The organism is Streptomyces sp. SID12501, assembly GCF_010550245.1.
Taxonomy (GTDB): Bacteria; Actinomycetota; Actinomycetes; order Streptomycetales; family Streptomycetaceae; genus Streptomyces.
Window position 1 is genome coordinate 1 of sequence record NZ_JAAGLU010000041.1, and the last position, 56568, is coordinate 56568.

Here is a 56568-nt window from a genome sequence, read left to right on the forward strand (position 1 = left end):
CCCGCTGCCGCCGGCCGAACCTACGGCAGCCGCCGCCCGCGACGCCGCCGCCGCAGCCCGGCCGGCCGACTCCTTGGACTCCAGTGCCTCCTGTGCCGCGACCTGCGCCGCCGCCTTCGCCGCCTGCGTGGCCTTCTCCGCCTTCGCCGCCTCCTCCTTGGCGGTCTCGGTCAGCTCCTTGGCCCGCTTCTGCGCCGTGTCTGCGAGTACGGCCAGCTGCGCGACAGTCAGCGTCTCCTGGTCACGCGCGGCCGCGACCGCCCACCCGTCGTCCAGGAAGTCCTGTACGTCCTCGTCCGTACCGTCAAGTGCCTGACCCGCGAGCAGCTTCACGTTCGTGCCGCCGGTGTACATCAGCTGGGCGACCCGGACCCGGTTGTCGTCGGCCCGCGCCTTGTACTGCCCCGTCTCGAGGAACGCACTCACGTCGTCGGCTGTGCCGCTGAGAGCCGTGTTGCCGGCCTTCTTCACGCCCGAACCACCGAAGGCCATGACCTGCGCTGCTTGGACGCGCTGGTCCTCCTCGTAGGCCGCGGTGAAGTCACCGTCGAGGAAGGCCTGGAGCTCAGTCTCAGCGCCGTCCAGCGCGGCGTTGGCCGCATCGCGCACACCAGGACCTCCGATGGCCATGATCTGTGCCACCTCGACCCGCAGATCCTCCAGCTGGGCGGCCGGCAGGTCCACGTCCATGAACGTCTGGACGTCGTCGATCGAACCCAGTAGGGCCGCCTCGGCCGCGCGCCGGACGCCCTGACCGCCGTACTCCCACTCCATGAGGACGTCGGCGCGTCCGTGCTCCGGTGCCTCGTCGGCTGCCGAGGCAGGGCGCAGATCGATGCCCAGGACCATTACCAGGGCTATCAGCGCCGCCATGATGCCGCGCCATGCCGACGCAGCCTGCAATCTGACACTCAACGTGTTACTCCCTCGTTCCGTTGATATTCAGCTCGTTGGGTATTCAGTAGATTTACGTAGGTCATCATCGCTCGCTTACCGAGCCTGTTCCTTTAACCGCACCTTACAGTTTTTATGTGCGATTCATAGAAAAATTTCACCGCTCTTTTACCTGAAAGTCCATCCTTGTCCACTATTTCCGACATACCCCCCTACTCTTCCGTGACCCGTTCTTTATGGAAATCAATACAACCCTTTTCGAGTGTGGCTGATCTCACGTCGCACCCCTCTGGTTTGCCTGAATTGTTCGGTTCCGTGAAGTGGACGTGGTCTGGGGTGCGGGATTACATACGTGGCACAGGCGGTTTCCGGTAAGTGGGCAGGGGTATATTTCATTGCCGGGAGTGAGGGCTGCGCGTATCGCGTTCACATTCCCTTAGTCCGCGCGCGAAATTCGTTCCGGCTTATTATTCCTCCCGGAGCAACGAAGTCAGGATTGTGATGAAGGGGCGTTTTCTCGTGCCGTTGAAGTCATACCGCAGGAGACTCATAGGGACGGCCCTGGCGGCTCTGGCTGCCGGGGCCCTCGCGTGGACCGCCGTGGCGGGCAGTGTCTCCGCTCAGGAAGGCACTGCGAACCGGGCGTCCGGGGCAGCGACGGCGGTGGCTGACGAGGCTCCCGGTTACGCCGTCGAAAACTTCGACTACCCGCAGGCGGACAAGATCCTCGCCGAGAAGGACATCGTGCTCAAGCGCGGCGATGGTCACATCACGCTGGCCGACTGCGTGACCGGCACGGGCCAGCTCGAGGTCATGGCGCGCGACCAAAGCAAGATTTGCTTCAATGTCAAGGGCGCCTCCGGCTGGCTGACCCTGGAGCTCCCCTCCGTCTATCTCATCAGGGGTAACGACTACGTGACCCAGGCCGAGATGACAGTCGACGCCGAGGAACAGACGTACGACATCACCAAGAACACCTGGACTCCGGTCGGCGAGAGCGCGGACGAGCAGACCCGCGAGTGGACGCTCCTGGAGATCAGAACCTCCAAGTAGTCCCCGTCCAGAGCCTCTTGTCCTTCGTTGTGCGGGGTGCCGGACCGGCCCCGCAGATCTCCAGCCCAAGGAATCACGTCATGCGACACACCAGACCGAAGCGTCTGTCCGCGTTCGCCGCGGCCCTGCTCGCGATCCCGGTCGCGCTGAGTGCCACTACCGCGTCCGCCGTCACCGGCACGCCCGCCCCCTCCGCCAACGCCACCTACGCCGCGCAGATCGTCATCGGCGACCACGACCGCGGCTGCTCCGGCGTCCTCGTCGCCAGGCAGTGGCTCCTCACCGCGGCCAGTTGCTTCGCCGCCGACCCGGCCACGAGCATCTCGGTGCCCGCGGGCAAGCCGGCCCTCACGACCACCGCGACCATCGGCCGCTCCGACCTGACCAGCACCGCGGGTGCGGTGCGCGAGGTCGTCGAGCTGGTCCCCCGTACCGACCGCGACGTCGTGCTGGCCCGGCTGGACCGCCCGGTCACCAACGTCACCCCGATCGCCCTGGCCACCGCCGCGCCCACCATGGGCGAGGAGCTGACGTTCGCCGGATACGGGCGCACCGCGACCGAGTGGGCGCCGCTGAACCTGCACACCGGCACGCTGTCGGTGGACGCCTCAGCGACCACCACGGCCACGGTGACCGGCAAGAACGGCGCGGCCGCCTGCATGGGCGACACCGGCGGCCCTGTCATCCGCACGGTCAGTGGCATCCCCCAGCTTGCGGCTCTCAACAGCCGCTCCTATCAGGGCGGTTGCTACGGCATCGACGCGGCCGAGACCCGCACGGGTGGTATCGCCGCCCGCGTCGACGGCCTTGCCTCCTGGGTCACAGGCGCCGTCAATGCCTTCCGTCCCCTCACCAATGTGGGCACCAAAAGGTGCCTGGCAGTTCCCAACGACAGCGAGGCTGACTTCACCGAGCTGTTCCAGTGGACCTGCAGCAACGGCACTGAACAGCTGTGGCGCTTGGAGCCTGTTGCAGGCGGAAACGGTGATCGCTACCAAGTCCGGAACAGCAACAGCCAGAAGTGTCTTGCCATGCCCAACAACAACGTCGCCGACCGCACAGTAGCCATTCAGATGACGTGTGCCAGCGCTATCGGCGAGCGGGTTTGGATCCACGACAGCATCGGTCGGCTGTGGAACCTGAACAGCAATAAGTGTCTCACCGTCCTCGCTTCCGACCCCGCCCCTGGTGCCAAGGTCGTGCAGTATCCGTGCGGGACGAACACCGACCAGCGGTGGACCTGGTCGTAGCACGCAGACCGGATCCTCCGGGTGAGCGGCTGTTGCCGCCAGGGCGGCCTTCTTCGGAAGGCCGTCCTTCCCTGTCCGGGACTACTTCATCCCACGGCCGAGCTCCCCGGACTTGGCGCCGGCAAGGAAGGTATGCCAGCCGCCGGGGGTGAACGTGAGGACCGGGCCAGTTTGGTCCTTGCTGTCGCGTACGGTTCGGCCGCCCACGGTCGTGGGGGCCACCTCTATGCAGTTGCCCTGCTGCCCGGAGTACGACGACTTCCGGAAGGGGCCTACAACCTCGGTCACGATGCGTCCTCGCTGCTCCGCAGTGCGCGCCGGATGAGTGTCGCACTGGTGTCCGGTGTCAGTGCTGCCGAGCGTAGTAGGTCGTACGCATTGGCGTAAGCCGCGAGATCTTCGGAACTCTCAAGGACGGACGTGCCCCTCAGGTTCTCCAGCGTCACGGCTTCGACGGTTGGCTCCGAGTCGAAGCTGAAGGAGGAGAAAGCGGATGCTGAGCCTGCCAACGCCCCTGCGGTGAACGGCAGTACCTGCACGGTCACGTTCTTCCGCTTCCCGGTCTCAAGGATTGCGGCCAGCTGGCTTCGGTGGATTTCGGCGTCCACCAACGGGTGGGTGACGACGGCTTCCCAGATGATCGCGGTGTAACTGGCCCCGCCTTCACTGATCTTCGCCTGCCGTTCCTCGCGCACCTTCACCAACTGGGCGACCAGCTCAGGAGCGATGTAGTCGGGACCCGAGGTGATGCTCGCTTCCGCATAGGCGGCGGTTTGCAGAAGGCCGGGGAAGAGAACGGGTTCCCAATCCCTGATGTAGGTCGCGTCGTCCTCAAGCGTGATGTGGTCGAGGTAGTCCGGCCGCAGGTGCGCGGCGTGTTCGAGCCACCAGCCGCGACGGTTGGCGTTCTTCGACAATGCCTCAAGTTTTGTGCGGACTTCCGGGTTCCCGATGCCGTACGCGTCCAGAAGAGTACGGATCTCCAGCACGCGCGCGGTGACGTGGCCGCTCTCGATGCGGCTGACCCTGGTCTGATGCACGCCGAGCAACTCGGCCGCCTGCGGCTGATCGACTTTCGCGGCGCGCCGGTACTCCTTGAGCGCTGCGCCAAGTCGCCTACTGCGCACGGTCGGACGTCCCCCTGTGGGCATCGGCTCCTCCCCTTCTCCTCCGGTAACCCCGTGTCATGCGGTCACCACTCTAGGGCTACGAACCAGCACCACGAGGTTCGGCATATATGCGTAACCGTTCGATTGCTGTTCAGGTTACTTGTGTCCTAGCCTCCCGGAGGAAGCGCCGCTCCGTGGCGCCGACTTGACGACACGTCAGGGGGACACCGCCATGCCCGAACCCACCTCACCCCAGCCCCGCCAGGCCATCACCTTCCGCATCCCCAAGCACCCCAGAAACGTCCCCGACGCCCGCACCCAGGTCCGCAAAGCACTCGCCGACTGGGGCCTGCCCGCCGAACTCGCCGCCGACATCGCCCTCGTGGCCACCGAGTTCGTCACCAACTCCGTACGCCACTGCGAGGTGACCTTCTCCCTGGTCGAGGTCTCTTTGACCCTCCACGGCGACTACCTGCTCCTGGAGGTCTCCGACCCCGACAAGGAGAAGACCCCGGCACCCGGCACCCCGCACCGCCGGGCAACACGACGAGAACGGACGCGGGTTGACCGTCATCAACGCGCTCACCGAGCAATGGGGATGCGACCTGCGCCGGTTCACCAAGTGCTCGTGGGCCACCTTCCCGCTGCCGGAAGTCGCCCCCGCATGTTCCGGCTGACGGCGCGACTGGTCACCAGGCTGGCCGCCGCACTCCGCCTTCGCACGCCGAGCCCACCAGCCATCCCCGCCGTCACTCAGCCCCCACGCATCCCGGACCCGTACGTCTGGACCCTGCCCAGCCCCCATCACGCACGCTGGCGACGCTGGCACCGACGCAAGAACCCGACCGACCTGCTCCTCCCCGAGGAGGACTGCTGGCAGCCGCCGCCCCCACCCCGCCCCTTGAACTGGACGACGACCGACGACGTTGTGCGCCTCTACGTACTCCAAGACCTGGGCGAGGATCGGCGACCCCCGCAGTCAGACCTTGATCACGCGGGCGCCCGTGCCGCACAGCACGCCGAGGTCCTCGGGGTCCGAGGTCAGGACGGTCACCGGGGCGGGTGAGGCGAGTGCCGTGGCGGCGACGATCGCGTCGAGGGCGTACTTGTGGCCGTGCAATCCCGCTGCGGCGAGGAGCTTGCTCGCGTGGTGGGCGATGGCTTCGGTGGGCGGGGCGATGTTGACGCGGGAGACGGCGTGGTCGAAGCGGGCCTGGCTGGTCCTGGGGTTGCGGACCTCGACGAGGGTGACGGAGCTGGTGACGACGCGAATGTCCTCGGCCTCGGCGGCGGCGAGCCACTCGGTGAGCTCGGGTGTGCGGCGTACGAGCTTGGACAGACCTTCGCAGTCCAGGACGAGGGTGCCACTCACACGGCGTCCGCCGAGCCTGCCGAGTCGCCGCTCAGGAGCGTCCGCTTGGCCTCGACTGCCGTCTGGTTGACCGGGCCGTGTTCGGCCTCCGCGTCTTCGATGAGTTCGCGCAGCCTGTCCCGTTCCAACTGGCGCTGGATGAGGGCTTCGACGTACGCGGACATGCCTCGTTTGCTGGTGCGGGCCTTGAGGGCGGAGATGGTGCCCTCGTGTAGGGAGACGGAAACCGGGCGGACGGGACCCTTGCCGGGAGCGGGGGATGGGGGAGCGGCCATGGCGTCACTTTAACAAGAGTTTTGTTATTCGCGTCGGAGTGCTGTGTCCACCCTTCCATCAAGAGGACCCAAAGCCTCCACATCTTGTCGAAATTCGGACGGCTCTGCTCTACAACCGTTGATCTGACTCAGAAGTCTCGGTGCGTGAACCATGAGGTTCTACGGTGTTCGCGGGTTTGCCGTGACTGCTGCTGGGCAAGCGCTCGCCGTTCCGCTGCCGGCCGCCGTTGCCGTTCCAGGGGCGCAGGTGGTCGTACACGGGCGAGCTTTCCGATGGGGGTAATACAGGTGTCGATGCAGGGCGCGGACAGCGGGCCGCCGTTGCGGGGGCGGGTAGTGAGCGGGATGCAGAAGGTGATCCCGTCACCGCGGCAGCCTCTCCCACTGGCCACGGCCGAGCACTCGCTGAGGCCCACTGGGACGACGAACAAGCCCACCCGGGCGGCAGCGAAGCACGCCGCCATCCGTCCCGGGGGCGACCGTCGGCTCTACGCCCTCGACGGGCTCCGCCTGCTCGCAGCCATAGTGGTCGCCCTGCACCACTACGCCGGAACCTGGCGGGTCAACCAGCCGGACAACCTCATCTGGGGTCAGCCGGTGTCCGACATCATGCCGAACTGGTTCCGGATCTCCGCGTACGGCTGGATCGGCGTCGAGATCTTCTTCGTGGTCAGTGGCTTCGTGATCTGTATGTCGTGCTGGGGCCGTACCCCGCGGCAGTTCTTCACCTCCCGCGTGATCCGGCTCTACCCGGCGTACTGGTTCTCCATCATCTTCACCACCGCCGTCGTGGTGGCCCTGCCCGGGGTGTGGGAGCGGAAGCAGGGGCGCGAGATTCTGCTCAACTTCACCATGCTGCAAGGGGGTTCGGGTGTGTCGAACGTCGACCTCGTGTACTGGACCCTCTGGTCGGAGCTGCGTTTCTACCTGCTCTTCATGGCGGTTGTCGTCACGGGGCTGACGTACCGCAAGGTCGTGGTGTTCTGCTGCCTCTGGGGCGCCGCCGCCATGATTGCCCCGGCCGCGGGCTTCCAGGTCCTAACCTTGATCGTCAACCCTGAGGGTGCCTGGTACTTCATCGCGGGCCTGGCCCTCTATCTGATGCACCGCTTCGGCCAGGACCTGTTGCTCTGGGGCATCATCGCCATGGCCTGGCTGATGGGACAGCTGGAACTCGGGCATCGCATCGACGCGGTCGAAAAAGTCTCCAGCTGGCGCGGAAGCGTGCTGATCTTCACCGTGTTCCTGCTGGTCATGGTCGGTATCGCGCTCGGCTACACCGACCGCATCCGCTGGAAGTGGCTGGTCACGGCGGGTGCGTTGACCTACCCGTTCTATCTGATGCACTACCTCGTCGGTACGACGGTCATCAACCGGCTGCGCGACACCATGGACGCGCGGCTCCTGGTCGTGTCCGTGGTCGCCGGCTTCCTCGTACTGAGCTGGCTGGTGCACAAGTTCGTGGAAGCGCCCCTCGCGCGGCTGTTGAAGCGGGGCCTGGACACGTCGTTCGCGCGGCTGCGCAACGCCTCGTCCATGTCCTGACCTGCCGACGCCCCTCTGCCGAAACCCCGGGCCACCCTCCTGGCTCGGGGTTTCCTTTCTTCGCCGGACAGTTCAACCTGCTCAACCGGACAGTTCAACCGGTTCAGCTTGTTCAATCTGTTCAACCTGCATGCACAGCAAGGGCGTTGACCCGCTCCGGGCACACCAGCAGAATGAGCCCCCGCGCGTTGTTGAGAGCGCTCTCAGTCCGGCAGAGGAGACCCATGAACGGCAGGTCCGACAGAGAAGGCATACCCGGCGTACCAGACATACCAGGCCCCGCGCTCAGCCGCCGCACGCTCATCGGGGCCGCCGGCCTCGGTGCCGCAGCGCTCACCGTCGCGGGCTCGGGTGTAGCGGGCGCCGCCAACTCCACGACCGGCTACGGGACTTCCGCCCAGCGTCGCGCCCACTCCTTCCTCGCCGCCGCCATGGACGCCTACCCCGACCACGGCGAAGTCCGCCTCACCCAGAGCTACTCCGACCAGGCGGGCCTGTTCAGCACGGCGTTCACCTACGACAACGCTCTCGCGATCCTCGCCCACCTCGCCGCACGCACCGAGTCGGGCCTGCGCCGGGCCGTCGCCCTCGGGGACGCCCTGCGGTACGCGCAGGCGCACGACCCGGTGTACGACGACGGCAGGCTCCGGCAGGCCTACAACGTCGGGCCGTACGTCTTCTACGACGGGGTCGCGCAGCCCGACGGGTTCGTGCGGGCCGACGGCACCGCCAACGTCGGTACCCAGTTCGGGTTCACGGGTACAGCCGTGGGCGACATGGCCTGGGCCGGTATCGCGCTCGCCGCGCTGGCTCGCCGGACCGGCAAGCGTCGCTTCCTGGACGCCGCCGTGCGGATCGGTGCCTGGATCGAGGTGAACGCCAATACCCAACAGCCCCTCGGCGGCTACAAGTTCGGGGTCGACGGCGCGAACGTCAAACTGCCGTTCAGCTCGACCGAGCACAACACCGACCTGGTCGCCCTCTTCGGGCAACTCGCCCTGCTCACCGGGGACCCGGTGTGGCGCCAACGGCGGGCGACGGCGCGGGCGTTCGTCGAGAAGATGTGGGAGCCGGACCGAACGCCGGGCGGGGTGTCCGGGGGCTTCTTCTACACGGGCACCAACGACGGAGCGACCGTCAACAAGTCCCCGATCCCCGAGGACACCCAGACCTGGACCCACCTCGCCCTCAACTCCCGCCGATACTCGGGTTCGTTGGACTGGGCCGCCACCGAACTGGCCGTCCTGGACCGCGCCGACCGCGTCAACAGCACGGTGCCCGCGGGACAGTCGTACGAGGGAGTCACCTTCAGCTCCGTGAGCCTGCTGGCCGACGAGGACACCCCCATTGCCCCGTTCCAGCCCAAGCCCAACCGCAACGGCGTCTGGTTCGAAGGCACCGCGCACCTCGCCCTCGCCCTCCGGGACCGCGCCGGACACGGCGACGAAGCACGCGCCCACCGGCTGATCGCCTCCATCGAGCGTGCCCAGGAACTCCTCGGCACCGGCCAGACCGTCGGCAGCCTGGCCCTGCCCGAGCGCGCCGGGGTCGTCTCGGCGAGCAGCCCCCTCGACACCGGCTTCGGCTTCGGCTACTACCCGTACCGCCACGCGGGCGCGACCGCCTGGTACCTGCTGGCGGCGGCCCGCTCAAATCCCCTGCGCGCCTGACGCGGTACGCGGATCCGGTCCGACGGCCAGGCCCGACCAGGCGCGTTCATACGGAAATGGTGCATGAACGCGCCGAGCGCACACCGGAGTTGAGCCCGGATCGCAATGCCGTCAGGCGGTCGCCGCAGCCGCCGCCTTCCCCGCCTGGCGGCCCGAGAACAGGCACCCGCCGAGGAACGTGCCCTCCAGCGACCGGTACCCGTGGACGCCGCCGCCCCCGAAGCCCGCGACCTCACCGGCCGCGTACAGACCGGGAACCGGGGTGCCGGTGGCGTCGAGGACGCGGCCCGACAGGTCGGTCTGGAGGCCGCCGAGTGTCTTGCGGGTGAGGATGTTGAGGCGTACGGCGATCAGCGGTCCGGCGGAGGAGTCCAGGATCTTGTGGGCCGACGCCGTCCGGCTGAGGACGTCGCCGGGGTAGGTGAGGGCGTTGCGGATGCCCATGACCTGGGCGTCCTTGCTGTACGCGTTGTCGATCTCCCGGTCCCGGGCCTCGATCTGGCGCTGGAGCGCGGCCAGGTCGATCAGGCTCGTGCCGGTCAGCTTGTTCATGCCCCGGACCAGCTCGGACAGCGTGTCGGACACGATGAAGTCCTCGCCGTACTTCTTGAACCGTTCGAGCGGCTCCGGGGTCTGCCAGGCGCGCGAGAGCAGCATCCAGATGTCTTTGTTGGTGAGGTCGGGGTTCTGTTCGGATCCGGAGAGCGCGAACTCCTTCGCGAGGATCTTCTGGGTCGTCACGAACCAGGAGTAGTCGTAGCCGGTGTCGACGATCGTCTTGAGGGTGTGGAGGGTGTCGTAACCCGGCATGTCGGGTGCGGAGAACCGCTTGCCCGTCGCGTCGAACCACATGGAGGACGGGCCGGGCAGGATGCGGATGCCGTGGTTGGCCCAGATCGGGTCGTAGTTCTTCAGGCCCTCCGTGTAGTGCCACATCCGGTCCGGGTTGACGATCCGGCCGCCCGCCTTCTCGGTGATCCCGAGCATCCGCCCGTCCACGTGCGCGGGCACACCCGTGATCATCGACTTGGGCGCGGTGCCCATCCGGGCCGGCCAGTTCTGCCGTACGAGATCCTGGTTGCCGCCGAGACCGCCGGACGTCACGATCACCACCTCGGCGCTCAGCTCGAAGCTGCCGACCACCGTCCGTGAACTGGCCTTGCCCCGCGCGGCGGTGCTCGCTTCGAGTACCGCGCCGCGTACGCCGGTGACGGTGCCGTTCGTCCGGATCAGCTCGTCCACGCGGTGGCGGTGCTTGAACGTGACGAGCCCGCTCGCCACCGCCGCACGGACCTTCTTCTCGAACGGTTCCACTACGGCGGGACCCGTGCCCCAGGTGACGTGGAAGCGCGGTACGGAGTTGCCGTGGCCGTCCGCGAGGCCGCCGCCGCGCTCTGCCCAGCCGACGAACGGGAACCACTGCATGCCGAGGTCGGCCAGCCAGGCCCGCTTCTCGCCGGACGCGAAGTCGACGTACGCCTGGGCCCACTTGTAGCCCCAGTAGTCCTGGCCGAGCGGGTCGGTGATGCCCCGGTCGAAGCCGGCCGCGCCCTGCCAGTCCTGCCAGGCCAGTTCCTTCGAGTCCTTGACGCCCATCAGGTTCTGTTCGAAGGAGTTGACGAAGAACAGCCCGCCGAAGGACCAGAACGCCTGGCCGCCGAGGTTGGACTCCGGTTCCTGGTCGAGCAGCAGCACCTTGCGGCCCGCAGCCGCGAGTTCGGCCGTGGCGACAAGCCCGGCCAGCCCGTGGCCCACGACGATGGCGTCGGCCGAGGTGGCCGCCGAGGCCGCGAACGCCGTGCCCGACTGGATGAGGGCGGTCGCGGCGACCGCGCCACCGGCCAGAGCCATTGCCCGGCGGCGGCTGACCGGGTCAGTCAAGTGCTCCATGGGGGTGCCTTCCGGGTGGGTCGTGCGGCGGATGCGGGTGCGGATGCGGGTGCAGACGGGGGATCAGGTGCGCGTGCACGGGGGCGTGGGGGTGTCCGTGCGAAGGGTGCGTTTGTGGCGAGCCTGGGGTTACCGTCGGTAGCGATCAGGGAATCAGGTCGGTACCGCAGTGGGGTAGTGGGCGGGAGCCAACGCATGCGACCCTCCGTTGTGCCCCGGCGACACCGCATCGGCGCGGAAGGGAGAGGCCCATGACGGTCCGCACGGACGTCACCGAGCGCTCCGAACGCCCCGAGCACGAGACCGTCGCCGAGGTGCTGCGCGCCATGGCCGCCGACGCGGACGTCCAGAGCGAACTCGTGCACGCGGCCCGGAAGCACTCTCCCGAGGTGGCCCGGCTCGCCGAGGCGGAAACCCTCTGGCACGTCACCGCCATGCTCAACGCGGCCGGCGCCTGGCTGGGAGACCCCGATGGGCACGCACAGGGCGGACCCGGTGGACCCGGCACCGGGGACAACGACGAACAGGGCATGGACGCGCAGGATTTCGCCGCCGCCCTGATGCTCGGCGCGGACCGTGCGGGTCAGGGGGTGCCGGTGATCGCCGTACTACGCGGAGTCCAGGCCGGCCTCACCCGCACCGTCGAGATCACCGTCGACCGCTGCCGCTCGGCCGGAGTGCCCGACGCCGCGCTGCTCTCCGCCGTGATGCGGCTCAAGGAGTACGGCGACGCCCTGCAACGGCACGTCGTCCACGGGTACCGCACCGCCGAGTGGGACACCCCGCGCGCGCTGGGCGAGACCCGGGCGCGACTGCTGCACCGTCTCCTCGTCGAGGGCGAACAGGCGCCGGCCGCAGAGGAGTTGGCCCGTGCCGGGCTGCGCCACAACGCCGTACGCCATCTTCTGGTCGCCGACCCGGGCGGCGACCCCGCCCGCACCCGGCGCCTGGCCCACCGCCTCGCCGCCCTGCGCGGCTGCCTCTTCGGCATGCTCGACGGACGGCTGGTGGGCCTGTACCCACGACTGCCGGCCGGCGAGGCGATCGACGACGGGGAGGGAGAGGGGGAGGGGGAGGAGGACAGGGATGACGGCGCGCTCGTCGTGGTCTCACCGCCCGTACCCCTGGACGACCTCCGGGCCACCTACGCCCTCTGCGTCCGCGCCCTGGACCTCGACGGAGGGGCGACGGCGACGCCGGGACCGTACGGGCGCCACGGCGTGTACGAACTCACCGAACTGGCAGCCGAGATCGCCCTCGCCGACCATCCGCTCCTGGGCGCCTGGCTCAGCGCCCGCCTCCTCGCGAACCTCGACCCCCGGGACGACTTCCACCGTCAGATCGCGGTCACCGCACTGACGTTCCTCGACCACGGCCGCCGCCTCGACCGGACGGCGGCCACCCTGTTCACCCACCCCAACACCGTCCGCTACCGCCTGGCCCGCCTCCAGCAGCTCACCGGCGAGTCCCTGACGGACGATCTGCCGGGCAGCGCCTCGGGCCCGCTCGGCACCCTGCACTGGTGGTGGGCGCTGCGGACCTGGCTGGGGCTCGGCGCTGACGGAAAGCCGTAGGCTGTTATGCAGAAGAGACGTACTCAATGCGTACTTAATACATCCTTACTGTAAACAGATAGCATCCGACCGCGATGGTGTACGTCGGCGGGCGGGACGAGGTGGGTCTGGTGGGTGGCATGGCGGTGGAGCCGCGTATCGCGGTGGCCGTGGTGACCATGGGAAACCGGCCCGTCGCGCTGAACGCGCTGCTGGAGTCGATCGCCAAGCAGGACCTCGCCCCCGACCGCATCGTGCTCGTCGGCAACGGCTGTCCACTGCCCGAACTCCCCGGCCTCTCCGGCGAGGTGACGACCATCGAGGTCGACGAGAACCTCGGCTGTCCGGGCGGCCGCAACGTGGCCCTGGCCCGGCTGCGCGAGTTCGGCGACATCGACGTCGTGGTCGACCTCGACGACGACGGCCTGCTCATCGACCCCGATGTACTCACCCGCGTACGGGACTTGTACGCCGCCGACCCCCGGCTCGGCATCGTCGGCTTTCGCATCGCCGACGAGAACGGCGTCACCCAGCGGCGGCACGTCCCCCGGCCCGGTGCGGGCGACCCGATGCTCGGCGGCTACGTCACCCAGTTCCTCGGCGGCGGCCACGCCCTGCGTATGGCGATGCTCGACGAGACCGGCGACTGGCCCGCCGCCTTCTTCTTCGCCCACGAGGAGACCGACCTCGCCTGGCGGGCCGTCGACGCCGGCTGGAAGATCCTCTACGAACCGCGTCTTCTGCTGCGCCACCCCAGCACCTCGCCCGCCCGGCACGCCATCTACCACCGGGTCACCGCCCGCAACCGGGTCTGGCTGGTCCGCCGCCGGCTCCCGCTGCCGCTGATCCCGGTGCACCTGGGCGTCTGGATCGCGATCACCGTCCTGCGCGGCGGCTCCACGCGCGCGCTGCGGGCCTGGTTCGCCGGTTTCGTGGAGGGCCTGCGTGAACCGGCCGGTGAACGCCGCCCGATGCGTTGGCGCACGGTGTGGACACTGACCCGGCTCGGCCGCCCACCCGTGCTGTGACCTCGGGAAACAGTCCTGCCACAGGCGGAACGCGATATGAGGGCCCCGGTCGTCACCTCTAACGACCCGGGCCCTCTCGCGTACCCGGACCCGGCCGCGACGGCGACACTCCCCCGAGCTGCGCGTCACACGCGCGCACCCTCGGGCCGGTTCCGTTGAGGTGATCACATCAGGCCACGCCAACAGATCGCTAACATGTACTTCCGGTGGCGAACGAGATGGCAGTGGGGCGAGAACATGCGGTGCGGTCTGCGGTTCGGACTGCTGGGCGCGCCTGTCCTGTACGACGGCGGTGCCTCCAACGGCCTTGCAGGGGACGGAATCCAGCCGATCGGCAGCATCAAGGTACGGACGCTGCTCGCCGCCCTGCTCCTTGAACCAGGCCGAGTTGTCCCGGTCGGGACTCTCAAGGACGCGCTGTGGGGCGGGACGCCGCCGGCGTCCGCGCAGGCCTCGCTGCACAACCACGTGGCCCGGCTGCGCCGGCTCCTGGACGATCCGGGACGGCTGCGCGCCATACCGCCCGGTTATCTACTGCGGGTCGGCCCGGGCGAGTTGGACGTGCACGTCTTCCAGGCACACGTCGAACGGGCACGGGCCGCGCACGCCAACCAGGACTGGCAGCGCGTCCTGACCGAGAGCGCGTCCGCCCTCACCCTGTGGCGCGGCGCCCCGCTGACCGGCCTCCCGTCCGAGACCGTCGGATACGCGTTCGCCCAGCGCCTGGCGGAGGCCCGCCTGATTCTGCTGGAGTGGCGCTACGACGCCGAGTTGAACATCGGCGGTCCCCGACTCCCTTCCCTGATCCCGGAGTTGACGTCGCTGACGGCCGAACACCCGCTGCGCGAGTCCTACCACCGCCAGCTGATGCTCACCCTCCACCGCACCGGCCGCCGGGCCGAATCCCTCGCCGTCCACCGCGACCTGCGCAACCGCCTACTGGAAGAACTGGGCGTGGAACCGGGCCCGGCAGTACGGGCGGCCCATGTGGAGGTACTGAGACTGCCGGTGGGTCCGGTGGGTCCGGTGGGTCCGGTGGGTCCGGTGGGTCCGGTGGGTCCGGTGGGTCCGGATGTTCCGGGTGTTCCGAGTGGTCTCGCGACGCCCGCCCACCTCGCGACGCCCGCCCACCTGGCGGTTCCCTACGTCCCCGCACAGCCGACGTCGGGTTCGGCCCCGCGACCGGTTCCCGCCCCCACGCCACGAGCCGCGTCGGCATCACCACGCTCGGCCCCCGCACCGCGCTCCGCGCCAACGCCACGAGCCGCGTCGGCATCGGTGCGCCCCGCGCCCGAACCGAGCACTGCGCCGACACCACGCCCCGCGCAGGCATCCGCACCGCCCCGCATGCCCCGCCCCGCCCAACTCCCCCCACCCCCGCCCCACTTCACCGGCCGCACCCCCGTCGCTGACGACTTGCGCCGGACCCTGGCCCCGAAGCCGCACCTCGGGCCCGATGCCACCGCCCGGGCCCCCGTCGCCCTGATCCACGGCATGCCCGGTGTGGGCAAGAGCGCCCTGGCGTTGCACGTCGCCCACGCCCTCCGGCACCGCTTCCCGGACGGTCAGCTGTACGTCGACCTGCACGGCAGCACCCCCGGCGTGCCCCCGCTCACCCCCACTCAGGCCCTCACCGCGCTGCTGCGCGACCTCGGCACCGACCCTCTCCTCATCCCCGAACACCCGGACGGAACAGCCGCGTTACTGCGTTCCCTCCTCGCGCCGACCCGCACCCTGCTGGTCCTGGACGACGCCGAAGGCGCCGCGCAGATACGGCCGTTGCTCCCGGCGGGCCCCGGCTGCGCCGTGATCGTCACCAGCCGGTCCCCGCTGACCGCCCTCGACGGCGCCCGGCGCTTCCCCCTCACCCCCCTGTCCGACGGAGAGAGCGCCGAGTTGCTGCGCGCGGCGTCCGGACGGGACGGCCTCGACGCCGCCCACCCCCTCGTCGGGCTGACCGGCCGCCTCCCGCTCGCCCTGCGCGTGGTCGCCGCCAGGCTCGCCGCCCGCCGGGCCCTCACTCCGGACCTGCTCGCCGCTCAACTGGTCGCCGCCGAGAGCAGGTTGGCGCATCTGGAGTACGACGACCTGAGCGTCCGCCGTTCCCTCGCCGGCGCCCACGACGCGCTGCGCACCTCCGCCCGCGAGACCGACCGCGACGCGGCCCTCGCCCTGCGCCGCATCGGCGCCCTGGACCTCCCCACGTACGACGCCCCGCTCCTCGCCCGCCTCACCGCGACCGACGAACGCCGCGCCGGGGCAGCCCTGGACCGCCTCGTCGACGTAGCCCTCCTGGAGGAGACCGCGTACGGCCACTACGCACCCCACGACCTGGTCAGGGACTACGCCCGTGAACTGGCCGTGGGGTGCGTAGTGGCCGCGAACGGCGGCGCGTCGGCCTGTCAGGGTTGACGCGCGTCACTTGGCGTCGGCGTAGCACTTCACCACCGCCGTACTGAACGGAAACCGCACCGGCGTCTCCCCGAACGTCAGCCGCCCCGCCAGTTCCGCCGCCTCCCGGATCGCCGCCACGACCGTCTGGGCCTCTGCCTCGGGACAGTGCACGATCACCTCGTCGTGCTGGAAGAAGACCAGTTCGGCAGCCATCCCCGCACAGCTCCGGCGCAGCGCGGCGAGCAGCAGCAGGGTCCAGTCGGCGGCGCTGCCCTGGACGACGAAGTTGCGCGCGAAGCGGCCCCGGGCACGGGAGTTGGACGAGGCGTACCCGGGCACCCACTCCTGCGCACCCGCGCCTCTCGCACCTCCGCCGAGGTCGGTGCCCTCGTCCTCCGGGAGCGGGATGCCGGCCTCCTCCACCGAGTCGTCGTTGGCCCGTACCGCCGGGGGACACGTACGCCCCAGCCACGTCCGCACGAGCCGCCCCTCCTCTCCATCGCGCGCCGCCTCGTCCACGTACGCCACCGCCTTCGGGAACCGGCGTCTGAGCGCGGCGAGGTTCTTGAGGCCGTCCCCGGAGGTCTGCCCGTACACCGCGCCCAGCACGGCGAGCTTGGCCTGCGCCCGGTCGCCGGAGAACGCGCGGTCGGAGACGGACTGGTAGAGGTCGCTCTCCCGCCCCGCGACCTCCATCAGCCCGGGGTCGCGCGAGATCGCGGCGAGGACACGCGGCTCCATCTGGTCGGCGTCGGCGACCACGAGCCGCCATCCCGGGTCGGCGACCACCGCCCGCCGGATCACCTTGGGGATCTGCAGTCCGCCCCCGCCGTTGGTGACCCAGCGCCCGGTGACCGTCCCGCCCGCGATGAACTCGGGCCGAAACCGTCCGTCCCGCACCCAGTCCTGGAGCCAGGACCAGCCGTGTGCGACCCAGATCCGGTACAGCTTCTTGTACTCGACGAGGGGCTTCACCGCCGGATGGTCGATGCTCTCGATCTCCCATCTGCGCGTGGACCGCACCTTGATCCCGGCCTGCGCGAAGGCCTTGACGACATCGGCGGGCAGATCGGGCCGCACCCGGCGCCCGAACGCCGCCGACACCTCGTCCGCCAGCTCGGCGAGCCGCCGGGGCTCACCCCCGCCCGTGTACCGCTCGCCCAGCAGTTCGTGGAGCAGGTCGCGATGGACGTCCGCGCGCCATGGCAGCCCCGCCGCGTTCATCTCGGCGGCCACCAGCATCCCCGCCGACTCGGCGGCCGTCAGCAGCCGCATCCGGTCCGGGTGCGCGGTCGCGTCGTGCCGCCGCCGCTGGTCGGCGTACACCTCCAGCAGATCCGCCAGCGGTACGTGCACCGGCCTCGGTTCGAAGAGCGGCGACTGCGCGCCGGGTTCGGCGGACCGCTGCGGCGGATCCGGCGGTACGGGACCGCCGCGCAGCCGGGCGAGGGCCGCCGCGGCGGAGCGGGGCTCACCGAGCCGCCCCTCGTGGCCGAGCAGGAGCGTCTCGGCGTCCTCGATGTCGTAGCACCGCTCGACTCGCACCCTCGCGCCGAGCAGTCGCGGATAGACCTCGGGGGTGGACCGCCACACCCACCGCGTGACATCCGGCCGGTCACGGACGGCCGCGCCGAGATCCGCCTCCCGCCGCACCGGCCCGGCGGGCAGCCCGTCCGGACCGAGGGGGGCGATCTCCACGCCACCGTCCTCGGCCGGAGCGAGCGCCCACCGCTCGGCCGTCTCCGCCAGGCCTGCCATGTCCCCGAGTGTGGCAGGAGGGTCTGACAACGACCCCGACCAGCACTTTCAGCCTTGCTGGTCGAACTCCACCTTGATCTTGGCGAGGGCTGCGGTGACGTACTCCTCCGTCGCCGGCTTGGTGAGGCCGAGGCCAGTCAAGAGCCCCTCGCCGTTCTCGAACTCCAGCAGGGCGAGCAGGATGTGCTCGGTGCCGACGTAGTTGTGGCCCAGGCGCAGGGCCTCGCGGAAGGTGAGTTCGAGGGACTTCTTCGCGTTGGCGTCGAAGGGGATGAGGGCGGGGTCGTTCTCGCCACGCGGCGGGAGGCCGGCGGTCGCGGCCTCGCGCACGCTGTCCAGGGAGACGCCCTGCGCGGTGATCGCCTTCGCCCCGAGGCTCTCCGGGTCGGCGAGGAGGCCGAGGACCAGGTGCTCGGTACCGATCTGGTCATTGCCGGCGGACTTGGCCCCTTCCTGGGAGAGGACCACCACGTTCCTGGCCCGTGGCGTGAAGCGGCTGAAGCCCTGGCTCGGGTCGAGGTCCGACTCGCCCTTCGGCACGAACCGCTTCTGCGCGGCCTGCCGGGTGACGCCCATGCTCCTGCCGATGTCGGTCCAGGAGGCACCGGAACGCCGTGCCTGGTCCACGAAGTGCCCGATCAGATGGTCGGCCACCTCACCGAGGTGATCAGCGGCGATCACCGCGTCCTGAAGCTGTTCGAGGGCGTCGGTGTGCACTTTCTTGATGGCTTCGATGAGGTCGTCGAGGCGTACGGAGGCCCGGACGGGCTGATTGGTCGTCATGTGTCAACCCTAGGTTGGCAGCAAGCGACTGTCAACCCGAAGTTGACAGTCGAATGGTGGCGGCATGGCACGATCAACGGGTGACGAGCACGCCCCCTCCACCCAGCACCGTCGAACGCGCCTTCCAGGCCGCCCTGTACGCCGACACGGACACCTCCCTCGACACGGGGGCGTCCCTGCTCGCCGCCGACCCGGCCGCGGACGCCGAACTCGCCCGGCGCGGCGAGGAGTTCGTGGCATCGGCATGGCGACGGGGCTGGCAGCCGGCCGACGTCGTACGCCTCGTACGGCGCGAGCTGGACGACGTACACGTACGCCTGGTGTCGGCCCTGATCACCGCCCAGGCGCCGAACGACCGGGCCCGGGGCCGCCGCTGGAGCGAACAGCTGACCGACCTCGCCGCAGCCCCCGCCCCACCCCGCACGGACCGCTTCACGCACGCGACGACGCTCCTGGAGCTGTACCGCCTGCTGCTGACCCTGCCGACGCTGGAGCCCCTGGACGAGCAGCGGGCAAGGCCGGGGGAGAGCGCCCGCCGGGAACACCCGGAGTCCCGCATGCTGCCCCGTATCCGCGCGCTGCTGGCGAAGGCGGAGGCCACCGGGTTCCCCGAGGAGGCCGAGGCGCTGAGCGCGAAGGCCCAGGAACTGATGGCCCGGCACAGCATCGACGAGGCCCTGCTCGCGGCCGGCGCCCCGGCGGGCGACGCCCCGCACGCGCGGCGGCTGGGTGTGGACGCCCCGTACGAGGAGGCCAAAGCGGTCCTCCTGCACGCCGTGGCCGACGCGAACCGCTGTCGGGCGGTGTGGAACGAGGCCCTGGGCTTCTCCACCGTGGTGGGCTTCGAACCCGACCTGGAGGCGGTGGAACTCCTCTACACGTCCCTGCTGGTGCAGGCCACGACGGCGATGACAAGGGCGGAGGCCGCGCAGCGGGCGAAGGGCCGCAACCGGACGAAGACCTTCCGCCAGTCCTTCCTGGCCGCCTACGCGCACAAAACGGGCACCCGCCTGGCCGCCGCGGCGGCAGCGGAAACCGCGGACGCGGCGGCGACCCGCACCGCCGGCCCCCTGCTCCCGGTCCTGGCCACCCGGGACCTGGCGGTCACCGCCCACCTGGACCAGATGTTCCCCACGACCACGACAACCCGGCTACGAGGCGTGACCGACGAGGCAGGCTGGACAGAGGGCACGGCGGCGGCGGACCGGGCGGCGCTGCACGCCCGCCCGCGCCTGCCGAACGCCTAGAGACACCCCGCGCCTGCCGAACGCCTGGCGGTACCCCGTACGAACGCGCGCCGCGACCCGGCTCAGGACTTCAGCCCCGCCGTGGGCAACCCCGACGGAAGCTGCCCGCCCTCCGACTTCGTGTACGTCTCCGCGCCGAGGCCGCCGGTCCAGGTGATCTTCATCGACGTCTTGTCGACGGAGTCGACCATGCCCACGGCCCGGTCCTTGCTCTCGTCCGAGCACGTCAGGTGGACCATCTGCATCCCCGCCTCCTTGCCGGCCGTACCGCTGCACATGATCCCCCCGGTGGTGAACAGCGCGGCCTTCGCCCCGGTGACCACCAGCGCCACGGCAGTGCCCTTGCTGGTGGTCAGCCAGCTGCCCACCAGCGCGCTGTCCACGGCGGTCGAACCGCTACTGCCGTCACCGCTGCCCGTGCCGGAGGGCGACGGCGAGGAGGGGGAGGCCGACGAGTCGGACGAGGCCGTACCGCCACTCGCCGACCCGTCGTCGGACCCCCCGTCACCACTGCACCCGGCAAGCAGAAGCACGGCGGCCACCCCGGCCGCCGAGGCCGCACCAGCCCTGCGCGCCAGCACGCGCGCGTATGTCACCGAAGTCACCGGGAAGCTCCCAACCAGTAGTCGCCAGCGATAGTCGTACGACCGCACGACACGACCGCTGCAAGCTACCAGGAGGACTTACGAACTCCCGGAAGGAATCCCGCGTGCGCCTGCTCCCGCAGGCCGACCCGGGACAGTCCGAAGGCCCGGAAGTACCCGCGGGGCCGCCCGTCGACCTGGTCCCGGTTGCGCACGCGCGTGGCGCTCGCGTCACGCGGCTGCCGTTCCAGCTCCCGCCGTGCCGCCACGCGTTCCGCGTCCGTCGAGGACGGCAGCCGGACGATCTCCTTCAGCTCGGCCCGTCGTTGGGCGTACCGGGCGACGATCTCCTGCCGCTTCCCGTTCTTCGCGATCTTGCTCTTCTTCGCCATGCCGTTCCTACCTCTGTCCTTCTTCTGTACTTCCTCTGTGCTGCCTCTGTCTCTGCCTCTTCCGGCCGGTCAGACCTTGACCCCGCGGGCCCGGATCCGGGCCACCGCCGCCTCGACGCCGATCGTGTCGACGGTCTTGATCCCCTTGGTGCTCAGCCGCAGCCGGACATGCCTGCCCTCGCTCGGCAGCCAGTACCGCTTGGACTGGATGTTGGGGTTGAAGCGACGGGACGTACGCCGGTGGGAGTGGCTGATGGTGTTGCCGAAGCCCGGCCGGGCGCCGGACAGCATGCAGTGGGCGGACAAGGTGACGCACCTCTCTCGGTCCAGTTATGCAAATGGAAGTCGTTTTCAGTAAGATACCAGCATGGCTCGCAACGAACTCCGGCCGGTCGTCAAGCTCCGGTCCACGGCCGGGACCGGCTTCACCTACGTCACTCGCAAGAACCGCCGCAACGACCCGGACCGTATGACCCTGCGCAAGTACGACCCGGTCGCCCGCCGGCACGTCGACTTCCGAGAGGAGCGCTGATCAGCCGCCATGCGTAAAGGAATCCACCCGGCGTACGGGCCCGTCGTCTTCCGCGACCGGGCCGCGAACCACGCCTTCCTCACCCAGTCCACGATGACCAGCGAGAAGACGGTCGACTGGGAGGACGGCAACACCTACCCGGTCGTCGACGTCGAGATCTCGAACATCAGCCACCCCTTCTACACCGGCACGGCCCGTGTCCTGGACACGGCCGGCCGCGTGGAGCGCTTCGAGCGCCGGTACGGCAAGAAGGACTGAGGAAACACACGTGCAGGTGCATGAGCACGGGCCCTCCGGGGCTCACGAACTCTCCGTGGCGATCGTCGGCGGACTGCACGCCGACGCCCGCAAGGCCACCGTCGCGCGGCTGCTCGCCGACGTGCCCGGCAGCGTCGTACTCCACCACGACCTCGCGACGGCCGTGGCCGGCACGGTCGTACGGACCGTCAGCGACACCACCGGCATCCTCTCCGCGGGCGAGGCGCCCCTGGTCAACGACTGTGCGTGCTGTGCCCTGCGCGACGACCTCGTCCCGGAGCTGCGGCGGCTCGCGGACGCCGGGCTGACCCGGCTGGCGATCGTCGAGCTGTGGGACTCCGTCGAGCCCAAGGCGATGGCCGAGGTGGTGACGGCCGGCGGCCTCACGGTCACCGGCGTCATCACCGCCGTCGACCCGGCGCTGCTGCTGCCGTACCTCGGCAACGGCGACGATCTGGCCGAACGCGGCCTCGCCGCCGCGGCCACCGACCAGCGCACGGTCGCGGACACCTTCGCCCGCCAGCTGGAGTACGCCACCGTCCTCGCCCTCGTCGACTCCCCGGACGCCGACGACGAGGACCGCGAGCTGCTCGCGCAGCTCCACCCGACAGCCCGCCAAGTCCCCGTCACGGGCGGCCACCCAGGGGACTTGGCGGGCGTGGCAGGCTCGGCCGACGCGTCCGGGAGGCAGGCGGCGCCGCTGTCGGCCCTTGCCTCGGCCGCCCTCGCCGGATTCGACGTCGAGGCGGCCGCCGCCGCTCAGCACCCGGCGTGCGCGCTGCTGCCGGCCGAGGCCGACGCGCACGGCGTGGCCACCCTCGTGTGGCACCGGCGCCGCCCCTTCCACCCGGAGCGGCTGTACGAGGCGCTGGAGGACCTGACCTGTGCCGCCGCGCGCAGCCGGGGCCGGTTCTGGCTCGCCGACCACCCCGACACGCTGCTCCACTGGGACGCGGCGGGCGGCGCGCTGTGCGTGGAGAGCGCGGGCCCCTGGCTCGCCTCGCTCCCGGACGCCGCCTGGGACATGGTCGAGCCCGTGCGCCGGGCCGCAGCCGCCCTCGACTGGCACCCCGAACACGGCGACTGCTGCCAGCACCTGGTGTTCACGTCCCCCGGCCTCGACCGCGACGGACTCGAACAGCTCCTGGAGTCGTGCCTGCTCACCGATGCCGAGTACGCCGGCGGGCGCACCGCCTGGAAACGCCTGCCGCCCGCCTTCGACACCCTCCTGGAGGTCTGACCCCGCCATGGCCCGCAAGATCGAACGCAAGCCCCTCAAGGCCCGGCCCAACCCGCTGGACGCGGCCAGGATCACGTACATCGACTACAAGGACACGGATCTGCTGCGGAAGTTCATCTCCGACCGCGGCAAGATCCGCAGCCGCCGGGTCACCCGCGTCTCGGCCCAGCAGCAGCGGCTGCTCGCCCGCGCGATCAAGAACGCCAGGGAGATGGCACTGCTGCCGTACGTGTCCCGGTAGCCGCCGCGCCCCACCCGCACCCCCGTCTCCGTATGCCCCAGGAGGCGGGGGTGCGGACGTGTGGTGGAACGCGCGGGGGCGCGCGTGCGTCAAGGTGAGTAGTGGAGCGAGCACCTGGCTTGCACGTGCATCTGACCGTGCGTATGCCCTTGCATACGCCTGTGCATCCGTCCACGCGTCTGCACGTGAACAGAGTTATGATCCGGCAGAGTTGACCACCGCACCAATGGCCTCACCAGCCAGTGCACCACCAGGGAGCGACCTGTGGACCACGACGTGTACGGCGTTGGCGTAGCCGATGAGTCCGGCGTGTACAACGGCATGGCCGCCACGCGGCTCGACGGGGTCGCCGCCTGGCAGAAGAGCAGACACAGCAACTCGCAGGGTTCCTGTGTCGAGTTCGCGCGGCTGCCCGGCGGCGAGGTGGCGGTACGCAACTCGCGCTTCCCCGACGGTCCGGCGCTCGTCTACACGCGCGCCGAGATCGAGGCGATGCTCCTGGGCGTCAAGGACGGCGAGTTCGACCACCTCACCGCGAGCTGACCGCCCTGCGGCCGTCTCCGCTCCGGAGGTTCCGGAGTCGGGACAAGCGGGGCGTAATGGTTGTGCGACACGCTGTGACGCGCGTAGAAACGTGGCCCGAAGAAACGCCGCGGTGCCTCACTCGGCGGAGTGCACTCCGAACAGCGCCCAGACGACCTTGCCGCCCAGTGTGCCCGAGAGCGGGTGCCAGCCCCAGCTGTCGCTGAACGAGTCGACGAGGAACAGACCCCGCCCCGACTCGGCCGAGAAGTCCTCCGAGAACTCCTCGGTGTCGTACGCCACCGGGCTCTCCCGGCTCGGGTCGCGCACCGCGCACACCAGCCGCTCGGTCCAGCGCATCAAGTGCAGCCGTACGAGCGGCTCATGGGCCGGCGAGTGCGGGGGATCCGTGGGCACCGCGTGCCGAAGAGCGTTGGTGACCAGCTCGGAGACGACCAGACAGACATCGTCCGAACGGTCGCCGACGTCCCACTGGGTGAGTGTTCGTCGGCTGAACTGCCGTGCCTCGCGCACCGCTTCGTAGCGGGCGGGCAGCGCACACGACGCCGCGTTGGACACGGTCGAGGGATCCAGTGGCGGAAGCCCCTGCCTTAACGGCTCGAGCATGGTCGATCCATTCATCCCCATGCGAGGCACTCCCGGGAGATCGCGGTCGTTGCGATGCAGTCCTTGCGATGCAGCGGTGGCGCGAGACCATGGTTTCCGATGCGTACGGCGGATGCAAGGGCAGATGCACGTGCACGCGCCTGAATTGGACCCACCCGTACCGCTTCTTGGTCATTTTTTCCGCCAACTTTCCACCTGTGGCCGGTCTTCCCCTTGCCCCTACCTGTGCGTACGCTCTGACGTCTTCTCATTTGAGTAACCGAACGAGTACTGCTCGGAGTGTTTTAGTGGCAGACTGCGGCCCCTGGAGAGGTTGGGGAGGGTGACGAACGTGAGCGCGGGAGAGCCGGGATCGGTGGTGCGGCGCATGCTGCTCGGATCACACCTGAGGCGACTGCGTGAGGCGCGGGGAATCACGCGTGAGGCGGCGGGTTACTCGATCCGTGCCTCCGAATCGAAGATCAGTCGTATGGAGCTGGGCCGGGTGAGCTTCAAGACGCGTGACGTCGAGGACCTGCTGACGCTGTACGGCGTCAACGACGAGGCCGAGCGCAACGCGCTCCTCTCGCTCGCCAGGGAAGCCAACGTCGCGGGCTGGTGGCACAGTTACTCGGACGTGCTGCCCAACTGGTTCCCCACCTACGTGGGCCTGGAGGGTGCGGCATCACTGATCCGCGCCTATGAGGTGCAGTTCGTGCACGGTCTGCTGCAGACCGCGGCGTATGCGCGTGCGGTCGTCGAACGCGGCATGAAGGGCGCGAGCCCCGCCGACATCGAGCGCCGCGTCGCCCTGCGCATGGAGCGGCAGAAGTACCTCCTCTCCGCCTCCACCGGCGGCCCGGAGTTCCACGTCGTCCTCGACGAGGCCGCGCTGCGCCGCCCGTACGGCGACCGCGAGGTGATGCGCGGCCAGCTCCAGCATCTGATCGAGATCTCCGAGCGGCCCAACGTACGGCTGCAGATCATGCCGTTCGGCTTCGGCGGGCACTCCGGCGAGAGCGGCGCGTTCACGATCCTGAGCTTCCCGGAGTCCGACCTGTCCGACGTGATCTTCCTGGAGCAGCTCACCAGCGCGCTGTACCTGGACAAGGCGGAGGACGTCAACCAGTACGAGAAGGCGATGAAGGAGTTGCAGCAGGACAGCCCCGGTCCTGACGAGAGCCGGGACCTGCTGAGGGGCCTGCTGCAACTCTCGTGAACGAGGGTTCCTGATCTTCCCCCAACTCCCTTTGGACGCACGTACGATGACGTGTGATCAGACCGTGATACGGGATTGAGGGATTGAGGGAGCACATGCCATCGCTCGAGTACTACTTCACCGACCTCGCGCAGCAGTACATCGGCGGTGAGTGGCGCCCGGGCACCGGCTCCTGGGACATCATCGACTTCAATCCGTACGACGGCGAGAAGCTCGCCTCGATCACGATCGCCACGGTGGACGAGGTCGACGAGGCGTACCGCGCCGCCGCCGCGGCCCAGAAGGAATGGGCCGCGACCAATCCGTACACCCGCCGCGCGGTCTTCGAGAAGGCCCTGCGCATCGTCGAGGACCGTGAGCGGGAGATAGCCGCGGCGATCATCGCCGAACTCGGCGGTACGCACCTCAAGGCCGGCTTCGAACTGCACCTCGCCAAGGAGTTCCTGCGCGAGTCGATCCGCCTGGCGCTGACCCCCGAGGGCCGGATCGTCCCGTCGCCGGTCGAGGGCAAGGAGAACCGCGTCTACCGCGTCCCGGTGGGTGTGGTGGGCGTGATCAGCCCCTTCAACTTCCCCTTCCTCCTCGCCCTGAAGTCGGTCGCCCCGGCGCTGGCGCTCGGCAACGGCGTCGTCCTCAAGCCGCATCAGGACACCCCGGTCGTCGGCGGCTCCCTGGTCGCGAAGATCTTCGAGGACGCGGGCCTGCCGCCCGGCCTCCTGAACGTCGTCATCACGGACATAGCCGAGATCGGCGACGCGTTCATCGAGCACCCGGTCCCGAAGGTCATCTCCTTCACCGGCTCGGACGCCGTCGGCCGCCACGTCGCCGCCGTCTGCGCCCCCCTCTTCAAGAACGTGGTCCTCGAACTCGGCGGCAACAGCGCCCTGGTGGTCCTGGACGACGCGGACATCGACTACGCGGTCGACGCGGCGGTCTTCAGCCGGTACGTCCATCAGGGCCAGGTCTGCATGGCCGCGAACCGTGTCCTGGTGGACCGTTCGATCGCCGCCGAGTTCACCGAGAAGTTCGTGACGAAGGTCAGGTCGCTGAAGGTCGGCGACCCGAACGACCCCGCGACGGTCATCGGCCCGGTGATCAACTCCTCCCAGGCGGAGGCGATTTCGGGCGTGGTGCGGCGGGCACTGGAGGAGGGCGCGACGGCGCTGCTCCACGGCACGACGACGGACAACCTGGTCGAGCCCTCGGTCCTGACCGACCTCCCCGCCGACTCGCCCCTCCTCCAGCAGGAGATCTTCGGCCCGGTGGCCCTCCTCGTCCCCTTCGACGGCGAGGAGGAGGCGGTCCGCCTCGTCAACAACACTCCGTACGGCCTCAGCGGCGCCGTCCACACGGCCGACGTGGAACGCGGCATCGCCTTCGCCAAGCAGATCGACACGGGCATGTTCCACGTCAACGACGGCACGGTCCACGACGAGCCCCTGGTCGCCTTCGGCGGCGAGAAGTCCTCGGGCATCGGCCGCCTGAACGGCGAGGCGACGGTGGAGGCGTTCACCACCCAGAAGTGGATCTCGGTGCAGCACGGGCGGAGCTTCTTCCCGTTCTAGTCGTAGTCGTCACCAGAACCTCTTGTGAATGACCGAGGGCTTGCGGACAGAACCTGACCGCAAGCCCCCGTAGCTTCATCGGTGTCAGGCAGCGAAGCCCGCACGACCCGATGAAAGGCGGCCGACCATGGTCACTCACGTTCCCTCCGAAGCGCCCGGCGATGAGCGAGGAGCCCTTCTCTCCTTCATCGAGGAGCAGCGCGGCGGTATCCGGCGGGCCCTCCTGGGGCTGACGGAGGAGCAGGCCGCCTCGCGCCCCAGTGCCAGCGAGCTGTCCCTCTCCGGGCTGCTCAAGCATGTCGCCGAGGTCGAGCAGGGCTGGATCGCGCGGGCCAAGGGCGAGGCGCCGGCCGTCAAGCGGGACGAGTCGAACTGGCACGAGTGTTTCGTCCTCGTCGAGGGGGAGACCGTCGCCTCGCAGCTCGCCCACTGGGAGAAGGTCGCCGCCGAGACCGAGGCGTTCCTGCGGTCCGTACCGAGCCTCGACGACACCTTCGATCTCCCGCCCGACCCCTGGTTCCCGCCCCAGGCCCGTGTCTCGATGCGCTGGCTGGCGCTGCACCTGATCCGCGAGACGGCCCGGCACGCCGGTCACGCGGACATCGTCCGGGAGTCCCTCGACGGCGCCACCGCCTTCGAGCTGGTGGCCCGGGAGCGGGCCGCTTGACGCCAGGGCCCTAATGTGGCCCGCATGTCAGCGATCCGTCTCCTCGTGCTCGGTGCGGTCCGTCAGCACGGGCGGGCCCACGGCTACCAGGTGCGGGGCGACCTGGAGTACTGGGGCGCGCACGAGTGGTCCAACGCCAAGCCCGGCTCGATCTACCACGCGCTCAAGCAGATGGCCAAGCAGGGGCTGCTGCACGCGCACGAGACCGGGCCCTCCACGGCCGGCGGCCCGCCCCGCACGGAGTACGAGATCACCGACCAGGGCACCGAGGAGTTCCTGCGCCTGCTGCGCGAGGCCCTGACCTCGTACGACCAGAAGATGGACGTCAAGTCGGCCGCCATCGGCTTCATCGTCGACCTGCCGCGCGACGAGGCGGTGACCCTCCTCAGGGAACGCACCCGGCGCATCGGCGAGTGGCGGTCCTCGGTCACCGAGCACTACGTCCCCGAGGACGGCCCCGAACAGCTCGGCCACATCGGCGAGATCATGAACCTCTGGATCCACACGGCCGACGCCGAGGCCGAGTGGACCCTGAGTCTGATCGCCCGGATCGAGGGCGGCGCGTACACCTTCGCGGGAGAGGGCGAACCGTTCGTCGGCGTCCTGGCAGAGGGCGAGGAGAACCCGTACGCGACGGGGGAGAAGCATCCCGAGGACGCCCGCTGATCCAGTCGGACACCTCTGGGCGGCCTCTCAAAAGGGTGCGTCAGTGATGGAATCCGGTGGCCGCGTCCTTGTCGTGCGTCAACGGCCGCGACTGTCGGCGCAGTTCGGGCAGCAGCCGCCCCAGGTCCTCCAGGAACAGCTCGGCGAGGTCCGCGGAGAAGCCGTTGCGGCACACGACCCGCAGTACGGACAGGTCCTGCCGGTTCTCCGGGAAGGTGTACGCGGGCACCAGCCAGCCGCGCTCACGCAGCCGCCGCGAGACGTCGAAGACGTCGTACGCGGTCACGTCCGGCCCCGTCGTGAAGGCGAACACGGGCAGCTCGTCGCCCCGGGTGAGGAGCCGGAAGTCGCCCAGCTCCTCGATCCGCCCGGCGAGGGAGAGCGCCACGTCCCGCGTGGACTGCTGCACGGCCCGGTAGCCGTCGCGGCCCAGCCGCAGGAACGTGTAGTACTGCGCGACCACCTGGGCCCCGGGACGCGAGAAGTTGAGCGCGAACGTCGGCATGTCGCCGCCCAGGTAGTTGACGCGGAAGACGAGTTCCTCGGGGAGCGCCTCCTTGTCCCGCCACAGCGCCCAGCCGACGCCCGGATAGACCAGCCCGTACTTGTGCCCCGAGGTGTTAATCGAGGCCACGCGCGGCAGCCGGAAGTCCCACACCAGGTCCTCGTCCAGGAAGGGCGCCACCATGGCCCCCGAGGCCCCGTCGACGTGCACGGGGATGTCGAGCCCGGTGCGCTCCTGGAGGGCGTCCAGCGCCGCGCACAGCTCGGCGATGTCCTCGTAGGACCCGTCGAAGGTGGACCCGAGGATCCCGACGACCCCGATGGTGTTCTCGTCGCACAGGTCGGCCGCCGCCTGCGGATCGAGGTGGAACCGCTCGCCCTCCATGGGCACCTGGCGCGCCTCCACCTCCCAGAAGTTGCAGAACTTCTCCCAGCAGACCTGCACGTTGACGCCCATGACGAGGTTCGGCCGGACGTCCCGCCCCGGATACCGGTCGGCGTTGCGCGCCGCCCACCGCCGCTTCAGCGCCATCCCGGCGAGCATGCAGGCCTCGCTCGAACCGGTGGTCGAACAGCCCACGGCGGCGGCCGGATCGGGCGCGTTCCACAGGTCGGCGAGCATCGCCACGCAGCGCCGCTCCAGCTCGGCCGTGCGCGGGTACTCGTCCTTGTCGATCATGTTCTTGTCCTGGCACTCGCCCATCAGGACGCCGGCCTGCGGCTCCATCCAGGTGGTGACGAAGGTGGCCAGGTTGAGCCGTGAGTTGCCGTCGAGCATCAGTTCGTCGTGCACGAGCTGGTACGCCGTCGACGGCGGCAGAGGGGAGTCCGGCAGCCGGTGTGTGGGCGGGGCCTCGGTCATACCGCCGACCGGATTGGCCTCCCCGTAGAAGGGGTTGACGGCGAGCCTGCGCCCGTCGCCCTTGCCGTCAGGTGTTTCGCTGTCCCCAGGGTGCAGTGGCATGCGTACGACGGTATGCCCGAGCCTCTGGGCTTGCACCTCACGCCGGGTGAGGAAGCAGTGTGGAGCGCGTACCGAGAAGGGAGCGGAAGTGAGCTACAGCGTGGGACAGGTCGCCGGTTTCGCCGGCGTCACGGTGCGCACCCTGCACCACTACGACGAGATCGGCCTCCTCGTGCCGGGCGGACGCAGCCACGCGGGCCACCGGCGCTACGACGACGCCGATCTCGACCGGCTGCAGCAGATCCTGTTCTACCGGGAGCTCGGCTTCCCGCTCGAAGAGGTCGCCGCCCTGCTGGACGACCCGAAGGCGGACCCGCGCGCGCAGCTGCGCCGTCAGCACGAGCTGCTGACCGCCCGGATCGAACGGCTCCAGCAGATGGCGGCGGCCGTGGAGCACGCCATGGAGGCACGCAGAATGGGCATCAACCTCACGCCCGAGGAGAAGTTCGAGGTCTTCGGCGACAAGGATCCGGAGGCGCACGCCGAGGAGGCCGAGCGCCGCTGGGGCGGCACGGAGACGTACGCGGAGTCGCAGCGCCGCGCGGCCACCTACACGAAGGACGACTGGCAGCGCATGCAGGCCGAGGTGGCTTCCTGGGGCGAGCGTTACGACGCCCTGATGGCCGCCGGCGAGCCCCCGGCGGGCGAGGCGGCCATGGCCATGGCCGAGGAACACCGGCAGCACATCACCAAATGGTTCTACGAATGCACGTACGAGATCCACCAGGGCCTCGCCGGCATGTACGTCGCCGACGAGCGCTTCAAGGAGTTCTACGACTCCATGCGCCCGGGCCTCGCCGAACACCTCAGGGAGGCGATCGCGGCGAACGCGGCCCGGCACGAGTCATAGCTCCCTGGCCCGGGGTCACTCCCGGGCCAGGACCACCGCGGTCCCGTACGCGCACACCTCCGTGCCCACGTCCTGCGCGTCCGTCACGTCGAACCGGAAGGCCAGCACCCCGTTGGCGCCACGCGCGCGTGCCTGCTCGATGAGACGTTCCATTGCCTGGTTGCGCGTCTCGACGAGGGTCTTGGTCAGACCCTTCAACTCACCGCCGATCATCGACTTCAGCCCGGCCCCGATCTGGCTGCCGAGGTGCCGCGACCGCACGGTCAGCCCGAAGACCTCACCGATGACCTGCTCGACCCGGTAGCCGGGGATGTCGTTCGTCGTCACGACCAGGACGTCGGACTGAGGTCCCTGGCCGCCGCCGTACTCTTCGATGCCCATAACCTCACAGGATGGTCCCAGTTCCCGCACAGCGCACCCCGGAGTGGCGCATGGAAGCTGGGGGAACCCGGAGGGGGCACATCGCGTTGATAGCTTTGGCCCCACTCATCTTCTGCACCCATCTTCTGTACTCATCTCTGCCAAGCCTCAGGAGCCCGGAACAGTGACGACGCTTGCCCTCGGACCGAGCTGGCTGGATCCGGACTACCTGTTGGACCAGTTCGGCATCTGGGGCCTGCTCCTGATCGTGTTCGCCGAGTCCGGTCTGCTCATCGGCTTCTTCCTGCCGGGTGACTCGCTGCTGTTCACGGCGGGCCTGCTGATCACCGCGGGCACGCTGGACTTCCCCCTGTGGGGAGCGGTCGCCCTCATCTGCCTCGCCGCGGTCCTCGGCGACCAGGCGGGCTACATGTTCGGCAAGAAGGTCGGCCCGTCGCTCTTCAACCGGCCGGACTCCCGCCTCTTCAAGCAGGAGAACGTCACCAAGGCCCACGAGTTCTTCGAGAAGTACGGCCCCAAGTCCCTGATCCTGGCCCGATTCGTGCCCATCGTGCGCACGTTCACGCCGATCATCGCGGGCGTCAGCGGCATGAAGTACCGCTCGTTCCTGACGTTCAACGTCATCGGAGGCGTCCTCTGGGGCGCGGGCGTCACCCTGCTCGGCTCCTGGCTCGGCAACATCGCCTTCGTCAAGAAGAACATCGAACCGATCCTGCTGCTGATCGTCCTCATCTCGGTCGTCCCGATCATCATCGAGTTCGCCCGGGCCCGCAGCAAGGCCAAGAAGAACCCGCCCCCGCAGCCCCAACAGCAGCCCCCGGCCCAGCCGATGATGGACGACGCGACCACTCAGCTGCGCCGCATCCCCCCGGCGCAGCAGAACGACGACCAGGGTTATGGGCAGCAGCAGTACGGCCAGAACCAGGGCTACGACCAGAACCAGTACTACGACCAGCAGCCCTACGCCCAGCAGTACCCCCAGGGCTACCAGCAGGACCAGCAGCAGTACCCGTACAACAACCAGAACAACAACGGCTACCCGCAGAACTGACCCGTGCGGGGACGCGCCTGAAGGGGCGCGGGGCTGCGACATTTGCGGCTCCGCCGCGGGGCGCGACAAGCCACAGCGCACCCGCACCCGCCCCACAACAGAACCCCCGAGCTCCTAGGCGCCCACGCCAGGCGAACGCACCCGGAACTAAAACCCTCGCGTCCGCTTGGCGGCCCGCCGCCCCCCGGCGGAGCCGCCCGGCACCCTCAAGAACAACCGCGAGATCTCCGACCCCAGATTCACCCCGATGGCGATGGCCATGGCCAGCGCCGCGGCCTTCGACAGCGAGACCAACCCCGCGTCCATGTCGTTCTGCGCGATCGACAACAGCCCGAAATACGTCGGGGACCCCGGCAGCAGGGGCCCGATCGCCGCAGTGGTGTACGGCAGGGCCGACGCGTACCGGTACCGCGACAGCAACTGCCCGAACAGCCCGACCAGCCCCGCCGCGACGGCCGTCGAGGCCACCGGCGAGAAGCCGCCGGTGTAGTGCATGGCGCCGTACACGCTCCACGCCACACCCCCGTTGAGCGTCACGATGAGCACAGTGGAACGTTCCTGCTGGAGCATGACCGCGAAGGTCAGCGACACCAGCATGGACGCGCTGATCTGCCACAGAGGCCGCTCCACGCTCCCCAGCGCCGCGTCAGGATTGAGCTCGGCGCCCAGCTTCACGCCGAAGTACAGGATCAGCAGCACCCCGACGACGATGCCCACGAAGAAGTACATGACCTCCAGCAGGCGCGCGGACGCGGTGATGTAGAACCCGGTCAGCCCGTCCTGCACCCCGGCCACCAGCGCCCGCCCGGGCAGCAGCGCGAACAGCCCGCCGGTGACCACCGCGGACGCCTTCACGTCCACGTGCGCGGCCGTCAGCGCGATCCCTATCGCGGCCGGCGGCATCGCGGCCACCGTGAACTGGTAGAACTCCGGCAGCCCACGCCCCGCGCACAGCCACGCCAGCCGGTCGCCCAGCATCGCGCCGAGCGCCGCCGCCACGAAGACGACCACGTCACCGCCGACGAGCACGGAGGCCGCGCCCGCGAGCAGCCCGGCGGCGACGGTGAGCGCCCAGCCGGGATACGGGTGCCGGTTCCGCCGGATCTCCGCAAGGCGCCTGTAAGCCTCTTCCAGAGACGTGGCGGTCTCCGAGTCGCTCAGGTCGTCCACGAGCCGGTAGACGGCCGCCAGGCGCGTGTAGTCGGTGCCCCGGCGCCGGACCGTCCGTGACGCCGTCACGGGATCCTCGACGAGCGAGGGCTGGTACGTGATCGACAGCAGCGTGAAGGTGACGGTCGGCTCGCAGCGGTCGAGGCCGTAGGACCGGCAGACGGCGAACATGGCCGCCTCCACGTCCTCGGCGCCCTCGCCGCCCGCGAGCAGCAGCTCGCCGATACGCAGGCTCATGTCCAGCACGCGCGGGACGGCCGGCCCGTCCTCCTCGGCCGCCTTCCGCAGCCGTTCCGGCGCGGGCCGTTCGGTCACCGGCATCCGCAGCATCGTGCGCATCCGGTCCTGCCAGGGCACGTCCTTGGTGAGGCTCACCACAGGGATACCCAGGGGCGGCGTGAACACGGGCGCCCGGTACGTACGCGGGGTGTTGAAGGCCGAGGCCGGTCCACCGGCGTCGCCGCCGGGCGGCTGCGGAACGTCGAGCCCGTTCGGCAGGGCGAACTCGGAGGTCGTCTCGGCCTCACCGACGACGGGCCTGGGCGGGGCCGTCCCCTCGGGGAGCGTGAACTCGGAGGTGGTGGACGAGTCCCCGTCACCACTGCCCGAGGTCCCGCCCGCGAGGGGAACCGCGTAGGCGCTCCTGGCCTCGTCCGATGCCGGCTTGCGAGCCTCGTCCGTCACTCCGTATCGCTCCCTGCGCGTGCCCCTCCGGTACGCCCCTCAGTATGCGCACAGACGCACGAACGGGCCGCACGCGCACGCGTGCGGCCCGTTCGACGTGACGGGGTCCGGGAGCCTCAGTGGCCGCCCTGCTCCTTGAGGCGCTTGTACGACCGCTCGATCTCGGCCTCGGCGTCCGCGCGGCCCACCCAGTTGGCGCCCTCGACGGACTTGCCGGGCTCCAGGTCCTTGTAGACCTCGAAGAAGTGCTGGATCTCCAGACGGTCGAACTCCGACACGTGGTGGATGTCCCGCAGGTGCTCCACGCGCGGGTCGTGCGCGGGCACGCACAACAGCTTGTCGTCGCCGCCGGCCTCGTCCGTCATCCGGAACATGCCGATCGTGCGGCACTGGATCTGGCAGCCGGGGAAGGTCGGCTCGTCCAGGATGACCAGCGCGTCCAGCGGGTCGCCGTCCTCGCCGAGGGTGTTCTCGACGAAGCCGTAGTCGGCCGGGTAGCTGGTCGAGGTGAAGAGGCGACGGTCCAGACGGATCCGACCGGTCTCGTGGTCCACCTCGTACTTGTTCCGTGAACCCTTCGGAATCTCGATCGTGACGTCGAACTCCACCGCTGGCTCCTCCATGATCAACACATAGTTCTGATGGTTAAGTGTCCCTCACGCAGGTGTGTGATCGCGAAAGGGGCTGGTGGTCGTGCCAGAGCTGAGGCCTTGGCGGGCCGCGAGGCCGCGGGTGGCGCGGCTCGCGCGAACCGTGGGACCCCGTCTCACCCGGGCCGCGGCAACGGTGAAACCCCAGCTCGGACGGGCCAGGGCGGCCGTGAAACCGCAACTCGAACGAGTGACGGCGACGGTCAGGCCGCAACTCGAACGAGCCGGACGAGCCACAGCCGCAGTGAAACCGCGGGTGGCGCGGATCACACAGGCCGTCGGCCCCAAACTCGCCGCTCTCCCGAGGCCGAAGACCCCGACGGCACTCTCGCTGTCACTGCCGAAGAACCTGCGGACCTGGCAGTACACCGCGGGCGCCGCCACCGCCGGACTGGCGCTGACCGCCGGCGTGGTGACCGCCGCCGGCCCCTGGGACTCCTCCGGTCAGCGTACGGCCGAGCGGGACTGGGCCGCCGTCCAGGAGCGATCCGGTGGCACGGATCACGGTCGTAATTCCGGTACGTCCGACACCTCCGCCGCCTCGGGTACATCGGCCGGGGCGCCCGCACCCGCCCCGAGCGCCCCCTCCGTGCTGACGGGCCTCGGCAGCGCCACCGGCACCGTGCGGGCGGCGCCCGCCGGAAGGGCTCTCGCGGCTGTACTGGACCCGCTCCTGAAGAACCCCGCGCTCGGCACCCGCCGGACGGCCGCCGTCGTCGACGTCGCCACCGGGAAGCGCCTGTACGGCCTGGGGGCCGGCGAGGCACTCGTCCCCGCCTCGACCACGAAGATCGCCACGGCCGTCGCCGCGCTCTCCGCGATGGGCGCCGACCACCGCCTCACCACCCGGGCCGCCCTGGAGCCCGACACCGACGAACTCGTCCTGGTAGGCGGCGGCGACCCCACCCTGACGGCCCGTAAGGACCCGGAGGGCTGGGCGAGCCTGCGCACCCTGGCCGACTCGACGGCCGCCGCCCTCACGAAGCGCGGCGTACGCCAGGTGACGCTGTCGTACGACACCACGCTCTACGCCGGCCGGGAACTCCACCCGATCGGGGTCAACGACAACCTCGCCCCGGTCAGCGCCCTGATGACCGACGAGGCCCGTACGGACGGTTCCAGCAGCGGACCTGCCCCGCGCGGCACCGAGCCGGCGGCGGACGCGGCCCGCACCTTCGCGACCCTGCTGGCGAAGCACGGCATCAAAACGACCTCTCCCGGCCCGTCCAAGGCCACCGGCCGCGCGACCACCCTCGCGACGGTCTCCTCGCCGCCGCTCTCGGCCCTTGTCGAGCGGATGCTGACCAACAGCGACAACGACCTCGCGGAGGCCCTCGCCCGCCAGACCGCGCTCGCCACGGACGTCCGGCCCGACTTCGCGGGGGGTGCCCGGGCCATCCGTACCCAGCTGGGGAAGCTCGGACTGCCCATGTCCGGCGCCCGTTTCGCGGACGGCAGCGGCCTGAACCGTGCCGACCTCCTCACCCCCAACCTCCTCACAGCCCTCCTGGCCAAGGCCGGCGACCCGGCCCACCCCGAACTCCGCGCGGCCCTCACCGGCCTCCCGGTGGCAGGCTTCACGGGCACCCTGAGCGCCCGTTACACGGACGGCGCGGCAGGTGTCGTACGGGCCAAGACAGGCACCCTGACCGGCGTGAACGCCCTGGCCGGCACGGTCGTCGACCGGGACGGCCGCCTCCTGGCCTTCGCCTTCCTGGCCGCCGACACCACCAGCCCGGCCCAGGCCCAGGCGGCGCTGGACCGCACGGCGACGGCGCTCGCGGCCTGCGGCTGCGGGTAGCTCCGCTGGATGGGCGGTTCTTCGTCCGCGGGCCCGGTGGGGGCTGGTCGCGCCCCGCGGCGGAGCCGCAGACCGATACAGCCCCGCGCCCCTGAGGGGCGCGCGTGAGAGTCCCGCACGCACCCCTGCGGGCAAGCGTTCCGCAGGGCGACAGGGGAGGGTGGGCACAGCCCGCAACGCCGGGTGCAGCCCGAACGGACCTCGCCCCTGCCGACTTCGCCGCCCTGCCCCCAGCGGAGTCGCTCCCGTACGGTTGACGCATGACGAGCATCGGTGGTGCCGCATCTGCTGGGATGGTCGACTGGAATCTCGCGGTGGCGACCGCGACCCGGCTGGTACGGCCGGGACCGGAAGTCAGCCGTGACGAGGCCCGGGCCATCGTCGCGGAGCTGCGCCGGCACGCGAAGGCCTCGGAGGAGCACGTCCGGGGCTTCACCCGGATGGGAGGCGACGCCGCCCACGACACCCCCGTACTCGTCGTCGACCGCCCCGGCTGGGTACGGGCGAACGTCGCCGGGTTCCGTGAGGTGCTCAGGCCCCTGCTGGACAAGATGGGGGAGCGGCGCGGGAGTTCACCGGGCGGAGCCGTCCTCGGCGCGGTCGGCGGCAAGGTCACCGGCGTCGAACTGGGGATGCTGCTGTCGTTCCTGTCGTCCCGCGTCCTCGGCCAGTACGAGACCTTCGCCCCGGCCACCCGCGAACTCCCGGCGGGCGCGAACGGCGGCGGACGGCTGCTCCTCGTCGCGCCGAACATCGTCCACGTGGAGCGCGAACTCGACGTACAGCCCCACGACTTCAGGCTCTGGGTGTGTCTGCACGAGGAGACGCACCGCACGCAGTTCACGGGCGTGCCCTGGCTGAGGGACCATCTGGAGGGCGAAATCCAGTCGTTCTTGGGGGAGACGGAAGTCGACCCGATGACGGTCCTGGAGCGCATCAGGGAGGCCGCGCAGTCCCTCGCGGGCGGCAGGCCGGAGGGCGAGGAGGACGACGGCGGGCGTTCCCTGGTGGAGCTGGTGCAGACGCCGGCCCAGCGGGAGATCCTCGGCCGGCTGACCGCGGTCATGTCCCTCCTGGAGGGGCACGCCGACTTCGTGATGGACGGAGTGGGCCCCGCGGTGGTGCCCTCCGTCGCCGAGATCCGGGAGAAGTTCCAGCAGCGGCGCGCCAAGGGTGCCTCACGGCTGGACCTCGCGCTGCGCAAGCTGCTCGGTCTGGATGCCAAACTCAGGCAGTACCGGGACGGCGAACGGTTCGTCCGGGCCGTCGTCGACCAGGTCGGCATGGACGGCTTCAACCGGGTGTGGACCTCCCCGAACACCCTTCCTACGAAGGCGGAGATCGCCAAACCGGCGGACTGGGTCGCGCGGGTGCACCGCAAGGCGGACCAGTGAGCCCTCGGGATACGTGGTGAACGAATCCGGCCGACGGCAGGTGAACGCCCCTTCAATCACCCGTCCGAGGGACCGTGGAGCACGGGTAGGCGTGCAATGCTCGGGGAACGCCCCGTTTCTGTCACCATCTACACACTCTGAGTGACCGAAGTCGGCTCACCTCCCGAAAACTTCATGAAGGGAACCGGACATGGGTCCCCATCCTGCGGTCGCGGCGATACGCCTGGCGGTTCGCCGCGCTCTCCACGACGTCCTGACTGCGAACAACCCGCCCAACAGCCTCCTCCCCGGCCCCACCACCCCCGGCGAGTCCGCCCCGCTCGTCCTCGTGGCGTGCTCCGGCGGCGCCGACTCCATGGCGCTCGCCTCCGCTCTCGCGTTCGAAGCGCCCAAACTCGGTCTGCGCGCCGGTGGCGTCACCGTCGACCACGGTCTGCAGCCCGGCTCCGACCTCCGCGCCGACGAGGTCGTCCTGCGCCTGACCGAACTCGGCCTCGCCCCGGTCGAGGCCGTCGCTGTCGCCGTCGGCCGTGAGGGCGGCCCCGAGGCCGCCGCGCGCGACGCCCGGTACGGCGCCCTGGACGCCGCCGCCGAGCGCCACGGCGCCACCGCGGTCCTCCTCGGCCACACCCGCGACGACCAGGCCGAGACAGTGCTGCTGGGCCTCGCCCGCGGCTCCGGCATCCGGTCCCTGTCCGGGATGGCGGCCGTCTCCGGACGGCCCGGGGCTCCCGACCGGTACCGCCGGCCCTTCCTCCAGCTCGACCGGCAGACCGCCCGCAAGGCGTGCATGGTCCAGTCCCTCCCGGTCTGGGACGACCCGCACAACGCCGACCCGGCCTACACCCGGTCCCGGCTGCGCCACGAGGGACTGCCCGCCCTGGAGAAGGCCCTCGGCAAGGGCGTCGTCGAGGCCCTCGCCCGCACGGCCCAGCTCTCCCGCGACGACGCCGACGCCCTCGACACCTGGGCCCGCCAGGCCGAGGCCTCCGTACGGGACACGGCGGGCCTCCTGGAGTGCGCCAAGCTGTACGCCCTGCCGCCCGCGGTACGCCGCCGCATCCTGCGCAGTGCCGCCATCGAGGCGGGCGCTCCGGCCGGTTCGCTGTTCGCCCGCCACATCGAGGAAGTCGACCGGCTGATCACCGGCTGGCGAGGTCAGGGAGCCATCAATCTCCCCGGCCGGGTCGTCGCCCAGCGGCAGGGTGGCAGACTGGTGATTCGGCAAGGCTGAATCTCACCCCTCCTTCGGGGCGGGGCAGGGGTCGGCGAGCCGGGCGAATGGCGACGGGCGACCGAAAGTGATGCGGGTGGACGCGAAAGACATGGGTGCCGACCTCAAGTCGGTACTCATCACCAAGGAAGAGATCGACGCGAAGCTCGTCGAACTGGCCGCGAAGATCGACGCGGAGTACGCGGGCAAGGACCTGCTGATCGTCGGTGTCCTCAAGGGCGCGGTGATGGTCATGGCCGACCTGGCCCGGGCACTGTCCACCCCTCTCACCATGGACTGGATGGCCGTGTCGTCGTACGGCGCGGGCACCCAGTCCTCGGGTGTGGTGCGGATCCTCAAGGACCTCGACACCGACATCAAGGGCAAGCACGTCCTCATCGTCGAGGACATCATCGACTCCGGGCTGACCCTGTCCTGGCTGATCTCCAACCTCGGCTCCCGCGAGCCCGAGTCGCTGAAGATCTGCACCCTGCTGCGCAAGCCGGAGGCCGCGAAGGTCGCCATCGACGTGGAGTGGGTCGGCTTCGACATCCCCAACGAGTTCGTGATCGGCTACGGCCTCGACTACGCGGAGAAGTACCGCAACCTTCCGTTCGTCGGTACGCTCGCGCCCCACGTCTACGGCGGCTGAGTCCCGAGGCCGCTGAGCCAAAGGGCGAGTCCTGTGGGGCGTCCGGGAACCCGGGCGGGCTTCCCACCGTTGGAGCAGGCGTGGACGGTATTGACAGCCAGCCCGTGCGCCTTCGGGTGACAATGCTGGGGTACCGTCCGAAGAGCAGTTCTTAGAACAGTCTTTGTCAAACTCACTATGGCAGGAGGGACGGGGCGGCACCGCTCCGTATCGATGGATGTGAAGCGATACTTCCGTGGGCCGGTCATGTGGATCGGGCTGGCCGTCCTTGCCGTGGTCGTGTTGATGCAGGTCGTCGGCTCGTCCGGCGGCTACAAGACGGTGGACACAGGCCAGGTCGTCCAGGCGATCAACGACAACAAGGTCGAGCAGGCCAAGATCACCACCGGTGACGAGCAGGTCATCAAGGTCCAGCTCAAGGACGGCCAGAAAGTCGAGGGCAGCTCGAAGATCCAGGCGAGCTACATCGGCGATCAGGGCGTCAACCTGGCGAACACTCTCCAGGACAAATTCCAGAACAAGCAGATTCCGGACGGCTACACGGTCTCTCCGACCAAGCAGAACGCTTTCGTCGGCATTCTGCTGTCGCTGCTCCCCTTCGTCCTCATCGTCGTCGTCTTCCTGTTCCTGATGAACCAGATGCAGGGCGGCGGCTCCCGGGTCATGCAGTTCGGGAAGTCCAAGGCCAAGCTCATCACCAAGGACACCCCGAAGACGACGTTCGCCGACGTGGCGGGCGCGGACGAGGCCGTCGAGGAACTCCACGAGATCAAGGAGTTCCTGCAGGAGCCGGCCAAGTTCCAGGCCGTCGGCGCCAAGATCCCCAAGGGTGTGCTCCTCTACGGGCCTCCCGGTACGGGCAAGACGCTGCTCGCACGTGCTGTCGCGGGCGAGGCGGGCGTTCCGTTCTACTCGATCTCGGGTTCCGACTTCGTCGAGATGTTCGTCGGTGTCGGTGCCTCCCGGGTCCGTGACCTCTTCGAGCAGGCCAAGGCGAACGCCCCGGCGATCGTCTTCGTCGACGAGATCGACGCGGTCGGCCGCCATCGCGGCGCCGGCCTCGGCGGCGGTCACGACGAGCGCGAGCAGACGCTCAACCAGCTGCTCGTCGAGATGGACGGATTCGACGTCAAGGGCGGTGTGATTCTCATCGCCGCCACGAACCGTCCCGACATCCTCGACCCGGCGCTGCTGCGTCCCGGCCGATTCGACCGCCAGATCGCGGTCGACCGTCCGGACATGCTGGGCCGTCTGGCGATCCTCAAGGTTCACCAGAAGGGCAAGCCGGTCGCTCCGGACGTCGATCTGTCGGCGGTCGCCCGTCGCACGCCGGGCTTCACCGGCGCGGACCTGAGCAACGTCCTCAACGAGGCAGCGCTGCTCACCGCCCGCACCGACAAGAAGCTGGTCGACAACGAGTCGCTCGACGAGGCCATCGACCGCGTCGTGGCGGGCCCGCAGAAGCGGACCCGGATCATGTCGGAGAAGGAAAAGAAGATCACCGCGTACCACGAGGGCGGCCACGCCCTGGTCGCGGCGGCTTCCCCGAACTCCGACCCGGTCCACAAGATCACGATCTTGTCGCGCGGCCGGGCCCTCGGTTACACGATGGTGCTCCCGGACGAGGACAAGTACTCCACCACCCGCAACGAGATGCTCGACCAGCTCGCTTACATGCTGGGCGGCCGGGCGGCGGAGGAACTGGTCTTCCACGACCCGACGACGGGCGCTGCGAACGACATCGAGAAGGCCACGGCAACGGCCCGCGCGATGGTCACGCAGTACGGCATGACCGAGCGCCTCGGCGCGATCAAGTTCGGCGGCGACAACACCGAGCCCTTCCTGGGCCGGGAGATGTCGCACCCGCGCGACTACTCGGAAGAGGTCGCCGCGCTCGTCGACGAAGAGGTCAAGAAGCTCATCGAGAACGCGCACAACGAGGCCTGGGAGATCCTGGTCGAGAACCGCGACGTCCTCGACGCCCTCGTGCTCGAGCTGCTGGAGAAGGAGACGCTGAGCAAGGAGCAGATCGCCGAGGTCTTCACTCCCATCATCAAGCGCCCGGCCCGCCCCGCGTGGACCGGCTCCTCCCGCCGTACGCCGTCCACCCGCCCGCCGGTGCTCTCCCCCAAGGAGCTGTCGCTGACGAACGGGACCAACGGCTCGGCGCCGGCGATCACTGCCAAGGCCGGAGCCACCGAATCCGTCTCCGCGACGGAGTCGGTGCCGGAGGACAGCACCGAGAGCTGATCCCGGCTCTCGCGCCCCCTCCCGCTCAGTGGGCCCGGAATGGATGCCGCGCCCCCCAGGATCTAGCCTGGGGGGCGCGGCATTTCGGTTTGTCCGCACGTGCGGCGCGTGGTCCACACGCGTGACAGGGACAGGAACGAGGCACCAGATGACCGATCCCGTGACGCTGGACGGCGAGGGCACGATCGGCGACTTCGACGAGAAGCGGGCGGAGAACGCCGTACGCGAACTCCTGATCGCGGTCGGCGAGGACCCGGACCGCGAGGGGCTGAGGGAGACGCCGGGGCGGGTGGCGCGGGCGTACCGGGAGATATTCGCGGGGTTGTGGCAGCGGCCCGAGGACGTGCTGACGACGACGTTCGACCTGGGGCACGACGAGATGGTGCTGGTGAAGGACATCGAGGTCCTGAGCAGCTGTGAGCATCATCTGGTGCCATTCGTCGGGGTCGCCCACGTCGGCTACATCCCCTCCGCCGACGGCAAGATCACCGGGTTGTCGAAGCTGGCCCGGCTCGTGGACGTCTACGCCCGTCGGCCGCAGGTGCAGGAACGACTCACCACACAGGTCGCCGACTCCCTGATGAAGATCCTGGAGCCGCGCGGGGTGATCGTCGTCGTGGAGTGCGAGCACATGTGCATGTCGATGCGGGGTGTTCGGAAGCCGGGTGCGAAGACCATCACGTCGGCGGTGCGTGGTCAGCTGCGGGATCCGGCCACCCGGAACGAGGCGATGAGTCTGATCATGGCCCGCTGAGCGCTCCGCGGGCGGGCCGGTGGATCGGCTGCGGGCTCGTAGTGGCTGGCCGCGCCCGCGCGGCGGTAGCCGCAAATCAAGCAGAGCCCCGCGTCCCTTTGGGGCGTCCATCGCCAGGCCTGCCTACGCGGCCGGGGCGGTGCTCGCGTTGTTGTCGTCGTCCTCCGGGAGCTTGCAGACGCGTTCAAGGAAGAAGGCGGCCGCGATGACGCCGATTCCGGCGAGGACCGAGAAACCGGCGTAGATGGCCTGGTCGCGGCGGGCAGGGATGTCCAGGGACTCCAGGAGGAAGGCGCCCGTGCCGCCGTACATCCCGGCGACCAGGGCGGCCACCAGGGCGCTGGCCTGGCCGAAGACGACCGCGCGGGCGGCCATCAGGGGGTCGACGCCCTTGGCGCCGGGGCGCCGGTCGCGCTGGGCCTTGAGGCGGGCGCGCAGGGAGAGGGCCGTGGCCAGCAGGACCACGGCGATCAGGGCGAGGACGACGGGGGCGGCCAGCGGGACGCTGGGAAGCGTCCCCACCGTGTTCCACAGCCGGGCGCCCGCCCAGGAGAGCACTCCGGCGACGACGAACACGCCGGCCAGCATCTTGACGCGCAGCTCTCTCACGGTGCCCCTTCAGCTCCCCGGACCGGACCGCCGACCTGCGGTCGTCATGACCTTAACGGCTATTCCGGCAGCTGGAGTTCCAGGTCGGCGCGGGGCGCGACACCTTCCAGGGCGACGGCCTCCAGGAGCGTGGCCACCGGGCCGCGGCCGGGCAGCTGGGCCTCGGGGTCCACGTCGTGCCAGGGGGCGAGGACGAAGGCCCGCTCGTGGGCGCGCGGGTGGGGGAGGGTGAGGACCGGGTCGTCGGAGACCTCGTCGGCGTACGCGACGATGTCGACGTCGATCGTGCGCGGGCCCCAGCGCTCCTCGCGGACGCGGTGGAAGGCGTCCTCGACCGCGTGGGCGCGCTCCAGGAGCGAGGACGGGGGCAGTGTCGTCTTCAGGACGACCACCGCGTTGAAGTACGACGGCTGACTGCCCGCCGGGACGCCCCACGGCTCTGTCTCGTAGACGGGGGAGACCGCCTTGATGCGGACGCCCGGGGTGTCCTCCAGGGCGTCGATGGCCCCCTGGAGGGTCTCCAGGCGGTTGCCCAGGTTCGAGCCGAGGGAGATGACGGCGCGTTTCGGGTTGTGCAGCGTGGTGTCGGCGGCGTCCACCTGCCGCACCACGGAGGCGGGCACCGGCTGGACGGTCGGGTCGCTGTGACTCTCGGTGAACGAGGTGGTCATGCTCGGCTCCGGGTGATGGTGATGGTCACGTCGTCGAAGGGGACCGTGATCGGCGCGCCCGGTTTGTGGACGCACACCTCGACCTCCTGGACCCCCTGGTGCTTCAGACAGACCTGCGCGATGCGCTCGGCGAGCGTCTCTATGAGGTCGACGGGCTCGCCCTCGACGACGGCCACGACCTCCTCCGCCACGATGCCGTAGTGCACGGTTTTCGCCAGGTCGTCGTCGGCCGCGGCCGGACGGGTGTCCAGGCCGAGGGAGAGGTCCACGACGAAGGTCTGGCCCTCCTCCCGCTCCTGGGGGAACACACCGTGGTGTCCCCGGGCCCTCAGGCCGCGCAGCGCGACACGATCCACGCGAATCACTCCTGCAATCGTCGTTGGCGGCCGCTTCGGACCGGGTGCGGTCGACCCGGGCAGCCACTTCCGAATCTACCCGCGAGCACTGACAGTGCCCGCCCCGCGAGAGGCCGGTCCAGGTGATGACCAGGAGGGTTCATCGAGCGTTTCCCCGCGGGAACACGGCTGCTCACGGGTTGGTAGCCGCACTTACCCCGTGTTCGTGATTCCAACCACGTTCGGCTGCGTTCAGCCGCGTTCGGTCCAGCAGGGCACTGTCAGGAGGGTGTGTCGTCGGCCCCCGCGTCGCTCTCGTCGTCTTCGTCACTCTCGGCGAGGACCGGGGAGGCGTGGTGCGCCCAGATCTTCCAGCCGACGGGGGTGCGCCGGAACACGTTGGTGGCGACGACCAGCTGGCCGACCAGCGGCCCCAGCTCGTCGCTGTCCTCGGGGGCCGGGCCGCCGCTGAGGATGTTCTCGGTGCAGGTCACCAGAGCGGTGTCGCCGGTGACGGAGACATGCACGTCGGTGAGGAAGAACTGGATGTACTCGGTGTTCGCCATGATCAGGGCGTACGAGCGGAGCACCTCGCCGCGTCCGGTCAGCACCGGCCAGCCCGGGTGCACGCAGGAGACCACACCGGTCTCCGCCGGGTCGTGGTACTCCTCGTCGACGCCCAGGTCGGTGGGGGTGAGCCAGAGCGCGGACAACTCGTCGAAGTCGCCCTGTTCCAGCGCCTCGTAGAAGGCGGTGTTGGCGAGTTCGACCTGCTCGACGTCGGTGTGGGGCGCGCTCACCGGGCTCCCTCGGCACTGCGGGCGGCTTCCGCGCCGCGGGCCTCCTCGACCGCGCGGGCGACCCGTACGGCGTCGGCGGTGGCGCGGACCTCGTGCACGCGGACCGCCCAGGCGCCCTGGTGGGCGGCGAGCGCGGAGACGGCGGCGGTGGCGGCGTCGCGCTCTCGCGCGGGCGGCGGGGCGCCCTCGGGGCCGGCCAGTACGCGGCCCAGGAACCGCTTCCGGGACGCGGCGACCAGGAGGGGGTGACCCAGACCGTGGAGACGGTCGAGGTGGGCCAGGAGGGCCAGGTCGTGATCGGCGCTCTTGGAGAAGCCGAGGCCCGGGTCGACGACGATCCGGTCGGGGGCGACACCGCCGGCCAGTACGGCGTCCACGCGCGCGTGGAGTTCGTCGACGACCTCGGAGACGACGTCGGCGTACACGCCCTTGACGTTGCCGCCCTCCAGGAAGCCGCGCCAGTGCATGACGACGAAGGGGGCGCCCGCGTCGGCGACGACCGGGATCATCGCGGGGTCCGCGAGGCCGCCGCTGACGTCGTTGACGAGTGCGGCGCCCGCCGCGAGCGCCTGCTCGGCGACCGAGGCGCGCATCGTGTCGACGGAGACGGTGACGCCCTCGGCGGCGAGGCCGCGCACCACGGGGACGACGCGCTTGAGTTCCTCGGTCTCGTCGACGCGGGTGGCGCCGGGGCGGGTGGACTCGCCGCCGACATCCACCAGGTCGGCGCCCTCGGTGACCAGGTCGAGGCCGTGCTTGACGGCTTTGGTCGTGTCGAACCAGCGGCCCCCGTCGGAGAAGGAGTCCGGGGTCACGTTCACGACGCCCATGACCGCGCAGCGGTCCCAGGCCGGGAGGCCGCTGACGCGGCCGCGTCCGCTGTGGTTGTTCATGCGTTCAGCGTAGGCCCCCGGCGGTTGGGCGGTTCTTGTTGGTGCGGGTGCGTTGCGGCTTGGGCCTTTGTTTCCCACCCAACCACCCGTCTCGGTCCGTCAGTTGGCTCGGTTGAACGACAAACAAAGAGCATGTGCGGCCTTTCCGCGTCACCCCCTCAGACCGCACGCACTCTGCCTCTCTCCGCTGTCGCCCCGTGGGCGCACGGGCGCGGGGTCGAGGTGCGGCGGCGGAGGATGCGGGGGAGGGCCAGGGTGACGAAGCCCTCCGCCTGCATCGCGGCGAGGCCGATGCGGGGCAGGTCGCTGGAGGTGCGGTAGACCACGAAGCGCGGTTCCCAGCGGGGGCGGAACTTGGCGTTGAACTTGTACAGGGACTCGATCTGGAACCAGCGGGACAGGAACACCAGCAGGCCCCGCCAGGCGCGCAGGACCGGCCCGGCGCCGATCTTCTCGCCGCGGGCCAGCGCCGAGCGGAACATGGCGAAGTTCAGCGAGACGCGGGTGACGTCGAGGCGGGGGGCGGCCTCCAGGGCGGCCACGATGAGCAGTTCGTTCATGCCGGGGTCGGCCGCCCGGTCGCGCCGCATCAGGTCCAGGGAGACGCCGTCGGTGCCCCAGGGCACGAAGTGCAGGATCGCCTTCAGGTCGCCGTACGGGCCCGGCTGGTCGTCCGCCTTGTGGGCGGTGGCGACCAGGCAGTCGCCGTCGTCCGGGTCGCCGATGCGGCCCAGCGCCATGGAGAAGCCGCGCTCGGTGTCGGTGCCGCGCCAGGCCTCCGCGGCGAGCCGGATGCGCTCCAGTTCGTTCTCCCCGACGTCACGGATGCGCCGTACCCGGGTTTCGTAGCCCGCGCGTTCGATGCGTTTGACCATCTGGCGCACGTTGCGCATCGCGCGCCCGGAGAGGGAGAAATCCGCGACGTCCACCACCGCCTCGTCGCCCAGTTCGAGGGCGTCGAGGCCGGTCTCACGGGTCCAGACCTCGCCGCCGGTCTCGGAGCAGCCCATGACCGCGGGGGTCCAGGAGTGGGCCTTGGCCTCGTCCATGAAGCGTTCGATGGCGCCCGGCCAGGCCTCCACGTCGCCGATCGGGTCGCCGCTGGCGAGCATCACGCCGGACACCACCCGGTAGGTGACGGCGGCCTTGCCGCTGGGGGAGAAGACGACCGCCTTGTCGCGGCGCAGCGCGAAGTGGCCGAGGGAGTCGCGGCGGCCGTGCTTGTCGAGCAGGACGCGCAGCCGGTCCTCGTCCTCCGGGGTCAGGTGTGCGGCCGGGTGTTCGGGCCGGAAGGCGAAGTAGATCGTCGTGATGGCGGTCAGCAGGCCCAGGGCGCCGAGCGAGTAGCCGACGGTCCAGGAGGTGGGTCCGTCGTAGTCGACGGGGCCCTCGAAGCCGAACAGGCCGTACAGGACGTGGGTGATGCGGTCGGCGAGGCTCGGGTCGCCGTACATGCGGTCGCCGTGCGCGCTCACTATGACCAGCCCGAGCGCGAGCGAACCGGCGCTCATCAGCACGAAGTTGGTGAGTGCGCGCCAGCGGCTGCGCGGGTCGGGCAGCGCCTCGAACTCGGTGCGGTGGCGCAGCAGCACCACCAGCAGGAGTACGGAGATGACGAGCCCGACGACCGAGTGCCGGTAGGCGAACTGGGCCACGGCGCCGGCCGGCAGCAGGGCCACGGCTGCGCGCCAGGCGCGGCGCTTGCGGCGCCTGAGGCCGTGCGCGAGGAGCAGCAGCAGGACGCCGGTGCTGAGCGAGAGCGCGGCGGCGAACGGGCCGAGCGCGCCCGGCAGCACCTCCGCGATCGTGTGCATCCGGCTGTGCCTGAAGCGCGGGAAGACGCCCGCGGCGATGTCGACCAGACCCACGAGCGCACAGGCCCGGGCGACGACGGCGGGGACGGCTTCGGGACGAGGACCGCGCAGTATGCGCCGTACTCGGCTTGATCGTCCCGGAACCTCGACCGACATTTCCCCATCTATCCTGACAGACATCGCATCCCGTAGTTCTGCGAGAGACCTGGAATCCGGAGCCAATCCGGCATCCGGCGACATTGCGCCCTCTAGGACGGTGTCTCAGGGGAAGAGGTTCACTCCCCTGTGGAAAGCCGTATCAAAGGACATCCAAAGTCCGGGGCAAGCCGCAGTGAAGGAAGCGCGCGCGTCGCCGGCGAAGAGAGTGGGCGACTGCAGTCATGGGTCTCACGAGCAAGACAGTGCTGGCGCTGGCGATCCTGGCCGCCGCACTGCTGTTCATCGGCACGATCGTGTTCTGGTCCCGGCTGGCGCGCCGCACCTGGCGGGCCGTCGGCGGCCGGACGATGCTGCTGCTGGCCACCCAGGTCGCGGTCTTCGTCTCGGTCGGTCTCGCCGTCAACCAGAGTTTCGGTTTTTACGCCTCCTGGGACGACCTCCTGGGCAAGGAGACCGACCAGGGAGTGGTCGTCGACCAGAGCACCGGGGCACACGGGGGCTTCCAGGTGCTGTCCACCCAGTCGGTGAGCGTGCCGGGCGGTCATCTGCCCAGGGTCGGCGGCCAGATCCAGAAGATAGGCATCGTCGGCAAGAAGACGGGGATCACCTCTCCGGCGTACGTCTATCTGCCGCCGGAGTACTTCCAGCCGCAGTACGCGAAGCGCACCTTCCCGGTGGTCGTCGTACTGACCGGCTATCCGGGGACCGCCAAGGCCCTCGTCACCAAGCTCGAATTCCCGCACACCGCGCACGAGCTGGCGGCTGAGGGCAGGGCGCAGCCGATGATCCTGGTGATGCTGCGGCCGACCGTGGCGCCGCCCCGGGACACCGAGTGCGTGGACGTGCCGGGCGGGCCGCAGACGGAGACGTTCTTCGCCCGGGACCTGCCGACGGCCGTCGCCGGCCATTACCGGGTCGGGCCGCGGCCCGGCAGCTGGGGCATCATCGGCGACTCGACGGGCGGCTACTGCGCGCTGAAGCTCGCGATGCACCACCCGCGCGTGTACACGGCGGCGGTAGGTCTGTCGCCGTCCTACAAGGCGCCCGTCGACGCCACCACGGGAGACCTCTTCCAGGGTGACAGGAAGCTGAAGCGCCACGCGGACCTGGAGTGGTACATCAGGCATATGCCGCCGCCGGACGTCTCCCTGCTGGTCACCACCAGCAAGCACGGGGAGGCCAACTACGGTCCGACGATGCGGTTCGTGGACCTCGTCAGGACGAAGGCCCCGACCAGGATCTCGACGATCGTCCTGGAGAGCGGCGGCCACAACTTCAACACCTGGCGGCGGGAGATCCCCGGTTCGCTGGAGTGGCTGAGCGGGCGACTGACGGAGCGCTGACGCCCCAAGGCCTGCGAAGGCTTTCGAGCTGCTGTGTTTTTACCGGGCGGGGCACCAAGATTCGCCTACGCGCGGTAAGTTTCTGGCCATGCCACGTGGACGTCACCGCCATTCACCACCTCTGCACCGGCTGCTGCCTCCTGCGGCGATCGCGGGCGTCTCGCTCGTCTGCGCCCTGGGGCCATGGGTGTTCACGGATACCGGCGTCCTCCGGGTGGTTGCCGCGTTCGCCGCGGCGATCACGGTCGTGGGCGCGGCCGTCATGCGCCGCTGGGACGGGGAGGCGGGCAAGCAGGTCGCCGACCTCACGCGCGCGCGTGAGGGCGACGACTGGCGGCACGAGGAGCGTGCCGCCGAGCTGGAGACCGACCTGGAGGAGTCCCGCGAGCTGCGGGTCAAACTGGAGCAGAAGCTGCGCGCGAAGCGGACCGAGCTCCAGGGGCTGCGCAACGAGCACGCGGCGTTGCTGCGGCGGTACGCCACGGCGGAGACCGAGCGGGCCAGCGCGCTGGAGGGCAGGCGGCTGCTGGAGCTGGAGACCTCGGCTCTGGACGCGGACGTGGACACGGATGCGGATGTGGACACTGACGTTGATGTTGACGTGGCTACGGATACGGATACGGATACGGGTGTCGACGTGAAGGCGGCTGCGGCTGCGGCCACGGATTCGGCGGAAGCGGCGGACAAGGCGGACGAGGTCGACTCCGACGCGGCGGCGCTGGACGCGGCGGCGGCCGGGGTGGCGGCGGCGCTGGGCGCGGTCGGTGCGCAGACCCCGGACGACGCGGACGATGCGGACGGGGAAGCTACGGAGTCGGAGGAGAGCCCGGTGACGTCGGCGATCTTCTCCCCGGAGGGTTCCTCGCTGTTCCTCCGGGCGCGGGCGGCACTGGCCAGGTTCGACGGCGGGGCTACGGCGAAGGCCGAACCGGCCCCGGGCATCGCGCAGACGTCCGCTGAGGTCTCGGCGAACCTCGAAATCCCCGAGGTCCCCGAAATCCCCGACAGCCCCGCCGTGGACAAGGCGGAGGCCGTGCTGGAGGACGAGGCCATGGGGAAGCCCGAGGCGGCCCGCGGGCATACGCGCGCCGCCTCCACCTCCACCGAGGCGAAGCCCGCCAAGCCGATGCGTGGTTTCGGGCACTTCACCGTGCCGACCGCGGTGGCCGTCGTACCGGCGTCCGCGCCCATGCGCAGGCTCGCCGTCCCCGGCGGGTTCGACTTCTTCGGCACACAGAAGGAGACGGCGTCGGCCGCGCTGGACGCCGTGCAGAACGAGGACCTCGCCGACGTCGTCGGGCAGGAGGCGCTCGCGCTGCACAAGGCGGAGTCCGAGGCGCAGTTCAAGCCCGCGGACGAGGAGTCGCGCGGGGTCGGACTCGGTCAGGTGATCGACCTGACGGCGCACGACGAGACCGAGCAGATCGACCTGCAGGGGCTGCGGAGCGCGGTTTCCTGACGTTCGGGCACACCCCTGCGGTGCCTCCCTCAGACACCTCTGCCAGACACCACTGCCGTGCCTGTTACGCCATCCACCGGTCCGGTCGCGCGTCCCGTCGACCCGTCCGTGAGCGCTCCGCCTGCCCCCGCAGCAGCTCCGCGGCCTCCTGGGCGTCCCGTAGACCGGCTGTGACGGTCTTGTTGGCCCCCGTGTCCACATGGACGTCCGCGAGGCCCTTGAAGCGAGCCCAGGGCCCCTGCTCCAGCCGTACGCTCTGGACCTTGGCGTGCGGGACCAGGGCCAGGCTGCGGCGCAGCAGCCCGTGCCGGGAGACGAAGACGCTGTCGGTGACGGCGATGCCGTAGCCCCGCCACCAGAACGGCAGGCACCAGCCCGCCCGGCGCGGCGGACGCGACAGCGACGCGGGCACCGTCACCCCGGGCAGCACCTGGCCTATCACCGCCTCCGCGATCTCACGCGGAGCCACCGGCACCAGTACCGAGTTGGACGAGCCCGCCACGTCCAGCTCCACCCGGACCCACCCGCGCCGCCGCCACAGCAGCGGTTCCACGATCCGTACGGTCTGCACGCGCCCCGGCGGCACCGTCTCGTGGGTGCGGTCCAGGAGGCCGTGGTCGATGCGCAGCCCGTCCGGGGACTCGCCGACCGTCCAGTCGTACTCGGCGATGAACCGGCCCACGCTGCTCGCGCCCGCCGCGCCGAGCAGTGGGACGCCCGTCGCGAGCACTGTCCACAGGCTGTGGGTGGCGAACCAGAGAACGGGCGGTACGACCAGTGCGGCGGCCAGCGCTCCCCAGGTCGCGCCGGTCAGCACCAGGGACACGGCGAGCACGCGCGCGGGGATGTGCAGCAGCTGCCGGGCCGGCGCCTCGCCCACCTCGTGCGCGGTCTCGGGCGCGAACCCGGCGGCGCGGGCGAGGAGTTCGGCCCGCAGGGCACGCGCGTGCCCCTCGCCCAGGTACGCCAGCTCGTCCTTCTTGTCCGTCCCCACGACGTCGAGCTTGAGCTTGGCGACCCCCGCGACGCGGGCCAGCAGCGGCTGGGTGATGTCGACGGCCTGGATGCGTTCGAGCCGGATGTGCGCGGTGCGCCGGAACAACAGGCCGGTGCGGATGCGCAGTTCGTTGTCGGTCACCGCGAAGTGGGTGAACCACCAGGTCAGGAAGCCGTACAGGGCGCCTCCGACGAGGCACACGGCGAGGCCGAGCAGCAGGGTCGTGGTCGTCAGCCGGGTCAGTTGCCGCTGCGCCTGGTTGGGGTCGTGCACGGCCCACCCGATGAGCACGGCGACCGGCGCCCACGCGCGCCTGAGCGGCGTCACGGGATGCAGCCGCTGCTCGACGACCGGCTGTTTGCCGTCCTCCGTGGGTACGTCAGTCTCGGTGCCCGGGGTCGTCACAGCCCCGCCGATCGGGCCTGGCCGAGCTCGGTGAGCCGGTCCCGCAGCCGTTCCGCCTCCGCCGGTTCGAGGCCCGGGATGAGCGCGTCGGTCGCGGCGGCGGCCGTGTGCAGTTGCACGCTGGCCAGCCCGAAGTGCCGTGCGACGGGCCCCGACGTCACCTCGACCAGCTGCATCCGGCCGTACGGCACGATCGTCTCCTCGCGCCACAGCACACCCTTGCTGATCAGCAGGTCGTCGGCGCGCTCGGCGTACCGCCAGGAGGCCCAGTTGCGGCCCAGCATCCGCCAGCCCCACAGGAGCAGGACCAGCGGCAGCAGCGCGAAGGCCGCCCAGGCGGGCCCGGCGAGCAGGCCGGGCAGCAGCCCCGCGCCGAGCGTCAGCGGCACCAGCCAGACCACCAGCAACAGCCGGCGCATCCGCAGCAGGTCCCGCGGCAGCCCGGTCCACACCGGTTCGCCGTGCCCTGCGTCGTGCCCGTCGCCTCGCGTTTCGCCCGCGGTTTCCGGGCTCCCCGTCTCCATACCGCAAGCGTACGTACGACAGACTGTGTCCATGAGTCCCATGACGGAGCCCACGGAGACGATCGTTGGTATCGGCGGCGCCGCGGAGAGCACCGACATGGTGCTCAACATCGGGCCCCAGCACCCGTCCACGCACGGCGTGCTGCGGCTGCGGCTGGTGCTCGACGGTGAGCGGATCCAGCACGCGGAGCCGGTGATCGGCTATATGCACCGCGGCGCGGAGAAGCTCTTCGAGGCGCGTGACTACCGTCAGATCATCATGCTGGCCAACCGGCACGACTGGCTGTCCGCGTTCTCCAACGAGCTGGGCGTGGTCCTCGCCGTGGAGCGGATGCTCGGCATGGAGGTCCCCACGCGCGCGGTGTGGACGCGCACGCTGCTCGCGGAGCTGAACCGGGTGCTCAACCACCTGATGTTCCTGGGCTCGTACCCGCTGGAGCTGGGCGGGATCACGCCGATCTTCTACGCGTTCACGGAGCGCGAGGAGCTCCAGCACGTCATGGAGGAGGTCTCCGGCGGGCGCATGCACTACATGTTCAACCGCGTGGGCGGCCTCAAGGAGGACCTCCCGGCGGGCTGGTCCACGCGCGTGCGCACCGTCGTGTCGTCGGTCCGCTCGCGCATGGACCGGTTCGACGACCTGGTGCTCGGCAACGAGATCTTCCGGGGGCGCACGCGCGGCGTGGGCGTTCTGCCGCCGGAGGCCGTGCACGCGTACGGCGTGAGCGGGCCGATCGCGCGCGCCTCGGGCGTCGACTTCGACCTGCGCCGGGACGAGCCGTATCTGGCGTACGGGGAGCTCCAGGACACCCTGAAGGTCGTCACCCGGCAGGAGGGCGACTGTCTCGCCCGCTTCGAGTGCCTACTGGAGCAGACGCACAACGCGCTCGACCTGGCCGACGCCTGCCTCGACCGCCTCGCGGAACTGCCGCCCGGCCCGATCAACCAGCGCCTGCCGAAGGTCCTCAAGGCGCCCGAGGGGCACACGTACGCGTGGACCGAGAACCCGCTCGGCATCAACGGCTACTACCTCGTCAGCAAGGGCGAGAAGACCCCGTACCGGCTGAAGCTGCGCTCGGCCTCCTTCAACAACATCCAGGCGCTGGCGGTCCTGCTGCCCGGGACGCTGGTCTCGGACATGGTGGCGATCCTGGGGTCGCTGTTCTTCGTGGTCGGAGACATCGACAAGTAGCGACAAATAGCGCCAGGCAGGGCCCGGAGCCTCGGAAGAGGGTCCTCAGAGGAGCGGGTCGGGGATTCCCACCGGCTCCATCAGCCACCCGAAGTCCCCGAGCCCGCCCGTCGCCGTCAGCTCGGCGGCCTCCCCGGCGCCCGCCAGGGCCCGTACGTACGCGGCGGGGTCCGTGGACGCCAGGGACAGCGGGGGGCGCCCACCGGCCACCCCGAGGGCGTGCAGGGCCTCCCGCTGGGTCAGCAGGCGTGCCCCCGGCCCCGCGCAGGCGTCCAGCGCCACATGGGCGGTCAGGTCGCACGAGCCGTCCGGCACGGGTGCCGTCTCGCGGCCGGCCCGGAAGCCGGTGAGCGTCCCGAAGGGCGGCCGGGCGCCGGCCGTGTGCGCGTAGTCGACGGCGACGGCGAGTCCCCGGTCGACGGTGGCCCTGGCGGCGGCCCAGGCGGTGTCCCTGGGGAGCCCGGTCTCGGCCCGCAGCCCGGCCTCCGGGGGCAGCGGCCACCACCGTGCCAGCCACTCCGCGTCCGCACCGGCGACCGGCCCCCCGAGCCGCTCGGTCCCGTCCGGCCGTACGAGAACCAGGCGCGGTACGCCCGCCGGGTCGACCTCCGCCACCTCCACGGGGACGTTGTCCAGCCACTCGTTGGCGAAGAGCAGGCCGGTGAGGCCGGCGGGGGGCTCGGGCAGCCACTCGACGCGGTGACCGAGGTCCGCGGGGTGGTCGGCCAGCTCGACGGCGTACCCCCGCGCGCGGGCGGCCACCTCCGGGGGCAGGGCCGCGAGGACGGCGGTGACGAGTTCGCCCCGGCCCGCGCCCATGTCGACGAAGCCGAGCGACGCGGGGCGGCCCAGCGCCTCGTCGACCCGGCACAGCAACCGCGCCACGGCACCGGCGAAGAGCGGCGACGCGTGGACGGACGTACGGAAGTGCCCGGCGGGCCCCTCGGGCCGGCGATAGAACCCCTGTTCGCCGTACAGCGCCTCCTGCGTCGCCGCACGCCAGCCACGCCACTCGCCCGCTGTCCGGCCCGCCACCGCGCCCGTCGTCTCTCCTGCCACGGGGTCAGGCTAGGGCCTGGACCCCCGCCACCCAGGGGATAGGGTCTCCACCTTGCGGAGTACGCCGGGCCGTTACGGATCGCCCCTCCGGTTGACCCCTGCACACACATCGCTTCCCTACGCTGGGTTACGTGCAACGCGTCTATGACCTCCTCCGCAGACACCCGGCATGGGTGGACGGCTTCTGGGCCGTCTTCCTGCTCGGGATCTCCATGCTGAGCGGAGCCGTCCAGAACGAGAATCCGGGTGCCGTGTCCCCGGCGGTGACCGCCGTCCTGACGGTCCTGCTGTGCCTGGTGATCGCGCTGCGCCGGCGCATGCCCGAGCGAATGCTCGTGCTGGCCGCCGCGGTCGGGCTTGCGCAGCTTGCCCTGGACGTCGAGCCGGTGCCCGCCGACTTCGCCCTGCTGGTGATCGTCTACACGGTGGCGGTGAGCGGGCCCCCCTGGGCCTCACGGTTCGCCCTGATCGGCGGTCTGTGCGCGTCCCCGCTGGCCCAGTTGCGCTGGCCGGAGAAGGAGTCGAGCACCGCGGGCAATCTCGCGCTGATGGTCTTCCTGGCGGTGCCGTTCGCCCTCGCCTGGGTGCTCGGCGACTCGTTGCGCACCCGTCGCGCCTACTTCGCCCAGCTGGAGGAGCGCGCCGCCCGCCTGGAGCGCGAGCGAGAGGCACAGGCCAAGGTCGCGGTCGCCGCCGAGCGCGCCCGGATCGCCCGCGAACTGCACGACGTCGTCGCGCACAACGTCTCCGTGATGGTGGTCCAGGCCGACGGCGCCGCCTACGTCCTCGACACCGCCCCCGAACAGGCGAAGAAGGCCCTGGAGACCATCTCGGGCACCGGCCGCCAGGCCCTCGCCGAGATGCGCCGCCTGCTCGGTGTCCTGCGCACCGGCGAGCACCAGGAGGGCTGCGAGTACGTTCCGCAGCCCGACGTCGAGCAGCTCGACGAGCTGATCGAGCAGTGCCGTACCTCGGGCCTGCCCGTCGACTACAGGATCGAGGGCACCCCGCGCCCGCTGCCCAGCGGCGTGGAGCTGACTGCCTACCGCATCGTGCAGGAGGCGCTCACCAACACCCGCAAGCACGGCGGCCCGAACACCGGAGCGAGCGTGCGTCTGGTCTACTTCGACGACGGTCTCGGCCTGCTCGTCGAGGACGACGGCAAGGGCGCCCCGCACGAGCACTATGAGGACGGCGGCGCCGACGGACAGGGCCACGGCCTGATCGGCATGCGCGAGCGTGTCGGCATGGTGGGCGGCACCCTGGACGCGGGCCCGCGCCCGGGCGGCGGCTTTCGCATCAGCGCCCTGCTGCCGCTCAAACCCGCCCACTGACACGTGCACGTTCGATCAACGCATTGATGTTCGATACGTACCGACCGGAGGACCCCGCCATGCACATCCGTGTGATGCTCGTCGACGACCAGGTGCTGCTGCGCACCGGGTTCCGGATGGTGCTCGACGCCCAGCCGGACATGGACGTCGTGGCGGAGGCGGGCGACGGCGTCGAGGCTCTCCAGGTGCTCCGGGAGACCGAGGTCGACGTGGTGCTGATGGACGTACGCATGCCGAAACTCGACGGGGTGGAGGCCACCCGGCGCATCTGTCAGGGCGACAACCCGCCCAAGGTGCTGATCCTGACCACCTTCGACCTCGACGAGTACGCCTTCTCCGGGCT

56 protein-coding genes and 1 pseudogene (1 of these 57 only partly in view) are annotated in these 56568 nt (G+C 70.2%); 32 read left to right on the plus strand and 25 right to left on the minus strand.

The features are described from left to right. Positions 1–915, minus strand: a 915-nt coding sequence (locus G3I71_RS36935) for an ALF repeat-containing protein (RefSeq protein ID WP_239149567.1), incomplete at its 3' end; no start/stop codon positions are given. Positions 916–1413: 498 nt separating this feature from the next. Between G3I71_RS36935 and G3I71_RS36940 the strand changes: the two genes are divergently transcribed. From G3I71_RS36940 to G3I71_RS51630, 3 genes and pseudogenes are all read left to right on the plus strand, one after another. Further along, positions 1414–1947: a hypothetical protein gene (locus G3I71_RS36940; RefSeq protein WP_343243175.1), complete on the plus strand. Its 534-nt coding sequence runs from the start codon at positions 1414–1416 to the stop codon at positions 1945–1947. An 80-nt stretch (positions 1948–2027) separates the two neighbouring features. Beyond that, a pseudogene (locus G3I71_RS51625) lies at positions 2028–2768 on the plus strand (trypsin-like serine protease); the annotation flags it as partial. 36 nt (positions 2769–2804) lie between these two features. Continuing rightward, positions 2805–3197: an RICIN domain-containing protein gene (locus G3I71_RS51630; protein ID WP_343243177.1), complete on the plus strand. Its 393-nt coding sequence runs from the start codon at positions 2805–2807 to the stop codon at positions 3195–3197. Between the two features lie 81 nt (positions 3198–3278). Here G3I71_RS51630 and G3I71_RS36950 read toward each other — a convergent pair whose 3' ends face one another. Both G3I71_RS36950 and G3I71_RS36955 read right to left on the minus strand, forming a co-directional pair. After that, positions 3279–3485 carry a DUF397 domain-containing protein gene (locus G3I71_RS36950; RefSeq protein WP_164321850.1) on the minus strand — a complete coding sequence of 69 codons (207 nt, stop codon included), beginning with the start codon at positions 3483–3485 and terminating at the stop codon, positions 3279–3281. Beyond that, positions 3482–4348, minus strand: a complete 867-nt coding sequence (locus tag G3I71_RS36955; protein WP_164321852.1) for a helix-turn-helix transcriptional regulator — start codon at positions 4346–4348, stop codon at positions 3482–3484. Before G3I71_RS36955 ends, G3I71_RS36950 begins: the two co-directional genes overlap by 4 nt. A 190-nt stretch (positions 4349–4538) precedes the next feature. Between G3I71_RS36955 and G3I71_RS36960 the strand changes: the two genes are divergently transcribed. After that, complete coding sequence (locus tag G3I71_RS36960; protein ID WP_164321854.1) at positions 4539–5372, plus strand: ATP-binding protein; 834 nt, start codon at positions 4539–4541, stop codon at positions 5370–5372. Here the strand turns inward: G3I71_RS36960 and G3I71_RS36965 are convergent. After that, a complete protein-coding gene (locus G3I71_RS36965; RefSeq protein ID WP_164321855.1) occupies positions 5286–5678 on the minus strand; it encodes a PIN domain-containing protein in 393 nt (130 codons plus the stop codon). The two genes, G3I71_RS36960 and G3I71_RS36965, sit on opposite strands and share 87 nt — an antisense overlap. Beyond that, positions 5675–5953, minus strand: coding sequence for a hypothetical protein (locus tag G3I71_RS36970; RefSeq protein ID WP_164321857.1), 279 nt, complete (start codon positions 5951–5953; stop codon positions 5675–5677). Before G3I71_RS36970 ends, G3I71_RS36965 begins: the two co-directional genes overlap by 4 nt. A 273-nt stretch (positions 5954–6226) precedes the next feature. On the opposite strand from G3I71_RS36970, the gene G3I71_RS36975 reads away from it, so the two are divergent. Then, positions 6227–7498 carry an acyltransferase gene (locus G3I71_RS36975; protein WP_239149568.1) on the plus strand — a complete coding sequence of 424 codons (1272 nt, stop codon included), beginning with the start codon at positions 6227–6229 and terminating at the stop codon, positions 7496–7498. Positions 7499–7722: 224 nt separating this feature from the next. After that, complete coding sequence (locus G3I71_RS36980) at positions 7723–9168, plus strand: Tat pathway signal sequence domain protein (protein ID WP_164321858.1); 1446 nt, start codon at positions 7723–7725, stop codon at positions 9166–9168. A gap of 111 nt (positions 9169–9279) precedes the next feature. Here G3I71_RS36980 and G3I71_RS36985 read toward each other — a convergent pair whose 3' ends face one another. Further along, complete coding sequence (locus G3I71_RS36985) at positions 9280–11058, minus strand: FAD-binding dehydrogenase (protein WP_164321860.1); 1779 nt, start codon at positions 11056–11058, stop codon at positions 9280–9282. Positions 11059–11309: 251 nt separating this feature from the next. On the opposite strand from G3I71_RS36985, the gene G3I71_RS36990 reads away from it, so the two are divergent. The 3 genes from G3I71_RS36990 (at position 11310) to G3I71_RS37000 (ending at position 16051) form a co-directional block, all read left to right on the plus strand. Beyond that, the gene (locus G3I71_RS36990) at positions 11310–12632 is read left to right on the plus strand and encodes a CdaR family transcriptional regulator (RefSeq protein WP_164321862.1); all 1323 of its coding nucleotides are present in this window, start codon (positions 11310–11312) and stop codon (positions 12630–12632) included. Between the two features lie 74 nt (positions 12633–12706). Next, a complete protein-coding gene (locus G3I71_RS36995; RefSeq protein ID WP_203732364.1) occupies positions 12707–13639 on the plus strand; it encodes a glycosyltransferase family 2 protein in 933 nt (310 codons plus the stop codon). A gap of 237 nt (positions 13640–13876) precedes the next feature. Continuing rightward, the gene (locus G3I71_RS37000; RefSeq protein WP_164321864.1) at positions 13877–16051 is read left to right on the plus strand and encodes a BTAD domain-containing putative transcriptional regulator; all 2175 of its coding nucleotides are present in this window, start codon (positions 13877–13879) and stop codon (positions 16049–16051) included. A 6-nt stretch (positions 16052–16057) separates the two neighbouring features. Here the strand turns inward: G3I71_RS37000 and G3I71_RS37005 are convergent, their stop codons facing one another. Continuing rightward, positions 16058–17791, minus strand: a complete 1734-nt coding sequence (locus G3I71_RS37005) for a bifunctional 3'-5' exonuclease/DNA polymerase (protein ID WP_164321866.1) — start codon at positions 17789–17791, stop codon at positions 16058–16060. Positions 17792–17839: 48 nt separating this feature from the next. Then, on the minus strand, positions 17840–18574 hold the full coding sequence (locus G3I71_RS37010; protein ID WP_164321868.1) for a Clp protease N-terminal domain-containing protein: 735 nt from the start codon (positions 18572–18574) through the stop codon (positions 17840–17842). Positions 18575–18627: 53 nt separating this feature from the next. On the opposite strand from G3I71_RS37010, the gene G3I71_RS37015 reads away from it, so the two are divergent. Beyond that, positions 18628–19821, plus strand: coding sequence for a DUF2786 domain-containing protein (locus G3I71_RS37015; RefSeq protein ID WP_164321869.1), 1194 nt, complete (start codon positions 18628–18630; stop codon positions 19819–19821). Positions 19822–19883: 62 nt separating this feature from the next. On the opposite strand, the gene G3I71_RS37020 is transcribed toward G3I71_RS37015, so the two are convergent. The 3 genes from G3I71_RS37020 to rpmB form a co-directional block, all read right to left on the minus strand. After that, a complete protein-coding gene (locus G3I71_RS37020) occupies positions 19884–20426 on the minus strand; it encodes a hypothetical protein (RefSeq protein WP_164321871.1) in 543 nt (180 codons plus the stop codon). Between the two features lie 65 nt (positions 20427–20491). Next, positions 20492–20797: a 30S ribosomal protein S14 gene (gene rpsN / locus G3I71_RS37025; RefSeq protein ID WP_164321873.1), complete on the minus strand. Its 306-nt coding sequence runs from the start codon at positions 20795–20797 to the stop codon at positions 20492–20494. A gap of 69 nt (positions 20798–20866) precedes the next feature. Then, positions 20867–21103 (minus strand): 50S ribosomal protein L28, encoded by a 237-nt coding sequence (gene rpmB, locus G3I71_RS37030; RefSeq protein WP_164321875.1) that lies wholly within the window; start codon positions 21101–21103, stop codon positions 20867–20869. Positions 21104–21164: 61 nt separating this feature from the next. Here rpmB and rpmG point away from each other — a divergent pair, with 61 nt between their 5' ends. The 5 genes from rpmG (at position 21165) to G3I71_RS37055 (ending at position 23611) form a co-directional block, all read left to right on the plus strand. Continuing rightward, positions 21165–21329: a 50S ribosomal protein L33 gene (gene rpmG, locus G3I71_RS37035; RefSeq protein WP_006376523.1), complete on the plus strand. Its 165-nt coding sequence runs from the start codon at positions 21165–21167 to the stop codon at positions 21327–21329. A 9-nt stretch (positions 21330–21338) separates the two neighbouring features. Continuing rightward, positions 21339–21587, plus strand: a complete 249-nt coding sequence (locus G3I71_RS37040) for a type B 50S ribosomal protein L31 (protein WP_164321877.1) — start codon at positions 21339–21341, stop codon at positions 21585–21587. 16 nt (positions 21588–21603) lie between these two features. Continuing rightward, entirely contained in the window at positions 21604–22827 is a 1224-nt protein-coding gene (locus G3I71_RS37045) for a GTP-binding protein (RefSeq protein WP_164322014.1), read from the plus strand. 7 nt (positions 22828–22834) lie between these two features. Next, a complete protein-coding gene (rpsR, locus tag G3I71_RS37050) occupies positions 22835–23068 on the plus strand; it encodes a 30S ribosomal protein S18 (RefSeq protein ID WP_164321879.1) in 234 nt (77 codons plus the stop codon). A gap of 264 nt (positions 23069–23332) precedes the next feature. Beyond that, a complete protein-coding gene (locus G3I71_RS37055; protein ID WP_164321880.1) occupies positions 23333–23611 on the plus strand; it encodes a DUF397 domain-containing protein in 279 nt (92 codons plus the stop codon). Between the two features lie 117 nt (positions 23612–23728). Here the strand turns inward: G3I71_RS37055 and G3I71_RS37060 are convergent, their stop codons facing one another. Beyond that, entirely contained in the window at positions 23729–24217 is a 489-nt protein-coding gene (locus tag G3I71_RS37060) for an ATP-binding protein (protein WP_164321882.1), read from the minus strand. 367 nt (positions 24218–24584) lie between these two features. Here G3I71_RS37060 and G3I71_RS37065 point away from each other — a divergent pair, with 367 nt between their 5' ends. The 4 genes from G3I71_RS37065 to G3I71_RS37080 all read left to right on the plus strand — a co-directional run bounded on the left by G3I71_RS37065 (position 24585) and on the right by G3I71_RS37080 (position 28313). After that, positions 24585–25415, plus strand: a complete 831-nt coding sequence (locus G3I71_RS37065; RefSeq protein WP_164322016.1) for a helix-turn-helix transcriptional regulator — start codon at positions 24585–24587, stop codon at positions 25413–25415. Positions 25416–25510: 95 nt separating this feature from the next. Next, on the plus strand, positions 25511–26980 hold the full coding sequence (locus tag G3I71_RS37070) for an aldehyde dehydrogenase family protein (RefSeq protein ID WP_164321884.1): 1470 nt from the start codon (positions 25511–25513) through the stop codon (positions 26978–26980). A 127-nt stretch (positions 26981–27107) separates the two neighbouring features. Next, entirely contained in the window at positions 27108–27647 is a 540-nt protein-coding gene (locus G3I71_RS37075) for a DinB family protein (protein WP_164321886.1), read from the plus strand. A 24-nt stretch (positions 27648–27671) separates the two neighbouring features. After that, positions 27672–28313, plus strand: coding sequence for a PadR family transcriptional regulator (locus tag G3I71_RS37080; protein WP_164321888.1), 642 nt, complete (start codon positions 27672–27674; stop codon positions 28311–28313). A 40-nt stretch (positions 28314–28353) separates the two neighbouring features. Here the strand turns inward: G3I71_RS37080 and G3I71_RS37085 are convergent, their stop codons facing one another. Then, positions 28354–29781 carry a glutamate decarboxylase gene (locus tag G3I71_RS37085; protein WP_164321890.1) on the minus strand — a complete coding sequence of 476 codons (1428 nt, stop codon included), beginning with the start codon at positions 29779–29781 and terminating at the stop codon, positions 28354–28356. Between the two features lie 88 nt (positions 29782–29869). Between G3I71_RS37085 and G3I71_RS37090 the strand changes: the two genes are divergently transcribed. Next, positions 29870–30631: a MerR family transcriptional regulator gene (locus tag G3I71_RS37090; RefSeq protein WP_164321892.1), complete on the plus strand. Its 762-nt coding sequence runs from the start codon at positions 29870–29872 to the stop codon at positions 30629–30631. A 15-nt stretch (positions 30632–30646) separates the two neighbouring features. On the opposite strand, the gene G3I71_RS37095 is transcribed toward G3I71_RS37090, so the two are convergent. Beyond that, on the minus strand, positions 30647–31012 hold the full coding sequence (locus G3I71_RS37095) for a YbjQ family protein (RefSeq protein ID WP_164321894.1): 366 nt from the start codon (positions 31010–31012) through the stop codon (positions 30647–30649). Positions 31013–31175: 163 nt separating this feature from the next. Here G3I71_RS37095 and G3I71_RS37100 point away from each other — a divergent pair, with 163 nt between their 5' ends. Further along, entirely contained in the window at positions 31176–32063 is an 888-nt protein-coding gene (locus G3I71_RS37100; protein WP_164321896.1) for a VTT domain-containing protein, read from the plus strand. A 147-nt stretch (positions 32064–32210) separates the two neighbouring features. Here G3I71_RS37100 and G3I71_RS37105 read toward each other — a convergent pair whose 3' ends face one another. Together G3I71_RS37105 and G3I71_RS37110 are read right to left on the minus strand one after the other, a co-directional pair. Further along, complete coding sequence (locus G3I71_RS37105; RefSeq protein WP_164321897.1) at positions 32211–33917, minus strand: threonine/serine exporter family protein; 1707 nt, start codon at positions 33915–33917, stop codon at positions 32211–32213. 116 nt (positions 33918–34033) lie between these two features. After that, a complete protein-coding gene (locus tag G3I71_RS37110) occupies positions 34034–34525 on the minus strand; it encodes an inorganic diphosphatase (RefSeq protein ID WP_164321899.1) in 492 nt (163 codons plus the stop codon). Between the two features lie 79 nt (positions 34526–34604). Between G3I71_RS37110 and dacB the strand changes: the two genes are divergently transcribed. From dacB to folE, 6 genes are all read left to right on the plus strand, one after another. Further along, positions 34605–36368, plus strand: coding sequence for a D-alanyl-D-alanine carboxypeptidase/D-alanyl-D-alanine-endopeptidase (dacB, locus tag G3I71_RS37115; RefSeq protein WP_164321901.1), 1764 nt, complete (start codon positions 34605–34607; stop codon positions 36366–36368). A gap of 260 nt (positions 36369–36628) precedes the next feature. Beyond that, the gene (locus tag G3I71_RS37120) at positions 36629–37762 is read left to right on the plus strand and encodes a zinc-dependent metalloprotease (protein WP_164321903.1); all 1134 of its coding nucleotides are present in this window, start codon (positions 36629–36631) and stop codon (positions 37760–37762) included. A 190-nt stretch (positions 37763–37952) separates the two neighbouring features. Beyond that, positions 37953–38996: a tRNA lysidine(34) synthetase TilS gene (tilS, locus tag G3I71_RS37125; protein WP_164321905.1), complete on the plus strand. Its 1044-nt coding sequence runs from the start codon at positions 37953–37955 to the stop codon at positions 38994–38996. 70 nt (positions 38997–39066) lie between these two features. Next, a complete protein-coding gene (hpt, locus tag G3I71_RS37130) occupies positions 39067–39627 on the plus strand; it encodes a hypoxanthine phosphoribosyltransferase (protein ID WP_044471976.1) in 561 nt (186 codons plus the stop codon). Between the two features lie 213 nt (positions 39628–39840). After that, on the plus strand, positions 39841–41877 hold the full coding sequence (ftsH, locus tag G3I71_RS37135; RefSeq protein WP_164321907.1) for an ATP-dependent zinc metalloprotease FtsH: 2037 nt from the start codon (positions 39841–39843) through the stop codon (positions 41875–41877). Positions 41878–42025: 148 nt separating this feature from the next. Next, the gene (gene folE / locus G3I71_RS37140; protein WP_164321909.1) at positions 42026–42631 is read left to right on the plus strand and encodes a GTP cyclohydrolase I FolE; all 606 of its coding nucleotides are present in this window, start codon (positions 42026–42028) and stop codon (positions 42629–42631) included. Positions 42632–42754: 123 nt separating this feature from the next. Here the strand turns inward: folE and G3I71_RS37145 are convergent, their stop codons facing one another. From G3I71_RS37145 to G3I71_RS37170, 6 genes are all read right to left on the minus strand, one after another. After that, a complete protein-coding gene (locus tag G3I71_RS37145) occupies positions 42755–43240 on the minus strand; it encodes a DUF3180 domain-containing protein (protein ID WP_164321911.1) in 486 nt (161 codons plus the stop codon). 59 nt (positions 43241–43299) lie between these two features. Further along, positions 43300–43911 (minus strand): 2-amino-4-hydroxy-6-hydroxymethyldihydropteridine diphosphokinase, encoded by a 612-nt coding sequence (folK, locus tag G3I71_RS37150; RefSeq protein ID WP_164321913.1) that lies wholly within the window; start codon positions 43909–43911, stop codon positions 43300–43302. After that, on the minus strand, positions 43908–44267 hold the full coding sequence (gene folB / locus G3I71_RS37155) for a dihydroneopterin aldolase (RefSeq protein ID WP_164321915.1): 360 nt from the start codon (positions 44265–44267) through the stop codon (positions 43908–43910). Before folB ends, folK begins: the two co-directional genes overlap by 4 nt. 260 nt (positions 44268–44527) lie before the next feature. Further along, on the minus strand, positions 44528–45046 hold the full coding sequence (locus tag G3I71_RS37160) for a nuclear transport factor 2 family protein (protein WP_164321918.1): 519 nt from the start codon (positions 45044–45046) through the stop codon (positions 44528–44530). Further along, positions 45043–45939, minus strand: a complete 897-nt coding sequence (gene folP / locus G3I71_RS37165; protein WP_164321920.1) for a dihydropteroate synthase — start codon at positions 45937–45939, stop codon at positions 45043–45045. The genes G3I71_RS37160 and folP overlap by 4 nt, the downstream gene beginning before the upstream one ends. A 158-nt stretch (positions 45940–46097) precedes the next feature. Continuing rightward, positions 46098–47909 (minus strand): phosphatidylglycerol lysyltransferase domain-containing protein, encoded by a 1812-nt coding sequence (locus G3I71_RS37170; RefSeq protein WP_164321922.1) that lies wholly within the window; start codon positions 47907–47909, stop codon positions 46098–46100. Between the two features lie 224 nt (positions 47910–48133). Here G3I71_RS37170 and G3I71_RS37175 point away from each other — a divergent pair, with 224 nt between their 5' ends. Continuing rightward, positions 48134–49255: an esterase family protein gene (locus G3I71_RS37175; RefSeq protein ID WP_164321925.1), complete on the plus strand. Its 1122-nt coding sequence runs from the start codon at positions 48134–48136 to the stop codon at positions 49253–49255. 88 nt (positions 49256–49343) lie between these two features. Then, positions 49344–50714 (plus strand): hypothetical protein, encoded by a 1371-nt coding sequence (locus tag G3I71_RS37180; protein ID WP_164321927.1) that lies wholly within the window; start codon positions 49344–49346, stop codon positions 50712–50714. Positions 50715–50778: 64 nt separating this feature from the next. Here the strand turns inward: G3I71_RS37180 and G3I71_RS37185 are convergent, their stop codons facing one another. Both G3I71_RS37185 and G3I71_RS51635 read right to left on the minus strand, forming a co-directional pair. Then, positions 50779–52116, minus strand: coding sequence for a PH domain-containing protein (locus G3I71_RS37185; RefSeq protein ID WP_164321929.1), 1338 nt, complete (start codon positions 52114–52116; stop codon positions 50779–50781). Next, on the minus strand, positions 52113–52640 hold the full coding sequence (locus tag G3I71_RS51635; protein ID WP_239149569.1) for a PH domain-containing protein: 528 nt from the start codon (positions 52638–52640) through the stop codon (positions 52113–52115). Before G3I71_RS51635 ends, G3I71_RS37185 begins: the two co-directional genes overlap by 4 nt. A gap of 40 nt (positions 52641–52680) precedes the next feature. On the opposite strand from G3I71_RS51635, the gene G3I71_RS37195 reads away from it, so the two are divergent. Further along, positions 52681–53832 carry an NADH-quinone oxidoreductase subunit D gene (locus G3I71_RS37195; protein ID WP_164321933.1) on the plus strand — a complete coding sequence of 384 codons (1152 nt, stop codon included), beginning with the start codon at positions 52681–52683 and terminating at the stop codon, positions 53830–53832. Between the two features lie 45 nt (positions 53833–53877). On the opposite strand, the gene G3I71_RS37200 is transcribed toward G3I71_RS37195, so the two are convergent. Then, a complete protein-coding gene (locus tag G3I71_RS37200; RefSeq protein WP_164321935.1) occupies positions 53878–54891 on the minus strand; it encodes an SAM-dependent methyltransferase in 1014 nt (337 codons plus the stop codon). Positions 54892–55022: 131 nt separating this feature from the next. On the opposite strand from G3I71_RS37200, the gene G3I71_RS37205 reads away from it, so the two are divergent. Then, a complete protein-coding gene (locus G3I71_RS37205) occupies positions 55023–56225 on the plus strand; it encodes a sensor histidine kinase (RefSeq protein WP_164321937.1) in 1203 nt (400 codons plus the stop codon). Between the two features lie 59 nt (positions 56226–56284). Further along, positions 56285–56568, plus strand: the 5' end (the start) of a protein-coding gene (locus G3I71_RS37210) for a response regulator transcription factor (protein WP_164321939.1). It continues 388 nt past the right edge of the window; only the first 284 of its 672 coding nucleotides appear in the window; the start codon lies at positions 56285–56287; the stop codon falls past the right edge of the window.

Coding starts and splice junctions, on each gene's coding strand:
- G3I71_RS36955 (WP_164321852.1), bottom strand. CDS start 4,348: ATGCCCACAGGGGGACGTCCGACCGTGCGCAGTAGGCGACTTGGCGCA.
- G3I71_RS36960 (WP_164321854.1), top strand. CDS start 4,539: ATGCCCGAACCCACCTCACCCCAGCCCCGCCAGGCCATCACCTTCCGC.
- G3I71_RS36970 (WP_164321857.1), bottom strand. CDS start 5,953: ATGGCCGCTCCCCCATCCCCCGCTCCCGGCAAGGGTCCCGTCCGCCCG.
- G3I71_RS36975 (WP_239149568.1), top strand. CDS start 6,227: ATGGGGGTAATACAGGTGTCGATGCAGGGCGCGGACAGCGGGCCGCCG.
- G3I71_RS36980 (WP_164321858.1), top strand. CDS start 7,723: ATGAACGGCAGGTCCGACAGAGAAGGCATACCCGGCGTACCAGACATA.
- G3I71_RS36985 (WP_164321860.1), bottom strand. CDS start 11,058: ATGGAGCACTTGACTGACCCGGTCAGCCGCCGCCGGGCAATGGCTCTG.
- G3I71_RS36990 (WP_164321862.1), top strand. CDS start 11,310: ATGACGGTCCGCACGGACGTCACCGAGCGCTCCGAACGCCCCGAGCAC.
- G3I71_RS36995 (WP_203732364.1), top strand. CDS start 12,707: ATGGTGTACGTCGGCGGGCGGGACGAGGTGGGTCTGGTGGGTGGCATG.
- G3I71_RS37000 (WP_164321864.1), top strand. CDS start 13,877: ATGCGGTGCGGTCTGCGGTTCGGACTGCTGGGCGCGCCTGTCCTGTAC.
- G3I71_RS37005 (WP_164321866.1), bottom strand. CDS start 17,791: ATGGCAGGCCTGGCGGAGACGGCCGAGCGGTGGGCGCTCGCTCCGGCC.
- G3I71_RS37010 (WP_164321868.1), bottom strand. CDS start 18,574: ATGACGACCAATCAGCCCGTCCGGGCCTCCGTACGCCTCGACGACCTC.
- G3I71_RS37015 (WP_164321869.1), top strand. CDS start 18,628: ATGGTGGCGGCATGGCACGATCAACGGGTGACGAGCACGCCCCCTCCA.
- rpsN (WP_164321873.1), bottom strand. CDS start 20,797: ATGGCGAAGAAGAGCAAGATCGCGAAGAACGGGAAGCGGCAGGAGATC.
- rpmG (WP_006376523.1), top strand. CDS start 21,165: ATGGCTCGCAACGAACTCCGGCCGGTCGTCAAGCTCCGGTCCACGGCC.
- G3I71_RS37040 (WP_164321877.1), top strand. CDS start 21,339: ATGCGTAAAGGAATCCACCCGGCGTACGGGCCCGTCGTCTTCCGCGAC.
- rpsR (WP_164321879.1), top strand. CDS start 22,835: ATGGCCCGCAAGATCGAACGCAAGCCCCTCAAGGCCCGGCCCAACCCG.
- G3I71_RS37060 (WP_164321882.1), bottom strand. CDS start 24,217: ATGCTCGAGCCGTTAAGGCAGGGGCTTCCGCCACTGGATCCCTCGACC.
- G3I71_RS37065 (WP_164322016.1), top strand. CDS start 24,585: ATGCTGCTCGGATCACACCTGAGGCGACTGCGTGAGGCGCGGGGAATC.
- G3I71_RS37070 (WP_164321884.1), top strand. CDS start 25,511: ATGCCATCGCTCGAGTACTACTTCACCGACCTCGCGCAGCAGTACATC.
- G3I71_RS37075 (WP_164321886.1), top strand. CDS start 27,108: ATGGTCACTCACGTTCCCTCCGAAGCGCCCGGCGATGAGCGAGGAGCC.
- G3I71_RS37080 (WP_164321888.1), top strand. CDS start 27,672: ATGTCAGCGATCCGTCTCCTCGTGCTCGGTGCGGTCCGTCAGCACGGG.
- G3I71_RS37085 (WP_164321890.1), bottom strand. CDS start 29,781: ATGCCACTGCACCCTGGGGACAGCGAAACACCTGACGGCAAGGGCGAC.
- G3I71_RS37095 (WP_164321894.1), bottom strand. CDS start 31,012: ATGGGCATCGAAGAGTACGGCGGCGGCCAGGGACCTCAGTCCGACGTC.
- G3I71_RS37120 (WP_164321903.1), top strand. CDS start 36,629: ATGACGAGCATCGGTGGTGCCGCATCTGCTGGGATGGTCGACTGGAAT.
- tilS (WP_164321905.1), top strand. CDS start 37,953: ATGGGTCCCCATCCTGCGGTCGCGGCGATACGCCTGGCGGTTCGCCGC.
- hpt (WP_044471976.1), top strand. CDS start 39,067: ATGCGGGTGGACGCGAAAGACATGGGTGCCGACCTCAAGTCGGTACTC.
- ftsH (WP_164321907.1), top strand. CDS start 39,841: ATGGATGTGAAGCGATACTTCCGTGGGCCGGTCATGTGGATCGGGCTG.
- folE (WP_164321909.1), top strand. CDS start 42,026: ATGACCGATCCCGTGACGCTGGACGGCGAGGGCACGATCGGCGACTTC.
- folK (WP_164321913.1), bottom strand. CDS start 43,911: ATGACCACCTCGTTCACCGAGAGTCACAGCGACCCGACCGTCCAGCCG.
- folP (WP_164321920.1), bottom strand. CDS start 45,939: ATGAACAACCACAGCGGACGCGGCCGCGTCAGCGGCCTCCCGGCCTGG.
- G3I71_RS37170 (WP_164321922.1), bottom strand. CDS start 47,909: ATGTCGGTCGAGGTTCCGGGACGATCAAGCCGAGTACGGCGCATACTG.
- G3I71_RS37175 (WP_164321925.1), top strand. CDS start 48,134: ATGGGTCTCACGAGCAAGACAGTGCTGGCGCTGGCGATCCTGGCCGCC.
- G3I71_RS37180 (WP_164321927.1), top strand. CDS start 49,344: ATGCCACGTGGACGTCACCGCCATTCACCACCTCTGCACCGGCTGCTG.
- G3I71_RS51635 (WP_239149569.1), bottom strand. CDS start 52,640: ATGGAGACGGGGAGCCCGGAAACCGCGGGCGAAACGCGAGGCGACGGG.
- G3I71_RS37195 (WP_164321933.1), top strand. CDS start 52,681: ATGACGGAGCCCACGGAGACGATCGTTGGTATCGGCGGCGCCGCGGAG.